This window comes from Pseudomonas floridensis, assembly GCF_002087235.1.
Taxonomy (GTDB): Bacteria; Pseudomonadota; Gammaproteobacteria; order Pseudomonadales; family Pseudomonadaceae; genus Aquipseudomonas; species Aquipseudomonas floridensis.
In genome coordinates, this window is the sequence record NZ_MUIO01000058.1 from 1 (window position 1) to 57,671 (window position 57,671).

At 60.3% G+C, this 57,671-nt stretch carries 48 protein-coding genes (1 of these 48 running past the window's edge); 19 read left to right on the forward strand and 29 right to left on the reverse strand.

The window, feature by feature from the left end; all coding sequences use genetic code 11:
* From BZK31_RS15005 to gloB, 4 genes are all read right to left on the reverse strand, one after another.
* Positions 1-1,465: extracellular solute-binding protein (locus BZK31_RS15005; protein ID WP_083183741.1), on the reverse strand; the 1,465-nt coding region annotated here is incomplete at its 3' end.
* Positions 1,462-3,291 carry an extracellular solute-binding protein gene (locus BZK31_RS15010; RefSeq protein WP_083183742.1) on the reverse strand — a complete coding sequence of 610 codons (1,830 nt, stop codon included), beginning with the start codon at positions 3,289-3,291 and terminating at the stop codon, positions 1,462-1,464. The genes BZK31_RS15010 and BZK31_RS15005, both read right to left, overlap by 4 nt.
* A 184-nt stretch (positions 3,292-3,475) precedes the next feature.
* Positions 3,476-5,068 (reverse strand): lytic transglycosylase, encoded by a 1,593-nt coding sequence (locus BZK31_RS15015; protein ID WP_083183743.1) that lies wholly within the window; start codon positions 5,066-5,068, stop codon positions 3,476-3,478.
* Between the two features lie 99 nt (positions 5,069-5,167).
* Complete coding sequence (gene gloB, locus BZK31_RS15020) at positions 5,168-5,947, reverse strand: hydroxyacylglutathione hydrolase (RefSeq protein WP_083183744.1); 780 nt, start codon at positions 5,945-5,947, stop codon at positions 5,168-5,170.
* Between the two features lie 81 nt (positions 5,948-6,028).
* Between gloB and BZK31_RS15025 the strand changes: the two genes are divergently transcribed.
* The 4 genes from BZK31_RS15025 to BZK31_RS15040 all read left to right on the forward strand — a co-directional run bounded on the left by BZK31_RS15025 (position 6,029) and on the right by BZK31_RS15040 (position 8,740).
* Entirely contained in the window at positions 6,029-6,787 is a 759-nt protein-coding gene (locus BZK31_RS15025) for a methyltransferase domain-containing protein (RefSeq protein WP_083183745.1), read from the forward strand.
* A gap of 47 nt (positions 6,788-6,834) precedes the next feature.
* Positions 6,835-7,287, forward strand: coding sequence for a ribonuclease HI (rnhA, locus tag BZK31_RS15030; RefSeq protein ID WP_083183746.1), 453 nt, complete (start codon positions 6,835-6,837; stop codon positions 7,285-7,287).
* A 93-nt stretch (positions 7,288-7,380) separates the two neighbouring features.
* Positions 7,381-8,160 (forward strand): DNA polymerase III subunit epsilon, encoded by a 780-nt coding sequence (gene dnaQ / locus BZK31_RS15035; protein WP_083183747.1) that lies wholly within the window; start codon positions 7,381-7,383, stop codon positions 8,158-8,160.
* Positions 8,161-8,182: 22 nt separating this feature from the next.
* The gene (locus BZK31_RS15040; RefSeq protein WP_083183748.1) at positions 8,183-8,740 is read left to right on the forward strand and encodes a GNAT family N-acetyltransferase; all 558 of its coding nucleotides are present in this window, start codon (positions 8,183-8,185) and stop codon (positions 8,738-8,740) included.
* Positions 8,741-8,773: 33 nt separating this feature from the next.
* Here BZK31_RS15040 and BZK31_RS15045 read toward each other — a convergent pair whose 3' ends face one another.
* Positions 8,774-8,989, reverse strand: a complete 216-nt coding sequence (locus BZK31_RS15045; protein ID WP_083183749.1) for a hypothetical protein — start codon at positions 8,987-8,989, stop codon at positions 8,774-8,776.
* 211 nt (positions 8,990-9,200) lie between these two features.
* On the opposite strand from BZK31_RS15045, the gene BZK31_RS15050 reads away from it, so the two are divergent.
* Both BZK31_RS15050 and BZK31_RS15055 read left to right on the forward strand, forming a co-directional pair.
* Entirely contained in the window at positions 9,201-9,770 is a 570-nt protein-coding gene (locus BZK31_RS15050; protein WP_087881668.1) for an NADPH-dependent FMN reductase, read from the forward strand.
* Positions 9,771-9,930: 160 nt separating this feature from the next.
* A complete protein-coding gene (locus BZK31_RS15055) occupies positions 9,931-15,156 on the forward strand; it encodes a dermonecrotic toxin domain-containing protein (RefSeq protein WP_083183751.1) in 5,226 nt (1,741 codons plus the stop codon).
* Positions 15,157-15,252: 96 nt separating this feature from the next.
* On the opposite strand, the gene BZK31_RS15060 is transcribed toward BZK31_RS15055, so the two are convergent.
* On the reverse strand, positions 15,253-16,404 hold the full coding sequence (locus tag BZK31_RS15060) for an acyl-CoA dehydrogenase family protein (protein WP_083183752.1): 1,152 nt from the start codon (positions 16,402-16,404) through the stop codon (positions 15,253-15,255).
* A gap of 3 nt (positions 16,405-16,407) precedes the next feature.
* Positions 16,408-17,505 carry an enoyl-CoA hydratase/isomerase family protein gene (locus BZK31_RS15065; RefSeq protein WP_083183753.1) on the reverse strand — a complete coding sequence of 366 codons (1,098 nt, stop codon included), beginning with the start codon at positions 17,503-17,505 and terminating at the stop codon, positions 16,408-16,410.
* A 286-nt stretch (positions 17,506-17,791) separates the two neighbouring features.
* Between BZK31_RS15065 and BZK31_RS15070 the strand changes: the two genes are divergently transcribed.
* Together BZK31_RS15070 and BZK31_RS15075 are read left to right on the forward strand one after the other, a co-directional pair.
* Positions 17,792-19,471, forward strand: a complete 1,680-nt coding sequence (locus tag BZK31_RS15070) for an MFS transporter (protein WP_167377972.1) — start codon at positions 17,792-17,794, stop codon at positions 19,469-19,471.
* Positions 19,468-20,643 (forward strand): HlyD family secretion protein, encoded by a 1,176-nt coding sequence (locus BZK31_RS15075; RefSeq protein WP_083183755.1) that lies wholly within the window; start codon positions 19,468-19,470, stop codon positions 20,641-20,643. Before BZK31_RS15070 ends, BZK31_RS15075 begins: the two co-directional genes overlap by 4 nt.
* Before the next feature lie 62 nt (positions 20,644-20,705).
* On the opposite strand, the gene BZK31_RS15080 is transcribed toward BZK31_RS15075, so the two are convergent.
* The 6 genes from BZK31_RS15080 to BZK31_RS15105 form a co-directional block, all read right to left on the reverse strand.
* Positions 20,706-22,322: an inorganic phosphate transporter gene (locus BZK31_RS15080; RefSeq protein ID WP_083183756.1), complete on the reverse strand. Its 1,617-nt coding sequence runs from the start codon at positions 22,320-22,322 to the stop codon at positions 20,706-20,708.
* 139 nt (positions 22,323-22,461) lie between these two features.
* Positions 22,462-23,481, reverse strand: a complete 1,020-nt coding sequence (locus BZK31_RS15085; RefSeq protein ID WP_083183757.1) for a transporter — start codon at positions 23,479-23,481, stop codon at positions 22,462-22,464.
* A gap of 97 nt (positions 23,482-23,578) precedes the next feature.
* On the reverse strand, positions 23,579-24,400 hold the full coding sequence (locus BZK31_RS15090; RefSeq protein ID WP_083183758.1) for an aldo/keto reductase: 822 nt from the start codon (positions 24,398-24,400) through the stop codon (positions 23,579-23,581).
* Positions 24,401-24,482: 82 nt separating this feature from the next.
* Positions 24,483-26,114 (reverse strand): methyl-accepting chemotaxis protein, encoded by a 1,632-nt coding sequence (locus BZK31_RS15095; RefSeq protein WP_083183759.1) that lies wholly within the window; start codon positions 26,112-26,114, stop codon positions 24,483-24,485.
* An 813-nt stretch (positions 26,115-26,927) separates the two neighbouring features.
* Complete coding sequence (locus BZK31_RS15100) at positions 26,928-27,536, reverse strand: TetR/AcrR family transcriptional regulator (protein ID WP_083183760.1); 609 nt, start codon at positions 27,534-27,536, stop codon at positions 26,928-26,930.
* A gap of 420 nt (positions 27,537-27,956) precedes the next feature.
* Complete coding sequence (locus BZK31_RS15105; protein ID WP_083183761.1) at positions 27,957-28,877, reverse strand: LysR family transcriptional regulator; 921 nt, start codon at positions 28,875-28,877, stop codon at positions 27,957-27,959.
* Between the two features lie 173 nt (positions 28,878-29,050).
* On the opposite strand from BZK31_RS15105, the gene BZK31_RS15110 reads away from it, so the two are divergent.
* The 6 genes from BZK31_RS15110 to BZK31_RS15135 all read left to right on the forward strand — a co-directional run bounded on the left by BZK31_RS15110 (position 29,051) and on the right by BZK31_RS15135 (position 33,167).
* Positions 29,051-29,623: a flavodoxin family protein gene (locus BZK31_RS15110; protein ID WP_208617206.1), complete on the forward strand. Its 573-nt coding sequence runs from the start codon at positions 29,051-29,053 to the stop codon at positions 29,621-29,623.
* A gap of 29 nt (positions 29,624-29,652) precedes the next feature.
* Positions 29,653-29,952 (forward strand): superoxide dismutase, encoded by a 300-nt coding sequence (locus BZK31_RS15115; protein ID WP_083183763.1) that lies wholly within the window; start codon positions 29,653-29,655, stop codon positions 29,950-29,952.
* A gap of 71 nt (positions 29,953-30,023) precedes the next feature.
* A complete protein-coding gene (locus BZK31_RS15120; protein WP_083183764.1) occupies positions 30,024-30,707 on the forward strand; it encodes a type 1 glutamine amidotransferase domain-containing protein in 684 nt (227 codons plus the stop codon).
* Between the two features lie 35 nt (positions 30,708-30,742).
* Entirely contained in the window at positions 30,743-31,774 is a 1,032-nt protein-coding gene (locus BZK31_RS15125; protein ID WP_083183765.1) for an amidohydrolase family protein, read from the forward strand.
* Between the two features lie 113 nt (positions 31,775-31,887).
* Complete coding sequence (locus tag BZK31_RS15130; RefSeq protein WP_167377974.1) at positions 31,888-32,379, forward strand: (R)-mandelonitrile lyase; 492 nt, start codon at positions 31,888-31,890, stop codon at positions 32,377-32,379.
* Positions 32,376-33,167, forward strand: coding sequence for a carboxymuconolactone decarboxylase family protein (locus BZK31_RS15135; protein WP_083183766.1), 792 nt, complete (start codon positions 32,376-32,378; stop codon positions 33,165-33,167). The genes BZK31_RS15130 and BZK31_RS15135 overlap by 4 nt, the downstream gene beginning before the upstream one ends.
* 8 nt (positions 33,168-33,175) lie before the next feature.
* Here the strand turns inward: BZK31_RS15135 and BZK31_RS15140 are convergent, their stop codons facing one another.
* The 5 genes from BZK31_RS15140 to BZK31_RS15160 form a co-directional block, all read right to left on the reverse strand.
* Complete coding sequence (locus BZK31_RS15140) at positions 33,176-34,090, reverse strand: LysR family transcriptional regulator (RefSeq protein ID WP_083183767.1); 915 nt, start codon at positions 34,088-34,090, stop codon at positions 33,176-33,178.
* A 28-nt stretch (positions 34,091-34,118) separates the two neighbouring features.
* Complete coding sequence (gene paoC / locus BZK31_RS15145) at positions 34,119-36,329, reverse strand: aldehyde oxidoreductase molybdenum-binding subunit PaoC (protein WP_083183768.1); 2,211 nt, start codon at positions 36,327-36,329, stop codon at positions 34,119-34,121.
* A 63-nt stretch (positions 36,330-36,392) separates the two neighbouring features.
* Complete coding sequence (locus BZK31_RS15150; protein ID WP_083183769.1) at positions 36,393-37,343, reverse strand: FAD binding domain-containing protein; 951 nt, start codon at positions 37,341-37,343, stop codon at positions 36,393-36,395.
* A complete protein-coding gene (gene paoA / locus BZK31_RS15155; RefSeq protein ID WP_083183770.1) occupies positions 37,340-38,005 on the reverse strand; it encodes an aldehyde dehydrogenase iron-sulfur subunit PaoA in 666 nt (221 codons plus the stop codon). Before paoA ends, BZK31_RS15150 begins: the two co-directional genes overlap by 4 nt.
* 149 nt (positions 38,006-38,154) lie before the next feature.
* A complete protein-coding gene (locus BZK31_RS15160) occupies positions 38,155-38,745 on the reverse strand; it encodes a TetR/AcrR family transcriptional regulator (protein ID WP_167377976.1) in 591 nt (196 codons plus the stop codon).
* Between the two features lie 96 nt (positions 38,746-38,841).
* Here BZK31_RS15160 and BZK31_RS15165 point away from each other — a divergent pair, with 96 nt between their 5' ends.
* Positions 38,842-39,594 (forward strand): SDR family oxidoreductase, encoded by a 753-nt coding sequence (locus BZK31_RS15165; protein ID WP_083183771.1) that lies wholly within the window; start codon positions 38,842-38,844, stop codon positions 39,592-39,594.
* A 95-nt stretch (positions 39,595-39,689) separates the two neighbouring features.
* Here BZK31_RS15165 and BZK31_RS15170 read toward each other — a convergent pair whose 3' ends face one another.
* Both BZK31_RS15170 and BZK31_RS15175 read right to left on the reverse strand, forming a co-directional pair.
* Positions 39,690-40,982, reverse strand: coding sequence for a PQQ-dependent sugar dehydrogenase (locus tag BZK31_RS15170; protein ID WP_083183772.1), 1,293 nt, complete (start codon positions 40,980-40,982; stop codon positions 39,690-39,692).
* On the reverse strand, positions 40,979-41,407 hold the full coding sequence (locus BZK31_RS15175; RefSeq protein WP_083183773.1) for a DUF2231 domain-containing protein: 429 nt from the start codon (positions 41,405-41,407) through the stop codon (positions 40,979-40,981). The genes BZK31_RS15170 and BZK31_RS15175 overlap by 4 nt, the downstream gene beginning before the upstream one ends.
* Positions 41,408-41,696: 289 nt before the next feature.
* Here BZK31_RS15175 and BZK31_RS15180 point away from each other — a divergent pair, with 289 nt between their 5' ends.
* Complete coding sequence (locus BZK31_RS15180; RefSeq protein ID WP_083183774.1) at positions 41,697-42,275, forward strand: CGNR zinc finger domain-containing protein; 579 nt, start codon at positions 41,697-41,699, stop codon at positions 42,273-42,275.
* Between the two features lie 22 nt (positions 42,276-42,297).
* On the opposite strand, the gene BZK31_RS15185 is transcribed toward BZK31_RS15180, so the two are convergent.
* The 6 genes from BZK31_RS15185 to BZK31_RS15210 form a co-directional block, all read right to left on the reverse strand.
* Entirely contained in the window at positions 42,298-42,669 is a 372-nt protein-coding gene (locus BZK31_RS15185; RefSeq protein ID WP_083183775.1) for a hypothetical protein, read from the reverse strand.
* 81 nt (positions 42,670-42,750) lie between these two features.
* Positions 42,751-43,812 (reverse strand): SDR family oxidoreductase, encoded by a 1,062-nt coding sequence (locus BZK31_RS15190; protein WP_083183776.1) that lies wholly within the window; start codon positions 43,810-43,812, stop codon positions 42,751-42,753.
* A 78-nt stretch (positions 43,813-43,890) separates the two neighbouring features.
* Positions 43,891-44,040, reverse strand: a complete 150-nt coding sequence (locus BZK31_RS15195) for a DUF2256 domain-containing protein (RefSeq protein ID WP_083183777.1) — start codon at positions 44,038-44,040, stop codon at positions 43,891-43,893.
* Positions 44,037-45,575, reverse strand: a complete 1,539-nt coding sequence (locus tag BZK31_RS15200; protein WP_083183778.1) for a cryptochrome/photolyase family protein — start codon at positions 45,573-45,575, stop codon at positions 44,037-44,039. Before BZK31_RS15200 ends, BZK31_RS15195 begins: the two co-directional genes overlap by 4 nt.
* Before the next feature lie 47 nt (positions 45,576-45,622).
* Positions 45,623-46,336 (reverse strand): NUDIX hydrolase, encoded by a 714-nt coding sequence (locus BZK31_RS15205; protein ID WP_083183779.1) that lies wholly within the window; start codon positions 46,334-46,336, stop codon positions 45,623-45,625.
* Position 46,337: 1 nt separating this feature from the next.
* Positions 46,338-46,883: an adenylyltransferase/cytidyltransferase family protein gene (locus tag BZK31_RS15210; RefSeq protein ID WP_083183780.1), complete on the reverse strand. Its 546-nt coding sequence runs from the start codon at positions 46,881-46,883 to the stop codon at positions 46,338-46,340.
* Between the two features lie 220 nt (positions 46,884-47,103).
* Between BZK31_RS15210 and BZK31_RS15215 the strand changes: the two genes are divergently transcribed.
* From BZK31_RS15215 to nadE, 3 genes are read left to right on the forward strand one after another with little or no spacing between them, the layout of a single operon-like run.
* The gene (locus tag BZK31_RS15215) at positions 47,104-47,745 is read left to right on the forward strand and encodes a nicotinamidase (protein WP_083183781.1); all 642 of its coding nucleotides are present in this window, start codon (positions 47,104-47,106) and stop codon (positions 47,743-47,745) included.
* A 17-nt stretch (positions 47,746-47,762) separates the two neighbouring features.
* A complete protein-coding gene (gene pncB, locus BZK31_RS15220; RefSeq protein WP_083183782.1) occupies positions 47,763-48,968 on the forward strand; it encodes a nicotinate phosphoribosyltransferase in 1,206 nt (401 codons plus the stop codon).
* A gap of 10 nt (positions 48,969-48,978) precedes the next feature.
* Positions 48,979-49,815, forward strand: coding sequence for an ammonia-dependent NAD(+) synthetase (gene nadE, locus BZK31_RS15225; protein ID WP_083183783.1), 837 nt, complete (start codon positions 48,979-48,981; stop codon positions 49,813-49,815).
* Between the two features lie 275 nt (positions 49,816-50,090).
* On the opposite strand, the gene BZK31_RS15230 is transcribed toward nadE, so the two are convergent.
* The 3 genes from BZK31_RS15230 to eprS form a co-directional block, all read right to left on the reverse strand.
* A complete protein-coding gene (locus BZK31_RS15230; protein WP_083183784.1) occupies positions 50,091-52,280 on the reverse strand; it encodes a TonB-dependent siderophore receptor in 2,190 nt (729 codons plus the stop codon).
* A 316-nt stretch (positions 52,281-52,596) separates the two neighbouring features.
* Complete coding sequence (locus BZK31_RS15235; RefSeq protein ID WP_083183785.1) at positions 52,597-55,710, reverse strand: autotransporter domain-containing protein; 3,114 nt, start codon at positions 55,708-55,710, stop codon at positions 52,597-52,599.
* A gap of 92 nt (positions 55,711-55,802) precedes the next feature.
* On the reverse strand, positions 55,803-57,671 hold the 3' portion of the coding sequence (gene eprS / locus BZK31_RS15240; RefSeq protein ID WP_083183786.1) for an autotransporter serine peptidase EprS. 1,134 nt of this gene lie beyond the right edge of the window; only the last 1,869 of its 3,003 coding nucleotides appear in the window; the start codon falls outside the window, past its right edge — the gene reads right to left on this strand; it ends in the stop codon at positions 55,803-55,805.

Below are 57,671 nucleotides of genomic sequence, written 5' to 3' on the forward strand. Positions count from 1 at the left end.
TGACGATCATGTCGTAGTCACGCGAGCGCAGGCGATTGATGTACTGCGAGACGTCGGCGCGGCGAATCACCAGTTCGATTCCCAGATCGCTCAGGTTGCGTTTGTAAGGCAACAGGATGCGTTCGAACTCGGTCTGGGCAATCAGAAATTCCAGTTTGACCGGGTTGCCTTGGGCGTCGACCATTTTGTCGTCGACGATTTTCCAGCCGGCTTCCTGCAACAGCTGGAACGCGCGACGCTGTTGCGGGCGGATCATGCCGCTGCCGTCGGTGACCGGCAGCGTAAAGGCTTCGGTAAAGACCCGGTCCGGAATCTTGCCGCGCAACGGCTCCAGAATTTTCAGTTCGTCTGGCGATGGCAGGCCACTTGAGGCCATTTCCGAGTTGTCGAAGTAACTCTTCGTACGGCTATAGGAACCGTTGAACAGCTGCTTGTTCGTCCATTCGAAATCCAGCAACAGGCTTAGCGCCTCACGCACCCGAACGTCCTGGAACACCGGCTTGCGCAGGTTGAAGACGAAGCCCTGCATGCCGGTCGGGTTGCCGTTGGGCAGCTCTTCCTTGATCAGTCGTCCGTCCTTGACTGCAGGGGTGTTGTACGCCGTAGCCCAGTTCTTGGCGCTGGTTTCTATCCAGTAATCGAACTGCCCGGCCTTGCCCGCTTCCAGCGCAACGGTGTTGTCGCGGTAATAATCGGTGGTCAGAACATCGAAGTTGTAGAAACCCTTGTTGATCGGCAGGTCCTTGGCCCAGTAATCCTTGACCCGCTCGTAGCGCACCGAGCGTCCGGCCTTTACGTCGACGACCTTGTACGGCCCGCTGCCCAGTGGAAAGTCCAGATTGCCTTTGCTGAAGTCGCGGTCGGCCCAGAAATGCTTGGGCAGCACCGGCAGTTGGCCAAGAATCAGTGGCATCTCGCGGCTGCCGCTGTGCTTGAACTTGAACAGCACGCGCAACGGATCTTCGACGATCACCTGGTCGACATCGGCGTAGTAGCCTTTGTACATGGGAGAACCATGCTCCATCAGCGTCTTGAAGCTGAACTCCACGTCGTCGGCGCGGATGGGATGACCATCGTGGAAGCGCGCCTCGGGTCGCAGGTAGAAGCGCACCCAACTGTTGTCCGGGGCCTTTTCGATTTTGCCTGCGACCAGTCCGTATTCGCTGAACGGCTCGTCCAGGCTGGCGCGGGCGAGGGTGTCGTAGATCAGGCCGATGTCATCCGCCGGCACGCCCTTGTTAATGAATGGATTGAGGCTGTCAAAGCCGCCGAAACCGGCCTGCCGCAGCGTGCCACCCTTGGGGGCATCCGCATTCACGTAGTCGAAATGTTTGAAGTCGGCCGGGTATTTGGGCGCTTCGTCATAGAGTGTCACGGCGTGCTGAGGCGCAGCCTGGACGGTGCAGGCCAGGCCGGCCAGCAGCACGGCGGCTATCGGCAGACGCAGGGAGTGCAAACGGGTCATCGGGGCTTCTCCAGAGACTTGAGCCACCACGCACGCAGCCCCAGGGTGTAGGGCGGGGTGGTGACCATGGCGAATCGATTGCGATACGCAAGGCGATGATTGTTCAGGTACCAGTTGGGAATGCTGTAGTGCTGGGAGAGCAGGACGCGGTCCAGCGCGCGGGCGGTAGCGACCTGTTCGTCGCGGGTCTGCGCCGCCAGCAGCTTGTTGAGCAGGGCGTCGACGACCGGGTTGGCCACACCGGCGTAGTTCTTGCTGCCGTTGATCGTGGCCTGGCTGGAATGAAAGTACTGCCATTGCTCCAGACCCGGGCTGAGGGTCTGTGGCAGGGTCATCAGAATCATGTCGAAGTCGAAACGATCCAGGCGCTGTTTGTACTGTGCGCGATCCACGGTGCGCAGCCCGGCGTTGATGCCCAGGCGTCGCAGGTCTTCGATATAGGGCAGCAGAATGCGTTCCAGGCTGGGGTTGACCAGCAGAATCTCGAAGCGCAGCGGCTGATTGGCGGCGTTGAGCAAACCTCTGTCGGTCAGCTTCCAGCCTGCGCTGCCCAGCAGGCCCAGCGCCTTGCGCAGAGTTTCACGGGGAATGCCGCCACCGTCGGTCTTCGACGGCATGTAGGGCTGGGTGAGCAGGCTGGGCGGCAGTTGATCCCGGTAGGGCGCCAGCGCAAGCCATTCGCCACCGGTCGGCAGTCCGCTCGCGGAAAATTCACTGTTCGGGTAATAGCTGGTCGAGCGCGCATAGGCGTCGCTGAACAGCGTGCGGTTGGTCCATTCAAAATTGAACAGCAGGCCCAGCGCTTCCCGCACCCTGACGTCGGAGAAGGCGGTGCGTCGGGTGTTCATGAACAGCCCTTGGGTCTGGGTCGGAATCTTGTGCGGTATCTGGGCTTTGATCACATCGCCGTTGGCGACGGCCGGGAAGCTGTAACCGTTGGCCCAGTTCTTGGCCTGGTGTTCGATATAGATGTCGAATTCGCCCGCTTTGAACGCCTCGAAGGCCACGTCGCTGTCGCGGTAGAACTCGACTTCCACCCGGTCGAAATTGTATTTGCCGCGGTTGACCGGCAGGTCCTTGCCCCAGTAATCCTTGACCCGCTCGAACACCAGATGACGTCCGGGCTGCACGCGGGTAATGCGATACGGGCCACTGCCCAGCGGCGGCTCGAAGGTCGTGGCCTTGAAGTCTCGGTCTTTCCAGTAATGCTGCGGCAGCACGGGCAGTTCGCCCAGACGCAGGATCAGCAGCGGATTGCCTGCGCGTTTGAACACAAAGCGAATGCGATGGCGGTTGAGGATGTCGACGCGCTGCACTTCCTGCAAAGCGGTGCGGTACTGAGGATGGCCGTCCTTGAGCAGCGTGCGGTAAGAAAATGCCACGTCATAGGCGGTGATCGGTTTGCCGTCGTGGAAGCGCGCTTGCGGGCGGATATCGAACACCACCCAGCTGCGGTCTTCGCTGTACTCCACTGACTGGGCAATCAGCCCGTAACTGGAGGTGGGTTCATCGCCTGAGGGGTCGTACTGCCCCGTGCCCACCATCAACGTCTCGTTCAGTTCGTTGACACCGTACTGCAGAAAATTGCCGGTCGACACCGGGCTGGTGCCCTTGAAGGTGTAGGGGTTGAGCGTGTCGAACGTGCCGAAAGCCATCATTCTCAGGGTGCCACCCTTCGGCGCCTCGGGATTGACCCAGTCGAAATGAGTGAAACTGGCCGGGTACTTGAGGACGCCAAACTGCGCATAGCCATGACTTTCGGTAATGGCTGCGTGGGCGCAGAAGCTCAAGGCCAGACTGACGATTAGCAGGAAGGGACGTATCACGATCCAGGCGACTTGGGCTTTCGGGTCGCTAACAGTAACAGCTTGTCCCGACAGGAAAAAGACTGGAGAGGAAGGGCGGGACAGAGACGCGCCTATGGCTGGCGTGCAGGTGTGTTTCCGAAGGTGACGCAGAACGTCAGGAGGGGCGTGCCAATGCGGGGCATTGGCACGCTGTTGGCGGCTATCAGTGCGGCAGATAGACCGTCAGGGTCTGGCCAGGCTTGAGTGCCTGGCCGGTACGCGGATTCCAGCGTTTGAGGTGCTGCATCTCGACGTTGAAGCGCTTGGCGACCAGGTACATCGAGTCACCTTTCTGGATCTTGTACTGCATGGATTTCTTTTCGCCATCCTTGCTGCCAGCGCTCGCGACGGTTTTGCTGCCTGCCTTGCCGCTGTCCTGCATGACCAGGGTCTGACCGATCTTGAGTTTCTTGCCGGACAGCTTGTTCCAGCGCTGAAGGTCTTCCACATCGACCTTGTTGGCCTGGGCGATGGTGGTCAGGTTGTCGCCGTTCTTCACTTTGTAGGTGCGGCTGCGGGCAGGCTTGTCATTGCTCGCCAGTGCTTCGAACACCGGCTGCGACGTGTTGAGCCCCGGCTTGACCGGAATGCTCAGCGACTGGCCTGCTTTCAGACGGTTGCCTGCCAGCTTGTTGTTGCTCTTGATTGAGCTGACGGTCACCTGATAACGACTGGCCAGGCTTTCCAGCGTGTCACCACGACGAACGCGGTAAGGCTGCCAGGCAACCAGCTCTTCCTGCTTCATGGTCGACAGGCTGGCGGTCAACAGCTGCGCCTTGGACGTAGGCACCAGCAAATGCTGAGGACCATCGATGGTGAGGCGCTTCTTGAATGCCGGGTTGAGCTGGATGAGTTCGTCTTCGTCGATGTCGGCCGCGCTGGCGACCTTGGACAGGTCCACCCGCTTGTTGAGCTCGACGACTTCGAAATAGGGTTCGTTGGCGATCGGATTCAGGTTCACACCGTAAGCTTCAGGCGACAGCACCACCTGGGAGAGCGCCAGCAGCTTGGGTACGTAATCCCGGGTTTCCTGCGGCAGCGGCAGGTTCCAGTAGTCAGTGGGCAGATTGAGCTTGTCGTTGCGCTCGATGGCACGGCTGACGGTGCCTTCGCCCGCGTTGTAGGCGGCCAGCGCCAGCAGCCAGTCGCCGTTGAACATGTCATGCAGGCGCGTGAGGTAGTCCAGCGCGGCGACGGTCGAGGCCTGGATGTCGCGGCGTCCGTCGTAGAAGTTGGTCTGACGCAGATTGAAATAGCGTCCCGTCGACGGAATGAATTGCCAGAGGCCAACGGCCTGACTGCGAGATACTGCCATCGGGTTGTAAGCGCTTTCGATCACCGGGAGCAGGGCCAGCTCCAGCGGCATGTTGCGTTCTTCGAGGCGCTCGACGATGTAATGCATGTACAGGCTGCCACGCTCGCCGGCGCTTTCCAGAAAGGACGGGTTATTGGCGAACCACAGGCGCTGCTGATCGATGCGAGGGTTCTGGTCATTGCCCTGCTGCAACTGAAATCCCTGGCGCATCCGTTCCCAGACATCCTGGGGAGGGGCCAATGGCGTTGCTGTCTTGTGGGTCAGAAAAATGGGTTTTTGCTTGATACCGGTGGCCAGATTGGGCGCGCGATAAGAGCTGGAAGGTTCGACGTGGGCTGTGCTCTGACAGCCTGCCAGAAGCGCACTCGCTGCTACAGCCACGGCCTGGGCCAACCGAGTCAATGCGTCCGAATTTACAGGCTTGCTTATAGATGACGACATTGTTCGGGGGGTACATCCAGACGAAAATGTCGGGCGATTCTAGAAAGCACGCTGCCGCTGGTCAACCTTTCAGAATTTTATTGCCGTTTGATGGTCGCTTCAGAACTTATCTTTCCAGGCCCTCAAGCTGGCAAAAACCGCACTCTGCGAGGTGTTTTGCGTGCCGGCCCGTTCGTCCGCTTTTTCTTTAACGGATGTTTCGTGGGTACGAAGAAAGGGGTTTGTGCGCTTTTCCAGAGCTAGATTGGAAGGCAGGGTGATGCGATTTTGATCACGCAACCGAACGACTTCGGCAAGTCGCTCGGCAATATCCTGGTTATCCGGCTCCACCGCCTGCGCGAACCGCAGGTTGCTCAGGGTGTACTCGTGGGCGCAATAGATCAGTGTGCTGTCCGGCAAAGCGGCCAGTCGGCTGAGCGATTCATGCATTTGTTGTGGAGTGCCTTCGAACAACCTGCCACAGCCCGCGGCGAACAGGGTGTCGCCGCTGAACAGCAATGGTGTCGTCGCGTCGTCATGGTAGAAAGCTATGTGGCCGAGGGTATGACCGGGCACGGCGTGAACCGAGAATTCGAGGCCCAGCACGGTGATGCGGTCATGATCGTTCAGCGCGACGTCACGTGCAGGGATGTTTTCTGCCTGCGGACCGTGGACCGTTGCGCCGCAGACCTGTTTGAGCTCGGCGACACCGCCCACATGGTCGTTGTGATGATGCGTGATCAGAATGTCGGTGAGCCTGTGGTCGGAATGTTCCTCGAGCCAGGCCAGCACCGGCGTCGCATCTCCCGGATCGACTACGGCACAGCGTTTGGTCGAAAGGTCTTGTAACAACCAGATGTAGTTGTCATTGAAAGCGGGAAGGGCATGGATCTGTATCATGGCGCAGTTCGCATCGCGGAGAACAATGGTGCATCTTAGAGTCTGTTGCTGTTGTATGCGAGCACCTCTGGAGGAGAACTCATGACCGATGAAGCGTTCGCTCAGGCCGATCCTGAATGGCTTGCGTTGATCCGCGCCGCTCGCCAATGGCTGTCCGGCCCGCTTGGCCAGCTTCTGCTCGAAGAGGAACGCCGCGTTCTGGAAGATGAACTCGGCCGATACTTTGGCGGCTATCTGGTGCATTACGGACCGTCTGCGCAAACACCGCCCGTTGCACAACAGGTGCAGCGCAACGTTCGACTCGGTGCTCCGCTACCGGGCGTCGAGATTGTCTGCGAAGAGCAGGCCTGGCCCTTGAGCGAGCATGCAGCCGATGTGGTGGTGCTGCAACACGGGCTGGATTTTTGCCTTTCGCCCCACGGTCTGCTGCGTGAAGCCGCCAGCAGCGTGCGTCCGGGTGGCCATTTGCTGATCATCGGCATCAACCCCTGGAGCGCTTGGGGCGTACGCCATGTGTTCGCCCGCGATGCACTGCGCAAGGCTCGCTGCATTTCGCCATCGCGGGTCGCCGACTGGCTTAACCTGCTGGGCTTCGCGCTGGAGAAACGCCGCTTCGGGTGCTATCGTCCGCCCCTTGCTTCGGCGGCATGGCAGTCACGTCTTCTAGGGCTGGAAAACCTCGGCGAAGGGCGACAAAGCCCTGGTGGCGGCTTCTATCTTCTGGTGGCACGCAAACTGGTGGTGGGCTTGAGGCCATTGCGGCAGGTTCGCCGCGAGCCGATGGGCAAGCTGATTCCGCTGCCCATGGCCAAGGTCAGCCGGACGACTCAGGAACCGTGAACCCGGCCCATGCCCGCGACGAAGCCCATCATTCTGGAAAGGTTGTAATGAGCGATAGCGTTGAACTCTTCACTGACGGTGCCTGCAAGGGCAATCCCGGCCCCGGCGGCTGGGGAGCCCTGCTGGTCTGCAAGGGCGTCGAAAAGGAGTTATGGGGCGGCGAAGCCAACACCACCAATAACCGCATGGAATTGACCGGGGCCATTCGCGGCCTTGAAGAACTCAAGCGGCCTTGCGAAGTGACCCTGGTCACCGACTCGCAGTACGTGATGAAAGGCATCACCGAGTGGATGGTCAACTGGAAGAAGCGTGGCTGGAAGACAGCAGCCAAGGAACCGGTCAAGAACGCCGACCTTTGGCAGCTGCTGGATGAGCAGGTCAACCGGCATACTGTGAAATGGCAATGGGTGCGCGGCCATATCGGCCATCCCGGCAACGAGCGCGCCGACCAGCTGGCCAATCGTGGCGTCGATGAGGTTCGCGGCATCAAGCACGGCTAGACGACGCGCTGCCGGTCGATGGCCGGGCAGGGCGGTCGGCTGCCAGCGACTGCGGCATGTTAAGATCGCGGTCTGTAAACGAGGCTACAGTTCATGGCAATGCAAAACACAGACAACAGGTCGATCGTACTCGATACCGAAACCACCGGTATGCCAGTCACCGATGGCCACCGCATCATCGAGATCGGTTGCGTCGAGTTGATCGGGCGTCGCCTGACCGGGCGGCATTTTCACGTTTATCTGCAACCTGACCGCGAGAGTGATGAAGGCGCGATCGGTGTACACGGCATCACCAACGAGTTTCTGGTTGGCAAACCACGTTTCAATGAAGTCGCCGATGAGTTCTTCGAGTTCATCAAGGGTGCGCAGCTGATCATTCATAACGCGGCGTTCGACGTTGGCTTCATCAACAACGAATTCGCGTTGATGGGCGCACACGACAGGGCCGATATCAGCCAGCACTGTTCTGTGCTCGATACGCTGATGATGGCCCGTGAACGCCATCCGGGACAGCGCAACAGTCTCGACGCCTTGTGCAAGCGCTATGGTGTCGACAACTCGGGTCGTGAGTTGCACGGCGCCTTGCTCGACTCGGAGATTCTGGCTGACGTCTATCTGGCCATGACCGGCGGGCAGACCAGTCTGTCGCTGGCGGGCAATGCGTCCGATGGCAACGGTTCTGATGGCGGGACGAGCAATCGGGGCAGCGAAATTCGCCGCCTGCCTGCTGATCGCAAGCCGTGTCGCATCATTCATGCAAGCGAAAGTGAACTGGCCGAGCATGAAGTGCGTATGTCTACCATCGCCAAGGCTTCCGGCGCGCCCGCGCTGTGGGTACAGCTGCTGGAGGCTCAGGCGCAGGCTTCATCCTGACAGCAACCTGCAAAGTGGTGACATGACTGTGGCAAATCCAGCGTTGAGTATCCGGGTCGCGGACGAGTGCTTCGAGGATTACATCCTCAACAGCGAATTCACGTTCACTGTCTCGGGCTACGCAACGCCAAAGGTCGGCGAGCGCGTCGAATCCTGGGAGGTGGAGCCGGTTGAACCCTACCGCAAGAACTACGGCATCGATTCTCAGGAGTTCTGCGATTATCGCGGCGCATCGGACAGTTCGGTGCTGGTGGCATGGCTGGACGACCGGGCTGTCGGGCACATGGTGCTCAGCAAGCACTGGAGTGGGTTCGCCTATGTCGACGAGTTGGCGGTGGACGAGTCGGCGCGTCGGCATGGTGTGGCACGCTCGCTGCTGGATGTGGCGCAGTTCTGGAGTCGCAAGCGCAACCTGCCTGGCATTACGCTGGAGACTCAGAACAACAATCTGGCGGCCTGCCGTCTGTACGAGCAATGTGGCTACGTGGTGGGCGGTGTCGATCATATGCGCTATCGCGGCATTGATCCGCAAACCCGGGAAGCAGCGATCTTCTGGTACCTGATCTTTCCCCAGCCCTGATCCGCGCCTGGTCAGGGTCTGGATGTACAGCCTTTACTTGGGAATGCGGGTCATCTTCACGCCCGATTGCACCAGTTCGAAATCGTCTCCGCCCAGATGCTTGACGCGATCACCGATAGCCAGTCGATAGGTAATGACGGGCTGATCGCTCTGAGCCTCATCCGGCTGTGATTCCTGGAACTCATGCACCGGGTAGATGCGGCCTTCCGCATCTCTGGCATGAAATTGACCGACGAGAACTGAAGCCATTTGCTTTGAAACCTCTGAAACTGAAGATAACCGCTGGTTTACGAATCCATCGGCTTGTGTAGACCACTGATTTATAGGGGAGTTTGCCGCAGGCAAAAAAATAGTCGGCGCAGGTGTGCACCTGATTTGAATGAAACGGTTCGCCCTGCATCTAAAATCCCGGATGTGATCCATACCTAACCCTCCCACGAATCAGATGACGGATATATTCATGAGCCAGGTTCATTCCATCGCCGTGTTGGTCGGCAGTTTGCGCAAAGCCTCCATCAATCGAAAAATCGCACTTGCGCTGGCAGAGCTGGCCCCGGACACGCTGAAGCTGAACATCCTCGAAATCGGCGACCTTGCGCTGTACAACGAAGACATCGACGCCGAGTCGCCGCCACCGGCCTACAGCAGATTTCGCGAGCAACTGGCCGCTGCGGACGGCGTACTTTTCGTCACGCCCGAATACAACCGTTCGGTGCCGGGCGCATTGAAAAACGCCATCGATGTCGGCTCGCGGCCGTATGGCAAAAGTGCTTTCAGCGGCAAACCGGGTGCCGTCATCAGTGCCTCGCCCGGCGCCGTGGGCGGATTTGGCGCCAACCATCATCTGCGTCAGTCGCTGGTCTTTCTGGACGTGCTCTGCCTGCAGCAACCCGAGGCGTATCTCGGCAACGCCGGAACGTTCTTTGATGAGGCAGGCAAACTGTCCGACAAGACTCGTCCGTTTCTGCAAGCCTTCATCGATGCCTTTGCCGCCTGGGTCGACAAAAACGCCAAGGCTCCGGGCAACTGACCCGGTAATCCGTGCCACTGCCGATTGGCAGGATTCGTCCATCGATTGCTTTATGTAACGCAGATAAAAATCCTGCCATCCATAAGCTGCTTCCTTTTTCCTCTCCCCATGTCCGGCCTGCCGGTGTGGGTGAGGAGCCGATTGAAAGGAAGTAGCAAGAATGTCTTCATCTCCACCGTATTTTTTCAGCACGTCACTCAAGACGCGATTCGCTCAGGATATTCAGACCGCGCTTGAAAAGGCCGTACTCAGTACCCGTGAAGGTGCCTGGCTGAAGCGCCTGGTCGATAACATCGAACAACCGCCAGACGCCGGGCCGCTGCCAAGGGTCGACAGACTGTTCATGGACGACGGTTCATGCGCATGCGCCGAGCTGGCGGGCGCCTTGATGATCAGCGATCCAGAGCAGGCGGATTCACCACTGTTTCTGAGTACGTTGATGTTCGGCATTGAACGGTTCGAACAGCGAACTGCGCTACTGGCTGCGTTGCAACAGCGATTCGACGAGATTCGTGACGCCTCGTCGGTGCTCAGCGCCGAACACGTCGAGGGTTCGCTGTTCGACAAGCGCTCCGCCTGGATCATGCGCCAGCAGGCCGAGCATCTTGAGCAGCTTGCGCTGCAACTGCATGAATTGCCGGACCTGCGCAAGGCGGTCGGGCAGGCTGTTCAGGGGAGCCTGCGCGATCTGAATACACAGGCCGGGGTCGATGTGTTCAGTCACCCGGTCCAGATCGTCGAGCCACCTTCATCGGCCGGACAGACGATCCTCCATGTGGCAGGCACTCAGCCGCTGGTTGACGTGGCGCTCAATCACTACGTGGTCGAGGCGATTCCCGCAGGTTTGCAAAGACAATTCATGGATGCCCGCGGGCGCGTGCTCTCCGAAGCCGAGTCGGCGCAGATCACCCAGGCTCTGGTCAGCGCAACACCTTTGGTAGGCGACGCCTTCGAGCAATTGCTGTCGTCCTACTGGACCAGGATCCGCACGGATGGCAGAACCATGCGCGACTACATGACTCACGCGCTGGCCGAGACGTTTCGTCAGCATTTGCTCATCGGTCGCGAGCGCGGCGTGCTGAACCAACAGCAATGGCGTGGTCTGAGCCGCGTATTGCCTTCCCATGCCGCACTGGCTGGCGATGCGGCACCGAGGGTGCGCAAGCTGTCGGTAGCGGTGGCCGGGCAGGAGCCTGTCAAAGTCGTTGGTCAATGGCTGATCGATTTTCCTCAGGGCGATCCTGCGGGTCTTTATCTGTACTGCCCGTCGCAAGGTGTACGTCGGTTTGACGATCTGGCGCGGCTGACTGCACATTTCTCCGGTTCTCACGGCCGAGCTGAGCTGCTGCGATCCTGTTCCTTGAACGACCATCCACTGATCAGGGAGCAGGGCGATATCGAGTTGCGCCTGGAGATTCTAGCCAGGGACTATTTTGCGGAGTGCGTGGACTCGGTCATTGCCCTGCAGAAGCGCAACCTGCGTTATGTGCTGGAGCTGCCGGCGCTGGGGTTCGAGAATACACCGGTACGGATCGATGATGCGCTGGATATCCGGGCGTTGATCGATGGGCGTCTGACGGCCCTGCATGACTCGTGGCGCTGGCGCTCCGGTTCGACGGATTTCGGCCTGTTCTGGAGCGCTGCCGCGCCAGCAAGGCTGCCGCACCTCTCGGGCGTCACGGCTCCTGTTCGAACCTGGTCTGGCAAGCTGGACAAGATCAGTCGGCTGATCGAGCGCATGGAGCCGCTGCATTCCGGCGTGGATGGCTGCATGCGCAACGCACTGAATTTTTATCTGGCGCTTGTTGGCGGCCCGCATCTGGATGCCCGTGCGCTCTGGGTCTTGCCGGGTGATGACGACCAGCCACCGGTCGCGCTGCTTTCGCTGGCGCTCGAACGCGTCTGCGGGCAGCGGCACGCTGCGCTGTCTGGCAGCGCCATCTTGCAAGGGCTGCGGGTCACGCTATCCACGCCGTCGGTAGATTATCTTCCGATATCGCTGCTGGAGCAGATGCTGGGCAATGTTCTGGATGGTTTTGCCGCACGCTATGCGCGGCAGATCACGGATTTCTACGAGCGTCCGTTACGCCATATCAATACGCGGGTGCGCCCCGGTGCATTGTCATGCCTTGTTCGTGAATATGCCCTGCGTCTGGAAGTATTCATCGAGCGACGCGTGGCCAAGCTGCCTGCCGAGCTACTGGATGGTCTTCAGCAATTGCTGGACAGGCCTACGCCTGCCGTGCGCAGGGTTCTGAATGACCAGCAGTTCAAGGCATTCACCTTGTCTATCCGGTTCGGCACGCAGCGCTCGGGTATGGTGATTCCCGATGCATTCTTCGCCCGTCGTGCGCAGGGCGGCGGCAAGGCCATCATGTGGATGCTGGCTGAGGGTTTCCGCGTCTTTGACTCGACGCAGGCGCTGACCGATCACCTCGTGTCGCAATTGAATGGTGCCGGGGGAGATACCTCCTCGATATTGCAGTTGTTCGCCGAGCCGGACGCCCTGTTGATCCGTCGGCATCTGGATAACAACGTGGCGCCGGACATCAGGGTTGAGGCGGAGGAAATTGACGGACACTTCATTCAGGCGCTTCAGAAGCATGCCATTGATCGACAGTGCCGCGCGGTGAGCAGCTTGTTTTTGCAAGCCTGCACCTGGGGATTGAGGCCGGTTTCATTTACTCATCTGCTCAATCGCGTCGAACGCGACGACCGCAGCCGTCGAATGGCGAGCAGTCTGGGGGTAGCGATTCAGTTGGTCATTTACCAGACCATCGTGCCGGTCTGGATCAGCGAAGCGCCACTTGAGGATCAGTTCGCGCTTGCAGATGCCTTGCGACGGTTTTTCGTGACCTGTGTCGCTCAGGAGGACTTTCTGTTCGACATTCCCGGCCTGCATGGTTATGCCCGGGAATTGCTCAGTGTCAGGTTAAAAACCGATTTTCCGGAGAAGGAACTCGACCCTGACAACATCATCGTCACGTTGACCCACTATGTGCCCATTCCCGGGGCTGTTGGGCAGGTGCCTCAATCGATCCCCGCCGCTTCTACCTACGTGAGTGAGCCGCTCAGCGCATTCGCCGTCAATCGTCTGATGTCCCGACAGGACGGCGCCCTGTCGCTGACCTCGCAGGACGGCAAGCCGCTCGACGCGGGCCTGACACCCGCTTATGTAAGGGGGGTGGTTGACTCACTGGATGTGGCTGCGGGCTATCGGAGGATGCTGGAGAAAGTGCTGGTCAAGACGGATCCGGCGTATGCCAGGCGACAAAAGCTGTTTGCCGAGCAGATACCTGCCGTAGAGTTGCTGAGGGCGCTGGCATTCAAATTGAAAGGTGAGTTGTCTGCTAAAGCCTACCGGTTTATCGACGCCGTACTGAACATGCCGGACGGGATAGCCCGTTTGTCAGTGGACGGATGCCGGATCGGGATCAGCCCTCTGTTGTTGCTACCCGCAGCGGAGGGTTGGGAAGCCACGACAGTGCTCAATACTTATCTGATTGCGCCCATGGAAAAACAGCCGGGACCTTGGATTCTCTACGTTCTGATGCACGACGAGTTCGTGTTCAAGGAGTACGCGGATCAGGCTGCTCTGCTGGCGGACATACGAACGTCCAGCAGTCTTCAGACGCTGATGTTGCAGCGCATCGAGCCTGGCATGCGGCATATCTATGACAAGGGCGGTTTCATGGAGCCTCATCTGCCGTTCAGTGTGGAGTCGTCCTGGGATCTTCCTCTGGAACGCCCGCAACCTGTGACGCTGGAATTTCGTCCGTTCGAAGGCAACGCGCTTGAATACTTGTTTCGGGGCGCTCTGCAATTTCTGAAGCTTCAGATAAAGGAGCAAAGCGTCTCCAATGCCGAACATAGTCGCAACAAGGCTCAGTACCTGTTTACCCTGGGCACCGAGCAGGTCATGGCCTTGCTGCCGGGGCGTCTGGGCGCGCTCGTGGGGGTATGGCAGAGCCAGGCGCTGTTCAATTCTTCATTGACCTCGGCCAGTGAAAAGAGTTGGGGCAAGGCGGTGTCCGAATTCCTGGCGGCGCTGGGTGTGCTGATTTCTTCGAAACAGGATCCGCAGTCAGGGCTCGGGGAAGGGGAGGATATCTATCTTGAGCCGCAGGAAGGTGTGGAGGAGGAGAGCGGCGAAACCGAAGATGTCCCTTCCTTTCCGGATTTTTCCTGGAGCAATGGTTCGCTGACAGACCAGGTGCGCGTCCGGCTGCGCGCGTTCGAGGTCACTGACGTTGCGTTGAACACGCTGACCAAGGATGAAATGTTCAATACCTATGATGATCTTGCGACGGGCAAAAGATACGCCTCCATCGATGGCAAGGCCTATCAGGTACGTTCTGGGCCGGAAGGATGGTCCATCGTTGCAGGCGACCTGATGGGGCCTCCGATCCGGTTGAATCGAGACCAGCGCTGGATGCTCGATTTGCCCGGAGGCCTCAAGGGCGGCGGCGGCATAGTTTCGCGGGCAAAAACCAGAATGGTCGATGGCGATGTCGACGATGTAATGGTCGTCACTGCCCGCGGAATGGAGCAGATTCGCAGTTCTTTTCAGGAAATGGCATGTGCCATCGAGGAAGGGCACGCTCAGGCACGGTTGTATCTGGAAAACTGTATGAACAACCTGGCCCGCCACGCGGCCAATGGTGAAATGGATGGGCGGGTGAAGAAAATCCTTGGCGATTTTTTCGACCATAGAAGTCCTGATCCCAGGCTGCACGATGCCGTCAAGCACGTCGTCACTACGCTATACGAGGGCTTGATGGACCCGTCTCTTTCGCCTGTCGACTCGACACGCTATGTGGTCGGCATCAATCGGTACGGTGAGGAGATGGTGAGTGCCTTCGTACTTCCAAAGGATCCTTTGAAGCGTCTGTATCTGACCGAACACTTTTTCCGGGTGCCCAGTTATCGTCTGAAACTGGGAGTGTTGCGAGCAGGGCAGTTCAAATTCGGTGATCACTACCGCAGCGCGATTCTGCTCCACGAACTCTCGCACCTGGTACTCGATACCGAAGACATTGCGTACGTCGACGGCCATGCGCCTTTTATCGACATGCTGGAAGACGCGCCGCGTTATCGGCTAAGGGTCAAGAACGAACAGATCCTCAAGCAACAGAAGGCATTGTCCTATCAGACCGACCGCTCCCAGTTGTTCAAGAACCTGGACGAAGGGGCCTGGCGTGATCTGAGCCGTACGGACGGCGCCGCCAAAGGCACCATTTTGCGTCTCACTGGCAAAAAAAGTCTGGAGCAAGCGCGCGATGTGTTCTATTCCGACGTACAAAAGCGCACTGACATCATGCTCGCCAATGCCGATTCGGTAGCATTACTGGTTACGTTGCTTGGACGTGAACGGTTCACCGATTGACCAATGGCCCGCGGCATTCATTGATGGCCGGAATGAAACAGCTCGCGAAAGCGGCATAGGCCCGATACGTTAAGCCTATGCCGTGCGCCGGGTGATTCAAACCAGATAGTGGCGAAGCTCGCGGGCGATCAGCAAGCGCTGGATTTCACTGGAGCCTTCATAGATCTGGGTGATGCGGGCGTCCCGATAATAGCGTTCGACCGGGTAATCCTCGAGATACCCGTAGCCACCGTGAATCTGAATGGCTTTTGAGCACACCCGCTCGGCCATTTCCGAGGCGAACAGTTTGGCCTGGGATGCTTCCGAAAGACATGGCTGACCGGCGCTGCGCAGGCGGGCGGCGTGCAGGATCAGCAGTCTGGCGGCGTTGATGCGGGTGTGCATATCGGCCAGCAGATTGGCGATGCTTTGATGCTCGATGATCGGCTTGTCGAACTGCACGCGCTCCCGGGCATAGGCCAGCGCCGCTTCGAAGGCGGCGCGGGCGATCCCCAAGGCCTGAGCGGCAATGCCGATGCGTCCGCCTTCAAGGTTGGACAAGGCGATGGCCAGCCCCTTGCCGCGTTCACCCAGTAGATTGGCCGCCGGGATACGACAGTTGTTGAGCGTGACCGCGCAGGTGTCCGATGCGCGGATGCCCATCTTGTGTTCGCTACGATCCACGACAAAACCGGGGTTTTCAGTCGGTACCAGAAAGGCCGAGAGGCCTTTCTTGCCCAGCTCGGGATCGGTCACGGCAAACACGATTGCCAGCTGCGCCCGCTTGCCGTTGCTGACGAACTGCTTGGCACCGTTGATGACCCACTCATCACCCTGCAACTCGGCGCGGGTGCGCAGGTTGTGGGCTTCGGAGCCTGCGTGGGGTTCGGTCAGGCAGAAGCAGCCGATGGCCTTGCCGGTGGCGAGCTTTTCCAGCCAGGCGTGTTTCTGTTCGTCGGTGCCGTAGTTGAGGATCGGACCGCAGCCGACCGAGCTGTGGACGCTCATCAGCGTGCCGGTGGCGGCATCGGCAGCGGAAATTTCCTCGACTGCCAGCGCGTAGGCCACGTAATCGATGTAGGTGCCGCCCCACTGTTCGGGCACCACCATGCCCAGCAGGCCCAATTCACCGAGCTTGCCGACCAGCGCGTCGTCGATCCAGCCAGCCTTTTCCCAGGCCTGGGCGTGCGGGGCGATTTCATTGCGGGCGAAGTCACGCGCCATGTCGCGAATCATCACCTGCTCTTCGGTCAGTTCCAGATCGTGCATGAATCAGGTCTCCTGGCCGCTGAAAAAACTGTCGACATGCGCAGCGCTGACATCCTGTGCACTGTCGTGTTTCCAACGCGGCTTCTTGTCTTTATCGATGATGAGGGCGCGAATGCCTTCGATCAGATCTCCACGCTCGAACCATTGGCGATCCAGGTGCAGTTCCATCGCGAAGCACCCGTGCAGTGAAAGGTGTTGTCCCCGGCGCAGCATTTCCAGGGTCACAGCCATCGCTAGTGGCGAGTGGCCTTGCATTTTCTTGACGGTATCCAGCGCCCATTGGCGCGTGTCGCCGATGGTCACCTCTTGCAGTTGTTCAAGAATGCTCGGGATATCGGGCAGGCCAAAAAAATGGTCGATCGCAGGACGAAGCAGTTCAAGAGGCGGGTGTGGCAGACGCTGGGTGCCGAGTTTGGCCATCGCGCCTTGCAGGTCCTTGAGCGGGGTCGATTTCCACTTCAGGTGATCGAGCATGTGATCGAGACGCGGCAGCATTTCGCTGCTCATTGACCAGTCAGCCAGCCCGCAATACAGCGCGTCGGCAGCGTTGATCTGGCTGCCGGTCACGCCGAGCCAGGTGCCGAGCTCGCCCGGTAAGCGGGAGAGGAAATAGCTGCCACCGACATCCGGAAAATAGCCGATCGCAACTTCCGGCATCGCCAGACGGCTGCGCTCGGTGACCACGCGCAGGTCTGCTCCCTGCACCAGACCCATCCCGCCGCCCAGCACCAGGCCGTCCATCAACGCCATTACGGGCTTGCGGTAACTGTGAACAGTGAGGTCCAGTGCGTACTCTTCGGCGAAGAATGCCTGATGCAGATCGAGGCCGTTACGGTGGCTATCGTACAACGAGCGGATATCGCCACCGGCGCAGAATGCCTTGCCACCAGCGCCTCGCAGCACGACGGCATGGATACCGTCATCTTCGGCCCAGGTATCGAGCTGGTGCTTGAGCGTGCGCACCATCTCAAGATCCAGGGCATTGAGGTCAGCGGGACGATTGAGGGTCAGGTGACCGATATGATTACGTACCTCCACCACAACCGCGCCCCGGTGGGCAGGGCGTCGGACCGTCAGGGCGGATGAAGCCTGTGAACTCATTCTGAACTCCTTGTTCGTTTACGCTTTCTTCTTGTCTGTTCCCGGCGTCGCAGCAGATCCTAGCAGTGCAAATGTGCAAAGCAAAACTGCGTTTAAGCATAGCTTCAAGTTTCAAATGGCCACTATTTATGCCTGATCACGCCGCGATGAGCCTCGAGCCGTAGGGCGGGTCGCAGGAATCCTCAGGACTTGATGAGTATTCTGTCCGCTGTGACTGTCACACAATGAATTCCTCGATCCCTTCAAAGAATGATCTCCATGAACCACCTGCCATGAGCGAGCTTTGGTGAGCGATAAGTACGCCCCACGCGAATGGGCGCCCCATGAACGTCCGACCATGCCGGGTTCGCCTTCGACGCCCTTGCACTCCACTGCGCGGCGCTGGGCCTTTGCGCTGGTCGGCGTGATCGTCGCCCTCACGGGCGGGCTGGGCAACGCGCTGGTGATTGCCAACCTGCCCTATTTGCAGGGCGCGCTGGGTGCCACCTCGCAGGATATTGCCTGGCTGCCGGCCGCCTACATAATGACCAACGTTTCGATGAACCTGCTGTTGGTGAAATTTCGCCAGCAGTTTGGCTTGCGCGCGTTTACCGAGCTGTTTCTGGTGCTGTATGCGCTGGTCACGCTGGCGCACCTGTTCGTCAATGACATCGATTCGGCCATCGCGGTGCGTGCCGCCCATGGCATGGTTGGCGCGGCGCTCAGTACGCTGGGTCTGTATTACATGATTCAGGCCTTCCCGCAGAAGTGGCGACTCAAGGCGCTGGTGCTGGGATTGGGTACCGCGCAACTGGCCACGCCGCTGGCGCGACTGGTGTCCGAAGACCTGTTGCAGATTGCCCAGTGGCGCGGCCTGTACCTGTTCGAGCTGGGTATGGCAATGCTGTCGCTGGGCTGTGTCCTGCTGCTCAAGCTGCCACCGGGCGATCGCTTCAAGGCTTTCGAGAAACTCGACTTCCTGACGTTTGGCCTGCTGGCGCCGGGTTTTGCACTGTTGTGCGCGGTACTGTCGCTGGGGCGTATCGAATGGTGGCTGGAGGCGCCGTGGATCGGCATCGCTTCGGCAGCGTCCATCGCGTTGATCTGCGCAGGACTTGCCATCGAGCACAACCGCGGCAATCCGCTGTTGATCACGCGCTGGCTGGGCAGCGGCGCGATTCTGCGGCTGGGGCTGGCGGTGATTCTGTTCCGCATCGTGTTGTCCGAGCAATCCGTTGGGGCGGTCGGTTTTTTGCAGGCCCTGAACATGGGCAGCCAGCAACTGCACACGCTTTATCTGGTGATGTTGCTGGGCAGTGTCGCCGGGCTGGCAGTCAGTGCGCTGACGATCAACCCTGCGCACCTGATCAAGCCTTTGCTGATCTCATTGGCAATGATGGCGGCAGGCGCCTGGATGGACAGCCACTCCACCAACCTGACCCGGCAATCGAACATGTACCTCAGCCAGTTTCTGCTGGCCTTCGGCGGCACTTTTTTTCTCGGGCCGACGCTGGTGCTGGGCATCAGTGGCGTGCTTGCCAACCCGCGCAATATGGTGAGCTTCTCGGTACTGTTCGGGATCACCCAGAACATCGGCGGCCTGATCGGATCGGCCGCGCTTGGCACGTTCCAGATCGTGCGCGAGAAGTTTCACTCCAGTCATATCGTCGAACACCTGACCCTGATCAATCCACTGGTGCAGTCGCGCTTGCAGAGTTACAGCGCCAGTTACGGCTCAGTGATCGCCGATCCCGCGCAACGTAACACCCAAGGCATCCGCGCCATGGCCACTGCGGCGACCCGCGAGGCCAATGTACTGGCCTATAACGACGTCTTCATGCTGATCGCGTTGATTGCCGTGCTGACCATGGTCTGGATTTCCTTCCGGGTCATCTGGCTGAAAATGACCACTCAACCTCAAGCGCTGGCCCCTGTTGCACCAGCCGCTTCGCCTTCCGTATCACCGACCGGCGCACACCCTTCATGACCGAACCGAGCACTTCGAACCCGACCCCCAATCCTGACACGGCCCGCCGCACCGACGGGCCTGCGCCGGCGCCGCTGAAATCGCCAGCCACCAGTCGACCCAGCTCACGCCGCAAGCGCATGATCTCCTCGGTGATCTTCGGCGTCGTAGCGCTGGCCGGTGTGCTGGTGGTGCTTTATGCCTGGCAGTTTCCGCCGTTCACCAGCCCGATCCAGAGCACCGAGAACGCCCAGGTGCGCGGTCAGACCACGCTGATCAGCCCGCAACTGAGCGGCTATGTGTACGAAGTGCCTGTGCAGGACTTTCAGTTCGTCAAGGCGGGTGACCTGTTGGTGCGGCTGGATGATCGTATCTACCGGCAACATCTGGACCAGGCGCTGGCGCAACTGGACGTGCAGAAAGCCTCGCTGGCCAACAACCTGCAACAGCGCCGCAGTGCCGAGGCGACCATCGGTCAGCGTCAGGCACAACTGCAGAACACCATCGCGCAAAGCCGCAAGAGCACCGCCGACCTGAAACGCAATCAGGCGCTGGTGACCGACGGATCGGTGTCTAAAAGCGAGCTGGACGTGGCCCGTGCGGCCGATGCGCAGGCGAGCGCTGCGGTAGCCGAAGCCAAGGCGACGCTGCAGATCGCTCGTGAAGACTTGCAGACGGTGATCGTCAATCGGGGTTCGCTGGAGGCGTCGGTCGCTAATGCTGAAGCGGCGATTCAACTGGCGCGCATCGATCTGGACAACACCCGCATCGTTGCGCCTCGTGACGGGCAACTGGGGCAGATCGGGGTGCGGCTGGGTGCCTACGTCAATTCCGGTGCGCAGTTGATGGCTTTGGTGCCTGAGCGGCGCTGGATCATCGCCAACATGAAAGAGACGCAGATGGCGAACGTACGTCTCGGCCAGGCGGTGAGCTTTACGGTGGATGCGCTGGATAACCTGACGCTGCAGGGCCGCGTGCAGCGCATTTCGCCTGCCACCGGGTCGGAATTCAGTCTGTTGCCCGCCGATAACGCCACGGGCAACTTCGTGAAGATCTCTCAACGCATACCGGTGCGTATCGTGGTGGATGCCGATCAACCCATGCTCGAGCGCCTGCGGCCAGGGATGTCAGTGGTCGTAAGCATCGACACCGGCACGGACGGCGACGTCCCGCCCGATCCAACGCTGCCTTAGACAGGCATGGTCGATGGCGCAGGACGTCGAGCCACGGACAGGATCAGCGCTTCACCTGTCACTCAAAATATATGGCTGAACACCCAGTACAGTGAGCCCGACAGCAGGATCGCCGCAGGGAGGGTCAGCACCCAGGCGGTGGCCAGATTGCGCAGTGTGCGCATTTGCAGGCCCGAGCCGTTGGCGACCATTGAGCCTGCGACGCCCGAAGACAACACATGCGTGGTCGACACCGGCAGGCCGTACATGTCGGCCGCGCCGATGGTGAACATCGCCACCACCTCCGCCGAAGCACCTTGAGCGTAGGTCATGTGGGTCTTGCCGATGCGCTCGCCGACTGTCACCACAATCCGTTTCCAGCCGACCATGGTGCCCAGCCCGAGGGCAATCGCCACCACGATCTTGACCCAGGTCGGAATGAAGCGCGTGGCATCATCGATCTGTTTCTTAAAGGCATCGAGTTTGGTCTGCGTATCGGCGTCGAAATTACCGACCTTGTTCTTGTCCATTACACGGATGGTTTCGGAGGTCAGGTACATGTCGTTGCGCACGTTGGTGACCGCTTCGGCCGGTACTTTCGACAGCGAGCCATAGCTCTGCACCTGATCGCCGATCTTGCCGGCCATCACCGCCAGCGCCGGAATCAACTCCGGCGTTGCCTGTTTGCTGACCAGGTAATCGGACAGCGTCTGGCGCGAGTCTGCCGGGGCGGGCTGCGGCACACTGCGCATCAAGGCTTGCTGGGTGACTTGCGCCACCGCCGCGAACTGCGTCGCCTGATCGGCCGGCATGGTGCGGTTGAGCGCGTAGGCCATCGGCAGTGTGCCGACCAGAATAAGCATGATCAGGCCCATGCCCTTCTGCCCGTCGTTGGAGCCATGGGCAAAGGAAACACCGGTGCAGGTTACGATCAGCATGCTGCGAATCCACCACGGTGGCGGCGCGTTGCCCTCGGGTGCCTTATACAGGGCGCGGTTCTTGATGAACATGCGCATGGCCAGCAACAGCAATGCGGCACAGCCGAAGCCCACCAGCGGCGAAAGCAGCAGCGAATAGCCGATTTTGGTCGCTTGCGACCAGTCCACACCGCTGGTGCCGTCGCGTCCATGCATCAGCGCGTTGGCGATGCCCACGCCAATGATCGAGCCGATCAGCGTGTGTGAAGACGAGGCGGGCAAGCCCAGCCACCAGGTGCCCAGGTTCCAGATGATCGCCGCGATCAACAGCGCGAAGATCATGGCAAAGCCGGCCGAGGAACCGGTTTGCAGGATTAGCTCGACGGGCAGCAGAGCGATGATGCCGAACGCCACCGCACCGCTGGAAAGCATCACACCGAGGAAGTTGAAGAATCCCGACCAGACCACTGCAAAGCCAGGCGGCAGCGAGTGGGTATAGATCACGGTGGCAACCGCATTGGCGGTGTCATGGAAGCCGTTGACGAACTCGAATCCCAGTGCGATCAACAGCGCCACGCCCAGCAGGATGAATGGCGTCCAGGTGGTGACCACCGTGCCCATGTCATCCACATCCTGCTTGAGGCTGTAGCCGGTGAACGCCAGGCCCGCGATGAGCACGGCGAAGAAGATCGTCATGGTCAGGCGGCCGGGTTTACGCCCGAACTGGGTTGCCGACAGGCTCGCCCCACGAGTCGCGTCGGGTGAAAGTGCGTTGATCGCCATGTGTGCAATACCTGGATTGAAAGATAACTGCCATGGTCATTGCAAAATGTGACAGAGATGCGACACAGGTCAATTCATCGGGTATTCAGGCCGGATTCCTGATAACCGGCAGCCTCAATGGCGAGCAGAGCGTGCTGAATCAGTAATCGCCGCGTTTGCGAAAGGCCCAGCGGCCAGCCACCAGCGTGAAGGTTGCCACCAGCGCCACCAGGATCCAGAAGCCTTCAGGGTCGGAGGCCAGGGGCACGCCACCTACGTTCATGCCGAAGAAGCCGGCGACAATGTTGATCGGCAACGCGAGCACAGTGACGACAGTAAGAGTGAAGAGGGTGCGGCTGCTCTGCTCGTTGAGGTTGGCGGCGATCTCTTCCTGCAGCAGCTTGATGCGTTCGCCCAACGCCGTGAGGTCGTTGATGACCAGCGACGATTCCTCGATGGACTGACGCAATGCCTGCACATCCTGTTCGCGCAGCCACACCGGCGGGCGATGCAGCAGGCGCATCAGCGAGCCAGGCTCCAGGGCCAGCAGGCGCTGCAGGCGAACCAGCACGCGGCGCATGGCACCTAGCTCGGAGCGATTGTTGCTCAGGCGCTGGGACAGCAATTGGTCTTCGATGCGATCGACATTGACGCTCGTCTTGCGCAGAAACTGGGTCAGCACTTCGCCCTGATCGCTGAGCAGATGGGCCAGCAGTTCCAGCGGCGAGTCGAATTGCTCGCCACGCTTGACCGCCGAGCGCAGCTTGTCCACCGAACGCAAGGGTTGCAGCCGGGCAGTGATCAACAGGCGTTGGCGGGCGCAGACCCAGAGTGTGGAGATATCGGTCGAGAGTCGGTTGAAGTCGAACACCACGTCGTTGACCACCGCCAGCAGTGTTACATCGACATGCTCGATCCGCGTCGAGCGCGAACCTTCATGCAATGCCTCGAAAAATTCTTCAGGCAGATCCAGTTGGGCTTTCATCCAGCGCTCGCATGCGGCGTGCGACAGGTTCAGGTGCAGCCAGATGAAGTCGTTACCCTGCGACGGGTTTTGCAGGTAGTCGAGCGCTGCGGCCGAGCCGATCTCATGACCGCTCTCGCCGGGGCGAAAGCGGAAGCCGTAGAGCAGGCCAAAGAGATCCGAATCCTGATGATGGTGCGCAATGCTGTGGTTCATGGCAGTCCACGTGCGGCCTGGCCCGGTGGGGGAGGCGAAGGCCGCATGATGACAAGCCGTTATTTCAGATTTGTGACGGTCTGTTTCAACGTGTGTCTCAAACCATCGCCAAGGGCACCTTGCGGGTTGGCATCGGCCAGGCCCGGTCGATGTCGGCCAGATCCTGCTCGGTCAGCCTGATCTGCTCCGCCGCGACATTCAGGCGAATGTGCTCGGGATCGGTCGCTTTGGGGATTGCGATCATGTTGTCCTGACGCAGCACCCAGGCCAGCGAAATCTGCGCGGGTGTCGCGCTGTGCCGGTTGCCAATTTCCTGCAGGGCAGGGTGGTAGAGCAGATCACCCGCCTGACCGATCGGGCAGTAAGCCATCAACGGCAGATGACGGTTGGCGCTCCACAGCATCAGGTCGAATTCGATGCCACGCTGTTCCGGGTTGTACAACACCTGATTGGTGGCACAGCGCGGATTGTCCAGTTCGATCATGTCAGGCACGTCAAAGTTGGACACGCCCCAGGCACCGATCTTGCCGTCTTCGCGCAAACGTTCGAAGGCTTCGACGGTTTCAGTCAGCGGATACTGGCCTGGCCAGTGCAGCAGGTACAGATCGATGTAATCGGTGTTCATACGCCGCAGGCTGGCCTCGCAGGCCTTGGGAATTCCCGTGCGGCTGGCGTTGTGCGGATAGACCTTGCTGACGATGAAGACTTTGTCACGTTGCCCGGCAATCGCTTGCCCGACGATTTCTTCGGCAGCGCCGTCGGCATACATTTCTGCAGTGTCGATCAGAGTCAGGCCCTGTTCGATGCCGCGGCACAGGCCGGCGATTTCCGCCGAGCGCAGATGCCCTTTCTCACCCATGTGCCAGGTGCCTTGACCCAGCACTGGTACGGTGTTGCCTGCCAATTCCAGTGTGCGCATGTGACCCCCTGCGATTAAGTGAACAGGTCTCAGGCAACAAGGCCTGCACGAGGTTCCCCGGGCAGGCCGTTGAAGCGATGAATCAGACGCGGAATTGCTTCAGCAACTCATTCAATTGCTCGCTCAGCCTTCTCAGGTGCTGGCTGGCGGTGGTGGACTGCTCGGCTGCCAGTGCGGTGCTCTGCGACAGCTGCGCGGCCTGCGTCACGTTCTGGTTGATGTCATCGACCACGTGCGACTGTTGCAGGGTGGCGCTGGCGATGGAGGCGTTAAGGCCATTGAGGTTGCGCAAGGCCTGGCTGATCGAGGTCAGGCTCTGACCTGCCTGATTGGCCTGTTCGATGGTCAGTTGTGACGAACGACTGCTGTCGCCGATGACCTTCACCGCCGCATCCGAATGACGCTGCAGACGCTCGATCATGGCCTGGATCTCAGCGGTGGACTTCTGGGTCCGCTGCGCCAGCAGACGCACTTCGTCGGCCACCACGGCAAAGCCGCGCCCCTGTTCACCGGCGCGCGCCGCCTCAATGGCCGCATTAAGCGCCAGCAGGTTGGTCTGTTCGGCGATCGAACTGATCACTTCCAGTACGCCGCCGATCTGGGTGCTTTCGCTGGACAGGGTCTGCATCACTTCCACGGCCTGACCGATAGTGCCCGAGAGGTGTTCGATCTGGCGCAGGCTGTTGTCGATGTTGACCTGACCCTGTTGCGCCTGTGACTCGGCGTTGCGCATCTCGCTGGCTGCGTGCTCGGCATTCTTGGCCACATCCTGTACGCCGTAGGTCACTTCATTGACCGCCGTGGCGACCAGATCCATCTGTTGCGACTGTTGTTGGCTGCGGTTCTGGGCCTGCTCGGCATTGCTGCCCAGATCAGTGGAGGCCTGACCCAGTGCCACGGCCGAGTTCTGCAACTGGCCGACCACGTTGCGCAGCTTGGCAATGAAGGCGTTGAAATGAGAGCCCAGTTCGGTGATTTCGTCGCGGCCATGGGTTTCCAGCGTACGGGTCAGATCGCTCTCGCCGCTGGCAATGTTGCCCATGGCGCTGACGGCTGCCCGCAGCGGACGCACAATGCTGCGCACGATCAGGGTCAGCATCAGAATCATGACCAGCACGATACCGCCGATGAAGATCCCGGCGTTCAACAGCTGAGTTTTGAATTCCGCGGCGACATCGTCCACGTACACGCCCGATCCAATAATCCAGCCCCATGGCTGAAACAGCTGGACATAGGAGGTCTTTCTGACAGGCTCAGTGGCGCCGGGCTTGGGCCAGCGATAGTTGACCAGACCCGCACCCTTGGCTTTGACGACCGCAACCATCTCGTTGAACACCGCAAAGCCGTCCGGGTCCTTGATGTTTGACAGGTTCTGGCCTTCCAGCTTGGGATTGGTCGGGTGCATGATCATCACGGGCTGCATGTCGTTGATCCAGAAATAATCATTCTGGCTGTAGCGCAGTCCCTTGATCTCTTTCAACGCCTGCTGCTGAGCGGCCTCGCGAGGCATACTGCCTGCCGCTTCCAGGCCTTGGTAGAAGGTGAGGATGCCGCTGGCGGTCTGGACCACATGCATGGTCTTTTCGGCCTTGGCCTGATACAGATCGTCATGAATCTGCTTGAGCAACGTGGCTGCCAGGACAAAGAGCATCAGCACAGAGACGATAAGAATCAGCCATAACCGGCGACTGATGGACAAACTGCGCATATTCATGATCTCGACCCCATACGTTATTTTTCTTTTTCTTCTTGAAGCTGCGGCTCTGGACGGTACTTATCCCGAAAAATCAGGGTCCCGAATGTCAGGGCCTCTTCAGCTTCTCGGCGCATCATGACCAAACATGAGATCACAGTCACATTTATTTAAGGTTGTACGGAACTATTTCGAAATCATAGCGAAAGGCTTACACCGTAAGGCGTCATTGGCTCTTTTCGCTGCCCCTGTGTCAATGTAGGATCCAATTCAACAGCTGCAGCGAAGGAACGGTGCAGCGATCAGGGATGATCGACCATTGCCAGGAGGCTACTGACAGGATGTCGGGATGGTCATGTTTGCAGGAACGACCCGCTTCGGCGGGTTTTTTGCTTTCTGCGGTGCGGTTTTTGACAACCTGCTGTCTGACATGCCGCTTCATGCAGTCTGAATTGAGCCTGTTCGGTCTGGAGGACGGAGCACACCAAGGCCGGTCTAGTATGTGAGGTGTTCAGGGATTGGCTTCGGGCGCATTTCGCAGCAAGTCAACGTGTGATCCCGCACCGGTTCTGCACACTGACAGCGCTGTAGCAAAAGGCTTACGCTCAAGGACGTCATTGGCTCTTTTCGGGCGTCCATGAGTGAATGTAGGATCCAATTCAACAACTGCAGCGAAGGAACGCTGCAGCGATCAGGGATGATCGACCATTGCCAGGAGGCTACTGACAGGATGTCGGGATGGTGATGTTCGCAGGAACGACCCGCTTCGGCGGGTTTTTGCGTTTCTCAAGCCGCTGTTTCAGCGCTGGGTGCAAGGCCCGGTCAGGGGTTCGGTCATTTGTCCGGCTCGCAGCCTTTGAGCACTAGCCGCAGGATGGTCCGCGTCGCTGCTTCGTAATCGCTGTCTTCCAGGCTGGCCTTGCCGGTCACCGTCGCAATCTGCCAGTCGAAATCCGCATAGGTCTGGGTCGCGGCCCAGATCGTGAACATCAGATGATGCGGGTCGAGCGGGGCGATCTGGCCGCTGGCGATCCAGGCCTGAATGCATTCGATGTTGTGCCGCGCCTGGCCGTTGAGCTGGGCAATCTGCTCCGGCGTCAGGTGCGGCGCGCCGTGCATGATCTCGCTGGCGAACACTTTCGACGCGAACGGCAGGTCTCGGGAAATCTGGATCTTGGCGCGAATGTAGCGGCTGAGTACTTCGGCGGGCACACCGTCAGGATTGAAGGGCGTGGAAGCGCGCAAAATCGGCTCGATAATGCTTTCCAGCACCTCGCGGTACAGATTTTCCTTGGATTTGAAGTAGTAATAAACGTTGGGCTTGGGGACTCCGGCCTTGGCGGCGATGTCGCTGGTCTTGCTGGCAGCGAAGCCCTTGTCGGCAAATTCCTCGCTGGCGGCGCGCAGGATGAGTTCTTTATTGCGCTCGCGAATGCTGCTCATGACCCGGATATTCCCTTGCCTGCATGGCGGTCGCGCATGGTATCACCGGGCTTGCGGGCGGCTCAATCTCGGGTGATTTTATGAGCTCGCGGTTTCCGGAGAGCGGCTCGCAGTCATTCGGCGCTGCCTGTGAGGGTGACGTTAAATACAGTGATCGACTGCTCTTTACGGCCGCTTACATCGATATGGCAAAAGGCTTACATCGGCAGGCGTCATTGGCGCTTTCTCCATCTTCCTGACAGGGGTAGGATCCAATTCAACAGCTGCAGCGAAGGAACGGTGCAGCGATCAGGGAAGATCGACCATTGCCAGGAGGCTACTGACAGGATGTCGGGATGGTCATGTACGCAAAACGACCCGCTTCGGCGGGTTTTTTGCGTTTCGGTGCAGGCTTTTTACGCGGCTTGCATGAGGCTACTTTCAGCGTGAAAGACCTTCTAGTTTCAGCGTCTCCGGCAACCGTTGAACGAGTGCTTCAAGAATATACGTCAACCGTTTGGGCAGCAGCCGTGTGTCGGGCCACACTATGTGGCATTCCATTTGCGCCGGCGCACAGTCGCTCAGGACTCGCACGATATGGCCGGACTGGAGGCGTTCGCGTACCAGCCAAGACGGCAGCCAGCCGATCCCCATTCCGGCCTCGACCGCATCAGCGATGGTTGCCAGGTCGTTGAGCCTGATACGTGACTCTGGCGTAAGGCTGTGCAATTGACCCTGCTTATCCGGAATCACCCACGGCTGAACGTAGTCGCGTCGGTAGTAAAGCAGTGCGTCATGGCTGGACAGGTCGGCGATGCTCTGGGGCTCGCCGCTCGTTGCCAGGTACTTCGGCGACGCACACAGCAGCTTGTGCTGGACGCCGACGCGCCTGGCCTGCAGGCCTTGCAGCGGGCCCAACGGTCCGAACCGCACGGCCAGGTCGAACCCTTCGGCGATGAGGTCGGTGGGCTGATCGCTGAAGTGCAGGTCCAGCTCCAGTCCAGCGTGCTGTCTGGCGATATCCAGCAAAATCGGCGCTGCGCAATGGCGACCGAACAGGACCGGCATCGTCACTTTCATTCGGCCGACAATTTCGTGCAGTCCTGAATCGAGCAACGAGTGTGCAGTGCGAATCTCTTCCATGGCTCGCATGCAATGCTCGTAATACACCTGACCGTCCTCGGTGAGGCTCTGGGTGCGAGTGGTTCGATGAAAGAGGCGTACGCCAAGCCGCTCTTCGACTCTGGCGATGCCTTTGCCGACTGCCGAACGCGTCAGCGAGAGCTGCTCGGCGGCCCGAGAGAAGCCGCCTGCGTTGACGACCTCAATGAATAACGCAACGCCATCAAGGGGATCTCGCATGCGACGGGCTCCTATTGTCTCTTAAAGTTCTACATAGAGAGGAAAACATATCCTCAATGTCGACTTAAATTCTACTATAAAGTCTGCATATCCGGGTAATGGTTCCCGGCTGGAGACAGTCCGGCACTCGTGCGATGCAGGCGTCTTCCTTCTATGACGTGTCAGAAGGAAAAATCATGCTGGTTTCCATCGTCTATGACAGCGGCTGGGGCCATACCGCCAGGCAGGCCGCGAGCGTTGCCGAAGGCGTTCGCCGTGTTGCGGGTGTCGAGGTACGCCTGATCGCCGTTGCAGAGCAACCGATACCCTGGGAAGTGCTCGAAGCGAGCGACGCCATCATCTTCGGTTCGCCCACCTATAACGGCGCACCCAGCGCTCGCTTCAAGCAGTTCTGTGAGGACTCGACCCAGCGCGTCTGGAACGATTTCAAATGGCGCGACAAACTTGCCGCAGGCTTCACCAATTCCGGCGCGCAGAGCGGCGACAAGCTGCATTCACTGATCTCAATGGCGCTGTTTGCCGCACAGCACGGCATGTTATGGATCGGTCTAGACCTGAAACCGGGCAATGACAGCAGTCAGGGCAGCGAGCAGGACCTCAACCGTCTCGGTAGTTGGTTGGGCGCAATGGCGCAGTCCAATGGTGACCAGGGGCCGGATGAAACCCCCGTCGAGAGTGATCTGCTGACTGCCGCCTGGCTGGGGCAACGCGTGGCCGAAACCCTGGGTCGCTTCAAAGCCGCCTGAATCCGTTTTCTGAACAGTGAGTCTGCGACATGAAACTGCTTTGCCTCGATATTCCGCAACCTGGCGCGACCTTTGAACACTACCAGCCGTACATGCTTGAAGAAGCTCGTCATGCCTGGCAGCTCTACAAAAATGGGATCGTGCGCGATTTTTATTTCCGACAGGATCGCCCTGGCGTCGCACTGATTGCCGAGTGCGAATCGATTGAGGCCGCTCGACAGGCGCTGCGTGAGTTCCCGTTGGCTCAGGCGGGGCTCATCGATTGGGAGATCATCCCGCTCGGACCATTCATGAGCTGGGAAATGCTGTTTGCCCCCGGCAACGCTTGAAAGGCTCGTTCCTTGGGCGGCTTTACTTCAAGGCGTCACCTGTCCTTTTCACGACCCAGGATTTACAGATCATGACCGGACTGAAGCCCGTGCTTTTCGTCGTTACCAGTAACGCAGTCAAAGGCGAGACTGGTCTGCCTACAGGATTCAATCTTGCGGAGGTCACTCATCCGCTGGAAAAGCTGCAGGCCGCAGGCATACGTGTGGAGTTGGCCTCGATCAAGGGCGGTGCCGCACCGCTGGACGGTCTGGAAGACATGAGCGACCCGGTGATTGCCCGTTATTGGGCCGACACCGAATTTCGTCACGCGCTGGCGAACACCCTACTCATCGATGAGGTGGACCCGACGCGGTATTCGGCGATTTTCTTCGCTGGCGGCCATGGCACGATGTGGGATTTTCCTGACAATGCCGCTGTGCAAAAAGCCATCCGCGAGATTGATGCGGCAGGAGGCATCGTTTCAGCGGTGTGTCACGGTCCGGCTGCGCTGATCAATGCACGCGGGGCCGATGGCAGGCTGTTGATTGCTGGCAGGCGTGTCGCAGCGTTTACCGACGATGAAGAAGAGGCCGTGCAGTCGACCGATGTCATGCCATTTTTGTTGGCCACAAAGCTCAGTGCCCTGGGCGCGCTTCATCAGCCTGCCGCCAACTGGGCTGACAACGTGGTGGTGGATGGGCGTCTGATCACTGGTCAGAACCCTCAATCGGCTTCGAGCCTGGGCGAAGCGTTACGAGATGCGCTGCTGGCATGACGCACGGGCTTCCCACAGACGAAAGGAGAGATCGCATGAAACTGATTTGTGTCGAGGAACATGTGCTGGACCCGGACATCGGCCAGGCTACACAAGCGCTGGCGCTGGGCAGCGCGCCTTATCTGGCTGACTGGGGAAGCCGATTCGTCGATGGCAGCCACATCGTCGACCCGGTCCGACCGCACGTGATTGCGCCCGGCGAGTCCGCGCGCAAGGCATTGGACATGGGTAGCGCGCGGCTGGCTGATATGGATGGCGCGGGTATCGACATGCAAGTGCTGTCCTATGGCGGCTTTCCTCAAATGCTGCGCGCAGCCGAGGCGATCGAGCTGTGCCGTGCTGCCAATGACAGGCTTGCAGAGGCGGCGAAGGCGCATTCCGGACGTTTTTCCGGATTTGCCACGCTGCCCTGGCAAGCGCCAGAGGCTGCGGCGCGTGAGCTGGAAAGGGCGGTCAGGGAACTGGGCTTCAAGGGTGCGTTGATCAATGGGCGTCCTGGCGATAACTTTCTGGACAACCTTTGCTACGCCCCGATTCTGGCCGCATTGAATGAGTTGGAGGTGCCGCTTTACGTACATCCCGGTCTGCCGTTATCTGCCGTGCAGCAACCCTATTACGGCGGATTCGAGCGGGAACTGGGTGCGCGTCTCTCGATGTTCGCCTGGGGCTGGCACAACGAGGCAGGCATCCAGGTCGTGCGTATGCTGCTTGCGGGGGTGTTCGATCGCTATCCGCGTCTACAAGTCATCAGTGGACACTGGGGCGAGATGGTGCCGTTCTTCCTGCAGCGCCTGGAGGACTCGATCCCGCAGGAGGTTTCGGGGCTTCAGCGCTCCGTCGTCCAGACGTACCGTGAGCATGTCTACGTCTCGCCGAGCGGCATGCTGACGCTTCCGCATTTTCAGTTCATCCATTCACTGATGGGCACGGAACGCATTCTGTATTCCATCGATTACCCCTACCAAAGTCTGCACGGTGCACGAGCCTTTATCGACGGGCTGCCGATCAGCGACGCAGACAAGGCGTTGATTGCCCACGGCAATGCCGAGAGGCTGCTGCGGCTTTGAGTCGACATCATTAATGAGCGCTGCTCATCGGTTCATGAGACCGCAGGCCGGTAGTCGATCGCCAGATCGTCCACTAACGTGGGTATCGATTCCCCGTTAGCAGGAGCTTACCGATGAGAACACTCGCAGCGTTGTCCACCCTGGCCTCGATCCTGATGTCACCGTTGAGCACACATGCCGCCGATGCATCAAGCGGGGCGGACATGAGTATTGTCCGCAATGGCGAGCAACCGTCGATTACCGGCGCGGCAGCGACATTTGTCGGTGCGGCGCGCATCGACCCGCTGTTTCCGGCTAACGCGCCTTCACGTGTATCCGCCGCCTACGTGACCTTTCAGCCCGGCGCACGATCCATGTGGCACACCCACCCACTGGGGCAGAATCTGGTCGTGACAGCCGGCGCGGGCTGGATACAGCAGGAAGGTGGCGAGAAGCAGGTGATCAAACCGGGCGATGTGATCTGGACCCCACCGGGCGTCAAGCACTGGCACGGCGCTACGTCCACTACCGGCATGACGCACATGGCCATTCAGGAAGCGCAGGACGGCAAGAACGTCGAGTGGCTGGAAGCCGTCACGGACGCGCAATACGAGGCTGCCCGATGAGGGCCGGCAAGCTGGCGCTGTCGACCTTGGCAGCGCTGTTGACGGCATGTGCCATCACAGAAAAAGGACCCACGACCATGAAGTTACCTCCCGTTCCCACGCCCGACGACGCGCGCGCCGTTTCGCCGGCCTTGGCGCACAACACTGATTCACTGCTGCTGGGCGAAGTGTGGAAGCGTCCCGGCCTGTCGCCACGCGACAGAAGTCTGGTCACGCTGGCAGTGTTGATCGCTCGCGGTCAGACGGTAGAGATGGCATACCACTTCAATCGGGCGCTGGACAATGGCGTTACCCCGCTCGAACTGTCCGAGACGATCAATCATCTGGCCTATTACGCAGGCTGGGGGAACGCTACGGCGACGCTTCTGATCGCCCGTGATGTGTTCGCCGCACGCGGCATCTCCGCCGAGCAACTCGCGCCGGTGTCCATGGTTCCATTGCCGCTTGACGAGGCCGCCGAGCAGGCACGTGTCGCTAATGTCGACAAGAACGTAGGTCCCGTGGCACCCGGTCTGGTGGAATACACCACCAGGGCGCTGTTCCGCGATCTGTGGCTGCGACCGGGTCTGGCACCGCGTGATCGCAGCCTGATCACGGTCAGTTCACTGGTGGCCAGCGGACAGGTTGCGCAGGTCACCTATCACCTCAATCGCGCCATGGACAACGGCTTGACGCAGAGTGAAGCGTCCGAAATGCTCACGCAGTTGGCGTTCTACGCGGGCTGGCCCAATGCATTTTCGGCGGTGCCGGTGTTCAAGGAGGTGTTCGAAAAACGCCAGGCCGGTTGAGCGCAGCGTCAGGGCAGGGCGCCCATGGGTTCGAGTTCGCGAATCAGGTCGATGAGCAAACGCAGCCCGACGGGCACCTGCCTGAAGCTTGAGTAATAGGCATGAAACCCCGGATCGGTGTGCGTCCAGTCCTCCAGCACGCGGTGCAATGTCCCGGCTGCGAGATAGGGCGCGACGATGGCGGCCGGTACGTACATTAACCCCGCGCCCCGAGTCACCAGCGCCACACCGATGCGTGTTTCATCAATCGTGACGGTGCCGGGCACTTCGATTTCCAGTGCCTGACCCTCCTTCATGAATTGCCAGTCATAGAGACGCGCATTGCCCAGGCGAATGCGCAGGCAGCGGTGCTGTTTCAGGTCGGCGGGATGGGTCGGCGTGCCGAAGCGTTTCAGGTATTCGGCTGTGCCAACCACTGCCCAAGCGATGTCCGGCGACAGGCGCTGAGCGATCATGTCCTCGGGAACGGTTCCGCCGAACCGGATGCCTGCGTCATGACCATCGCCGATCACGTCGACCATTTTGTTGGTCACGGTCAGGTCCACTTCAATGTCTGGGTAGCGCTCGATGAAAACCGGCAGGACAGGCCCCAGCAGCAATTCCGCGCCGTCGCTCAAGACGTTCAGGCGAATGCGCCCGGCCGGCTCGTCACGCAGACGATTCAATGCCTCCAGTGCCTGGCCGATGTCGTGGACCGGTGCGCTGATCAGGGCTTGCAACTCTTCTCCGGCCACGGTCAGGGTCACGCTGCGCGTTGTCCGGTTCAGCAACCGCACCCCGAGGCGCGCCTCCAGCCCTTTCATGGCGTGGCTGAGGGCCGACGCGCTGATCCCGACGTCCAGGCCTGCACGGCTGAAACTCTGGTGGCGCGCAATGGCGAGAAAATAAATGATGTCTGCCAGATTCGCGCGGCTGAGGTGCATCAATGATTCCTTGAATAGCGGCCGGGCATCAGACCGGATCCGGCAAGTGATCGATGAGTTTGTCCAGCGTGATCGGATAATCCCGGACCCTGATGCCCGTCGCGTTGTAAATGGCGTTGGCAATCGCCGCCGCTGCACCGGAAATGCCCAGTTCGCCAACGCCCTTGGCTTTCAATGGCGTTGCGTAGGCGTCCACTTCATCGAGAAAGATCACGTCCTGATGCGGGATGTCGGCATGCACCGGCACTTCATAGCCTGCCAGGTCGTGATTGACGAAGAATCCCAGACGATGGTCCACGACCATTTCCTCCATCAGCGCGGCACCGGCGCCCATGGTCATTCCGCCGATGATCTGGCTGCGGGCAGTCTTGGGGTTCAGAATTCTGCCTGCTGCGCACACGGCCAACTGACGGCGAATCCGTATTTCACCGGTCGCCGCGTTGACACCGACCTCGACGAAGTGAGCCCCGAAGGTCTGCTGGGCATAGTCCTTGGCCAGACTGCCGTACTCCATGAAGTCCTCGGCCTGAAGCTCGCCATTCGCAGCCGCTTGAGCCAGTGGCAGGCGTTTGCCACTGTCCACGACCTGGCCATCGACGAAGTCGGCTTTCTGCGGATCGAACCCGAGTGTGCGGGCTACGATTTCGCGAAGCTTCACGCAGGCGGCATACACCCCGGCGGTTGAAGACGCTGCGCCCCACTGACCGCCCGAGCCCGAGGACTCAGGGAATCTGGAGTCGCCCAAGTGCACGACGACGCGTTCCAGGTTTACGCCCATCATTTCAGCCGCCGTCTGCGCAATGATGGTGTAGGTGCCGGTTCCGATGTCGGTCATATCGGTCTCGACTGTGACGATACCGTGCCGATCAAGGCGAACGCGGGCGGCGGATTTTGTCGTCGGCGCGCCCCGAATGGCAGCCGCTACGCCAATACCGATCAGCCAGCCATCCTGCAATGCCTTGCCCGGAACGGGGTTGCGTTTGCTCCAGCCGAAGCGCTCGGCGCCGGTGTTCAGGCATTCCACGAGTTGCCGTTTTGAAAACGGCCGCGTGGGTTGCTCCGGATCGACCTGAGTGTCATTCATGACACGCAATTTCACCGGGTCGATGCCAATTTTCTCGGCCAGTTCGTCCATGGCAATTTCCAGCGCCATCATGCCGGGTGCTTCGCCCGGTGCACGCATGGCGCTGCCTTCGGCCAGGTCCAGAACGGACAGGTTCAGACGGGTCATCCGGTTGGCTCCGGCGTACAGCCCGCGGGTCGAGGCGGTTGCCGCTTCCGGCCTGCCGCCTGGCAGGTTGCCGGACCAGCTTTCGTGGCCTATCGCCGTGATGGTGCCGTTTTTATCCGCGCCGATGCGGATCCGCTGGAGGGTCGCCGGTCGGTGGGTCAGGTTGTTGAACATCAACGGGCGGGGCAGAGCGATCTTGACCGGACGTCCGGCCTCGCGTGCGGCCAGCGACGCCAGCACGGCGTCACACAGAATGGTGCCTTTGCCGCCAACCCCACCGCCGATGTACGGCGATATCAGATGAATGTCCTGCTTGCGAATGTCCAGGGTTTTCGCCAGGTCGCGCACGCCCCAGTTGATCTGCTGGATGGAGGTCCAGAGCGTCAGCTTATTGCCGTTCCACTGGGCGATGGTCGCGTGGGGCTCCATCATCGCGTGGGCGTGATCGGGCGTGGTGTAGCGTTCATCGAGCCGGACCGCGGCGGCCTTGAATGCACCGTCGAAATCTCCGACGCTGGTCTGCGGCGGCGGTCCGAAACCGGCTGGCGGCGGTGGTTTGGCCGATTCAAGAGTGGCCGCCAGTTCGAACGAGCCAGGCTCACGAACGTAATACACCCGAAGCAATGCGGAGGCTGCGCGGGCCTGTTCAAAGGTTTGCGCGACGACGACTGCGACCGCCTGATGGTAATGATCCACCTGAGGTCCGGCCAGGGCGCGGTCCACGTAAAACTCGCCGCGGTCGAGCTTGCCAGCGTTTTCGTGGGTGACGATGGCGATCACGCCCGAGGCCTTTCTCGCCTCGCTGGCATCGATCGACGAAATCCGCCCTTTGCCAATCGCAGCGCCGAGCACATAACCGTACGCAGGGTTGGTGACGGCGGCGTTCTGTTCGTAGGCGTAAGTCGCCGTGCCGGTGGTTTTCAGCTTGCCGTCGATGCGATCTGCGGGCTGACCGATCACCTTGAGCTGATCAATGGGGTTGGTGCTGGCAGGCGTGTCGAATTTCATGCTGTGGTTTCCTGATCGAACGGACTGACGTCGGCAGCGCCTGACAGGCGGCTGCGCGAGGGATCACGCAGAGGCTTGAGCCAGTGCCAGTTTGAGGGTGCGTTCCGCCAGTTTTACCTTGAAGGCGTTATGCGGCGTCGGCTGCGCATTGGCCAGCAGGCGGGCGGCGACGGCGTTCGCGCCCTGAGGCATCAGTGCGTCGGCTTCCGGGCTGCGCCACGGCGTGTAGGCCACACCGCCCAAGGCGATTTGTCCGGTCTTGTCCGGCTGTACGATTGCCGCGACCGAGATCAGGGCAAATGCGTAGGACGCGCGGTCGCGAACCTTGTAGTAAAGCTGTTTGCCGCCGACGGGAGGAGGCAGGGTCACGGCAGTGATCAGCTCCCCCGGCATCAGGGTGTTTTCCAGATGCGGCGTGTCGCCCGGTGCCTTGTAGAGTGCTTCGACAGGAAAGCTGCGAACCCGGCCATCTGCCCCCAGGGTTTCCACCGCCGCGCCCAGCACGCGCATGCCGACCGCCATGTCGCTCGGGTGGCTGGCGATACAGGACGCGCTGACGCCAATGATCGCCTGCTGGCGACTGGCGCCACCCAGCGCCGCACAGCCGGCACCGGGACGACGTTTGTTGCATGGCTGGTTGGTGTCGTAGAAGTAGGCGCAGCGCGTGCGTTGCAGCAGGTTGCCCGCCGTCGTTGCCTTGTTGCGCAACTGGCCTGAAGCGCCAGCGAGCAAGGCGCGGGACAGCACGCCATAGTCACGGCGCACCTCAGGTGCGGCGGCCAGGTCGGTGTTGCGCACCAGTGCGCCAATCCTCAGGCCACCGTCGTCGGTTCTACTGATCTTGTCGAAGGCCAGGCCATTCACGTCGATCAGGTGCTGCGGCGTCTCGATTTCCAGTTTCATCAGGTCGAGCAGGTTGGTCCCGCCTGCAATGAACCTCGCGCCGGGATGGTTCGCCGCTGCTGCAACAGCCTGTTCGGGTGAACTCACGCGTTCATAGGTGAATGACTTCATACCGACTCTCCGGCGACGTCCTGAATCGCCTCGATGATGTTGGAGTAGGCCCCGCAGCGGCAGATGTTGCCGCTCATGCGCTCGCGCAGCTCTTCGGCGGAGGCGCTTGACGCAGTGCTCAGGTCCTCGGTGACATGGCTGGGGATGCCTGCCTTTATTTCATCGAGCATGGCCACCGCCGAACAGATCTGGCCGGGTGTGCAGTAGCCGCATTGATAGCCGTCATGCTTGACGAAGGCCGCTTGCATCGGATGAAGGCGGTCGGGCGTGCCCAGGCCTTCGATGGTGGTGAGGGTATCGCCTTCATGCATGACGGCCAGTGTCAGGCAGGCATTGATCCGTCGTCCTTCGACAATGACCGTGCACGCTCCGCATTGCCCATGGTCGCAGCCTTTCTTGGTGCCGGTCAGGTGCAGGCGTTCGCGCAGAACATCCAGAAGCGTGGTGCGATTGTCGACGTCCAGGCTGTAACGTCGGCCATTGAGCGTGAACGAAACATGGCTGCTGGCAGGCGCTTCAGCAGCGCCTGTCGTTGCGTCGCCGGATGCCTGCGCAAACTCGGTGGAGGCCAGAGCCGCAGTGACGGCCGATCCTGCCGTGCCAATCAGAACTTGTCGCCGAGACAGCCTGAGCCCGTCTGCGGCTGGGGTTCGAGGGTTCATCAACATCTCCTTATCACGCATCTTCGGGTGCAGCCACCTTCTTGGCAGGGTTGAAACGCTGCCCATGCAGAGACATGAGGCTATGTGATTGAACGGCGGTTGATAATGCGGTTATTCAGGATGTACTTGTGAGCTGCGCTCATGAGTGCTCATTCTTCGTGGTTATCAAGACTACGAGGACTGCCCGCGCACAGGCCGCTCATGACCAGGTCCATCAATCGAGCCAGGCGCGAGCGCCATTCGGATTGCGAGTCGATCTGCCAGATTCCGGCAATCGCCAGGAAGAAATCATCGATGGTGACACCCGCGCGAATCGTGCCGGCGTTTTCGTTGGCCCTCAGGAGAAGCTCCGCTGCATCGCGGACCGGCGCATAGCCCGACTTTCCCGGAAATTCCCGGGTGGCAGCCGCCTGGCGTATGGCGGCAGCAAGCCCCGCCTTGGCCATCGCGTACTCGGCCAGGCTGTTCATCCAGTCGCGCAGCGCCCGCTCGGGGGGGCGGTCAGCGAGATACTGTTCCGCCAGCGACGCCACCTGCTGCATTTCGAACTGATAGACCTCAAACACCAAGTCTTCCCGGTTCGCGAAATGCCGATAGAAGGTGCCTTGTCCCACGGCGGCTTTCTTCGCGATCACGCTCAGGGCGACTGCAGGGTCGCGGGTCAGCTCGGCCACGGCGACTTTGAGGATCCGTTCCCGGTTTTTTTTCGCGTCGGCGCGCATCGCTCCATCGTCACTCATGAACAGGAATCTTCCTTTTGCGTTGCAAAGCGGACAACTGTCCGGTAGTTTGCTGAAGCGGACATGTGTCCGCTTCAAGGTCTATCGGAGTTTACTATGAACGGCTCTGGCAACACGATTCTGGTCACCGGCAGTACGTCCGGTATTGGCCTTGGGCTGGCGCTTCGGCTCCACGCGGCGGGCAACAAGGTGATTGTCGCCGGGCGACGCAAAGCGCTGCTCGACAGCATCACATCGGAGCATCCCGGCATCGATTCGGTGCTGCTCGACGTGAGCGATCCTCAGTCCATTCAGCAGGCCAGCGATGCGCTGGCGAGCAGTCACCCGGACCTCAACGTGCTGATCAACAGCGCAGGCATCATGCAGTGGGAGGACCTCACCGACCCTGCCGGTCTGGATACTGCCGAAGACATCGTGACTACCAACCTGCTCGGTACAATCCGCATGGTGTATGCGTTGACGCCCCGGTTACTTAAACAACCCCAGGCGACCATCATCAACGTCAGCTCGGCGCTGGCCTTCGTGCCACTGCCAGCAACGCCGACCTACAGCGCCACAAAGGCAGCCGTCCATTCGTTCACGCAAAGCCTGCGCGTGCAACTGGCCGATTCGTCGGTAGAAGTCATCGAACTGGCGCCGCCAGGCGTTCGTACCTCGTTGCTCGGTCAGGAAAATGACGAGCGCGCGATGCCGCTGGAGGCGTTTCTGGACGAAATATTCGGTCTGCTGGAGATCAAGCCGACGCCTTCCGAGCTTGTCGTCGAGCGCGCCAAGGGGCTGCGGTTTGCCGAAGCGAATGGCACTCACGAGGATGTGCTGAATATGCTCGCGGGCATCAAGCCACATTGATCTGAATGAAGGGCGGCGGGACGGGGCGATGAGCGAAGCGTTGCTTCGGGCCGCCTGGATTCAGGCGGCCCGAAGACTTGCCGAAGATTTGAAGGTTACTGGTTACGCGTCACTCGCCAGACGGTGTTGGCCAGGTCGTCCGCAATGATCAGCGCGCCTTTCGGGTCTACCGTCACGCCGACCGGGCGGCCACGGGTCTTGCCGTCGTCGCCACGGAAGCCCGTTGCGAAGTCCAGCGGTTCGCCTGAAGGCTTGCCGTTGCTGAACGGCACGAAGATCACCTTGTAGCCGACCGGATTGTCGCGGTTCCAGCTGCCGTGCTCACCGACGAACACACCCTCTGCGAACTTCTCGCCCATTTCCGGAATGGAGAAGTCCACGCCCAGTGCTGCAACGTGCGAGCCGAGGCTGTAATCCGGCTTGATCGCGGCAGCGACTTTTTCCGGCTTCTGCGGTTGCGCGCGGGTATCGACGTTCTGACCCCAGTAGCTGTAAGGCCAGCCGTAGAATCCGCCTTCTTTCACCGAACTCAGATAATCGGGAACCAGATCCGGCCCCAGTTCGTCGCGTTCGTTGACCACCGCCCACAATTGCCCGGAATCGGGCTGAATAGTGAGCGCTGTCGGGTTGCGTATGCCGGTGGCGTAAGGCTTGTGAGCCCCGGTCGCAGCGTCGATCTGCCACACTTCGGCGCGATTGATCTCGACTTCCATGCCACGTTCGCCCACGTTGCTGTTCGAACCGATCCCCACGTACAGGTAACGACCGTCAGGACTGACCGTCAACGCCTTGGTCCAGTGGTGGTTAATGGCAGCGGGCAGATCGGCAACCTTGGTCGGCGCGCCACTGGCCTGAGTCTGGCCGTCCTGATAATCGAAGCGCACCAGCGCGTCCTGGTTGGCCACGTACAGTTTGCCGTCGGCGAACGCCAGGCCGTAAGGCGCATTGAGGTTTTCCGCGAAGACGGTCTTGGTTTCGTACGTGCCATCACCGTCAGCGTCGCGCAGCAGCGTCAGACGGTTGCCGCCTTTGACCTTGGTGTTGCCCTCGGCCTTGATCACGCTGGCGATCACATCCTTGGGTTTGAGCTTGGCAGCGCTGCCGCCACGGCCTTCGGCCACGATGATGTCACCGTTGGGGAGCACCAGCGTCTGGCGTGGGATGCGCAGTTCAGTCGCGATGGCGGTGATCTTGAATCCTTCAGGCACTGTGGGTTTCTGATCGCCCCAGGCGACCGGCTCGGCGATTTTCATGCTCGGCAGCAGACCGCGTTGCGGTTCTGGCAGTTTCGGGTCCGGACCGCGTGACTGGGTGCTGTCCGGTTCCCCGCCGCATGCACTCAGCAGCAGCGCCATGCTCAAGGCTGTCAATGCGATTTGAGGTCTCATTGCTCGTCTCCCGAACGCAGGTTGGTCAGTCCGAGCCATGCGGCAACGATTGCCAGCAGGGTCACGATGACTGAAAGCACCAGGCCCGAAGGCATGACGGCCCAGGCATCCTTGGCGTGTTCGAACGCGTTGACCAGACCCAGCACCCAAGTGATCAACAAGAGCAAGAAATACGCGACCGGGCGTCCAGCCTTGTGGTCGGCGCGAACCAGATTGACCAGTGCGAACAGCAGCGCAAAACCGCAGAACACCAGCGCCCCGGCGATCAGCCAGGCGGCGAAGTTAGCCCACTGGATCTGAAAGGTCTGGTAGTAGGCGATGTCACTGAGCAATGCGCCGAGAAACAGCGGCACGGTCCCGGCCAGCAGGATCGCGTGAAGCGGGCCTGGTGTCCTTCGGTAAGCGGGATGGGCGGTAACGGTCATAGCGGCTCCTTATCGTTCGGCGATTCCCGGTCAGCGCACGGCACGAATTTACCGGCCGCCGGGGTCGCGTTGACTGCGCATAGGAAAGGATCGTGCCGCCAAAGCGTAAGTTCAGTGAGTTTTCATGTCGAAATGTGTGGAAGGATTACAGCTGCCTGCACCAGCGTCAGCCGCGTCCCAGAGCGGTTCGTTGCAAGTCGGGGCGCTCATGCTCTGATACGATTGGTTTTGTAACTGATAAGGGTGTTTTTATCGGTTACTATGGGCGCCAGGATTTCTGGAGTACCTCATGACAGCCCACGATGTGAATCTCTCTCTCCCGGCACCGATGCTGCTGGCCGACCACCCGGCACTCGACCTGCTCAATACGCAGATGATGATCGATGGCCAGCGGCGTGATTTACTCACCAGCCCTGAGGCGGCAACCCGCTGGCTGGAGCAGGTCGGTCTGGGAGAAGGTGCAAGCGGCGCCCGGCTGCTCGACGAGTTGCGCGATCTGCGTGGCTGCATCGAACAACTGATTCAGGCGCGTCTGGAAAATCGGGTCGCCGACCCCGGCAAGCTGAATGGCTTTCTGCGGCGGGCGGTTGCGCAGCTGGTTTGGGAGCCGTCCAAGGCACCGGTTCTGGATCGCTTCTGTCAGCCGGACGCGACGGATCGATTGCTGGGCGAAATCGCCTTTGCCGCCGCGCAATTGCTGGCCGAAGGCGATTTGAGTCTGGTGCGTAAATGCGAGAGCCATGAGTGTTCGCTCATGTTTTACGACCGAACCAAGTCGCACAAACGGCGCTGGTGCAGCATGGCGCTGTGCGGCAATCGTCACAAGGTGGCTGAGTTTCGCAAGCGCAAACAGCAAGCAGGTCACTGAATCGGAGCGGTGGAGGGCATGTTCAGCGCGCGCAGATCGAGCCTGCGATGGCATCCAGCTCGCGATCATAACTGGCACGTTCTCCCGCACTGAGAAAACCCTGCGCTTTCACGAAGCCCGCACTGTCGGAGCGGATTTTTTCGATGCGCTCGTACATCTGGTCAGCCTGCTTCTGCGGCAGATGGCCGGCTCGATACAAGCTTCCGATCTCCGCCTGCAGAATGCTGGCTCGCGTGGAGATGTGCGCCTCGTTCCTGTCGGTGAGAGTGCCACCGGGCCGGCCTTCCAGCGCACGCTGCTCGACCAGGTTGCAACTGGACAAATTTTGTTGAGTATCAGCCGCGACAGCACCGAGGCTTAGCGTGGCGAAGGCAGCGGTGATGAGAAATTTCATGCGGTTTCCTTTTGTGGATGGGCATCCTGTTGAGGGGCACCGGCCAGACACTCCCGGCCGATGCTGATCAAGGGCGATGGGTTAAGGAATCAGACGCTCACGACGCAGTTTTTCGAATACCTCAAAGAACGCATCATCACTGGCCTTGAACGCAGTGAAGCCCAGTTTGCGGCTTTTCGACATGTCCGTGACGACCTCGATAGGGCGACCCAGATCGGCATCGGTGTGCCACGGCGAGATCAGACGATTGATGTCGCTTTCCTTGAGCTGATGCTTGCCGACGATGTCGGTCCAGGCTTTCTGGTCGTTGGCCATCTGCTCTTCCAGCGGAGCGGGCTGCTCGGGGAAGTCGGCTGCCTGCAGGCCGAAGTAGTCGGCGATCTGGCCCCACATCCAGCTCCAGCGGAACACGTCGCCGTTGGTGATATTGAACGCCTGATTGGCCGCTGCGGGCGTAGTCGCGGCCCACAACTGTTGTTGGGCGAGCTGCCGGGCATCGGTCATGTCGGTCAGGCTGTCCCACTGCACACGTGAGCGGGGGAACACGAACGGACGGCCAGTGGCCTTGCAGATCGGGGCGTACACCGCCAGCGTGGTGGCCATGTTCATTGCATTGCCGACCGCCACACCCGTTACGGTGTGCGGACGGTGCACGCTCCAGGTGAAGCCGTCCTTGTCAGATGCGGCGAACACTTCATCTTCCTGCGCGTAATAGAAGTTCTCGATGTCCAGGCGCGGTTGGGATTCCCGGAATGGCGTCTGCGGCAGCGTGCCTTTGCCATAGGCTTCGAACGGGCCGAGGTAATGTTTAAGGCCGGTCACCAGCGCCACATGCTGCACGCTCTTGGCGGGGCGAACCGCGTCGAGCACGTTGCGCACCATGGCGGCATTGACACGGATGTTTTCTGCTTCATTGGCCTGGCGCGACCAGGTGGTGATGAACACGTGCGTCGGCTTCAGATCGGCCAGCGCCGCGTTGAGTGACGCTGGATCCTGAAGATCGGCAGCGACAGGGATCACGCCGGGCACGGAGGACGGGCTACGGGAGAGGGCGGCTACCTGCCAGTTATTTTCCAGCAATAACCGGGTGATTGCGCTGCCAACAATGCCACTTGCGCCAACAACCAGGGCGGTCTGGGTCATGGGTTTCTCCTGTGAGTGAGTGAACAGTCATGCAGGTTCAGAACCCACTTTGTACCAGGCGGTTCAATCTGATCGGCATCAGTTTGTCGATGAGGAGCCGGCTTTATGTCGCCGGCAGCGCTCCGAGCAATAACGAACCTCGTCCCAGCAGCGCGCCCACTTTTTGCGCCAGGTGAACGGCAGGCCGCAGACCGCGCAGGTCTTGACGGGAAGCTCGCTCTTTTTCAAATTGACTCTCCGGCATCCAGTCTGGCGAGCAAGGTCTGGCCTCGATCCCACAGCGCATCGAGTTTGGCATCGCTCATACGGTCGAGGTTTTTGTAGACCATGCCCAAGCGCTGATTGCCGCGCAGCAGGTCGCCATGGCGCATCAGGAAATGCCAGTACAGTGCGTTGAACGGGCAGGCGTCTTGCGTGGTGCTTTCACTGACTTTATAGGCACAGTCGCGGCAATAATCCGACATGCGCTTGATGTACTGGCCGCTGGCGCAGTACGGTTTTGAGCCCAGATAACCGCCATCGGCGTGCATGACCATGCCCAGGGTGTTGGGCAATTCGACCCAGTCGAAGGCGTCCATGTAGATCGCCAGATACCACTCGCAGATTTCGGTCGGCGCGATGCCTGCGAGCAGGGCGAAGTTGCCAGTCACCATCAGCCGCTGAATATGGTGCGCGTACGCGTATTCCAGACTCTGGCCGATGGCCTGACGCATGCAGTTCATCTTTGTGTCACCGGTCCAGTAGAACTCGGGAAGCGCGCGAGTGTTGCCGAACAGGTTGCCGCTGGCGTACTCGGGCATTCTTAACCAGTACACGCCGTGTACGTATTCGCGCCAGCCGATCAACTGGCGAATGAAGCCTTCGGCGGCGTTGAGGGCAATGCGACCTGACCAGTAGGCGGCCTCGACGTCGCTGCACAGCTGACGCACATCCAGCAGACCGATATTCAGCGCAGCGCTGATGCGGGCGTGGAACAGGAACGGCTCATTGCTGGCCATCGCGTCCTGATAATCGCCAAAGCCGGCCAGGCCAAAATCCAGAAAATATGCCCAGAGCGCCTGCGCATCGGCGTGGGTCACCGGGTAGTCGAAGGTGTCCAGCGTGCCGTAGTGATGGGAAAAACGCGCCTTTACCAACGTGATCACTGCTTGAGTGATCACGTCGCTGGGGAAGCGAATGGGGTAAGGCGCGTTGACGCCCTTGGGCAGCGCCTTGCGGTTTTCGGCATCGAAATTCCAAGCGCCTCCCACCGGCGTGCCATCGCCGTTGAGCAACAACCCGCTTTTGCGACGCATCTCCCGGTAAAAGAACTCCATGCGCAACTGCTTCTTGCCTTGTGCCCAGGACGAGAACTCATTGCGAGCGCACAGAAACCGGCTATCGGCATGCCACCGGATTGGCAGTCCACTGTCCCTGAGCGACTGTTCCAGTCGCCAGTCGCCGCACTCAGTCAGGTGCAACTCATCAGGCTGCAATCTGGATTGCCAGCGTTGCAGTTCGCCCGGTACCGATCCGCTGTTTTCAGGATCGTCCAGCGTGACGTACTGCACCCGGAATCCGCGCTGGCGCAATGCTTCGGCGAAATGGCGCATCGCGCTGAAGATCAACGTGATCTTTTGTGGATGATGCCGCACATGGCTGGCTTCTTCCATTACCTCGGCCAGCAGCACCGTGTCGCGCTCGGCATCCAGATCGTGCAGCGAAGCCAGCTCGAAAGACAGCTGGTCGCCGAGGACCAGGCATAAGCGACGGTGTGCGTTCATTCAGGCAAAATCCAGGGCAGGGAAAGGGTGGCGAAGCAGGGCAGCTGTCAGGCAAAGGACCGATCGAAGTAGAAGATCCGGCCCGGCCGAAGGTTTTCCACCGTGGCCTGCGCCTTGATGCCTTCGCCTGACTTCTTGCGCCCGGTTTCCTTTATGAAGCCTTCTTCCGTCAGCTTGATCAGGCGTTGGCGCATGCTCGACTTGAGCACCGGTCGGCCCAGTGCCACAGAATAGATCGTCGTGGCTTCCGGCGCGCTGAACTCGTTGCCGAGAAACAGCAAAGGCAGGCTGGAGTAGAGCGATTTGGAATACAGGCGTTCAGCAGCCTGTTCCACCAGCTCGTTGTGGTCGAACGGCAGCAGGTTGTCACGGCTCAGCAGAGCCTGAAGCGGCACGAATTTCTGTCGCTCGTTCAGGTGTGCTTCGCGGTCCACGATGGCGATGTAAAAGGTCGAGGATGACCAACACCTGGGGTCACGAAATGCGTTGCCCACGGTCCCGACCTGCTCGATATAGCCGGGCTCGATGCCGATCTTCTCGGACGCGATCAGGCGCTTCATGCCGTCGTCCATCGACACATCACGCACGTCACCGTTGAGCACCAGGCCTGGAAGCGCCCAGCTCTCTGCATAAGGCTCGCCCGGGCGTTTGTGCAGCAAAACCTGAAGCGCTTGAGTCTTGCGGCAGTAGCGCAGAACCACCAGGTCGATGGTGTGCAGATAATCCATTTTCGACGGGGTTCCGTGTTCTGTCTGGCTCATGTCAAGCAACACCTGCTGCGTAAATTCGGTAGTTTAACGGATCCATGCCCGGCGCAATCCAGTGCGGCGGCAGCGCTGCACCCTGGAGGATCTGCTCGCGCATCGCAGTGCTTCGCACGCCGGCTTGCTCGGGAACGGTGATAACCGAGAACGTTTCAAGCAGTTCCGGGCCAAGGTAAAAGCCGGGGAGGGCGTCCGCGACGTCCTGGCCCACCACGAGGGCGATCTGGTTCGGTGCGTGGCCTGTGCTTGCGCAGATGTGCGTCAGCAGGTTGAAACTGAAAACCGGGCCAAGGTCGTTGGCGCAGAGCTCGCGCTCGATATCACTGACGATCAAAGCGCCGCTGCACTGTTGACGAACGTTGTCGGTGACCTGCCGCAGCCACTCAAGGCGAAGTTCGAAATCCACCATCACCTTGCCGTAGGGGTGCTGGAACGAAGGCACCACCAGCGTGAACCTTGCCTGTCTGGAGGCCTGAATCATGACATTGGCATGGCCAGCGTGGGGTGGATTGAATGCCCCACCGTAAACCGCGATCTCGTACATGGTCTCTCTCTCCTTTGGCTAAAAAGTATATTAGATGTACTTATTGATCAATCGCTTTCTCTCTTCGAGAGCAATGTGTCGTTCGTGATCACTTTTATTCAACGTCCTTAATGCAGGCATTGGGTTCAAAATTCAGACTCAAAAAAATAAATCAAAATCAGCGTTGACCTAAAAAGTACATCATGTGTACTATTAATTCAATGCAGGGGAGGAACCGATCATGAGCGCCACAAAGATCAAGACCGCTTCATTCGATGTCGATGCACAAAAGAGCTTCACGCCGCTGTGCCCTGATGAGTTGCCGGTCAGCGGCGGTCATGAGATCGGCCAGGCGCTCAATGTCATGGCGACGTTTGCCAGCAAGCGCCTGGGCAGCAAGGACGCACACGCCGTGAATGCGGCCTGGGTCGTCGACGCGCATGACAAGATGCTCCAGCCAACCGGGCTCAGGCACGCCGACCTGACCTGGGTCAGCCACTGCGTACCGGGTACCGAAGGTTTCAGGCTGCTGGACGAGTTGCCACAACCGCTCGACTACGACTACTTCGTGTGGAAAGGCGTTGAGCCCGACCTGCATCCCTACGGTGCGGTCTGGCACGATCTGGACGAAAAGCTTTCCACCGGCGTGATCGAATACCTGCGGGCCAATGCTATCGAGCGGGTCATCGTCGGCGGCCTGGCGCTGGACTTCTGCGTCAAGACCACCGCTCTGCAGTTGGTCAGGGCCGGTTTCACCGTAGTGCTGTATTTGCCAGCCTGCCGGGGCATCAGCGAAGAGGGCTGCACTGCGGCGCTGGTCGAGATGACGCAGGCCGGTATTCTCATCGCACACAATCAGCAGGAATTGACCGCATTGGCCTGAGGCCTGGGGAGAGAGTCATGGAAAGTGTCTACGATTTCAGCAAGCCGATCATTCGTTCACCCACCGACGACGATATGTACAAGCTGTCGATGGGCCAGGCCATCTACCACGCCTACCCGAGCGCCGATACCGAGTGGGCCCTGCGGGTGCGCTCCCAGGATGACCTGACGCCCTACATCAACGAGATCCGCGAAGCCGTCGATCAGCTTCAGGAGCTGGAAAGCAGCCAGGACATGCTTCGGCATTTGCGTGGCATTCCCTACATCAGCACCGACTACATCGACTACCTGGAAGACTTCCGCCTCAAGCCGCGCTTCGTCAGGATTGGCGAGAAAGACGGGCAGCTTGAAATCCGCGCTCGTGGGCCGTGGGTTGGCGTATCGCCTTTTGAAGTCAAGATTCTGGCCATCGTCAGCGAGATCCGTAACCGCCATGTTTACCCCGATCTGTCGCTGGAACAGGTGCGTGAGAGTCTCTACAGGAAGTTCGACTGGCTGAAAGCCAACGCCACGACTGAAGAGCTGGCGGCGTTCAAGGTCGCCGATTTCGGTACGCGCCGTCGAATTTCCTACTTGGCTCAGGAAGAAGTCGTACGCACCATGATGCGGGATTTCCCCGGTGAGTTCGTCGGCACCAGCAACATCCAGTTGGCCCGTGAATTCGACATCCGTGCCGTGGGCACCCAGGCTCACGAGTGGTTCCAGGCGCACCAGCAATTGGGACCTCGTCTGGTCGACAGTCAGAAAGCGGCGCTGGATGGCTGGATCAAGGAGTACCGCGGCGACCCGGGACTGACGCTGGCGGACTGCATCAATCAGGACGCTTTCCTGCGCGATTTCGACTCGTATTACGCCAAGCTGTTCGACGGCTGCCGCCACGATTCGGGTGACCCGCTGGTATGGGGCGACCGCATGATTGCGCATTATGAATCGCTGCGCATCGACCCGCAGACCAAGACGCTGATCTTCAGCGATGGCTTGAATCTGGGCGACAAGGCCCTGCGGATCCTGCGTCACTTCCGTGGCCGCATCAACGTTTCGTTCGGCATCGGCACCGACCTCACCAACGGCGTCGAGGGCGTCAAACCCCTGAGCATCGTGATGAAAATGGTCAATTGCCAGGGCCAGCCGGTTGCCAAGATCTCCGATGCGCCCGGCAAGAGCCAGTGTGAATCGCCAGAGTTTCTGGCGTACCTGAAGCAGGTTTTCCAGGTAAAGGAATGAGGACAACACCATGAATACGCAAGCGAACCTGCAAGCCGAGATCCAGTCCGCGCTGTGCATCGACCGTAGCATCACCGATCTGAACGGTGCGAACGCCGAAATTGCACGACGGGTCCGGTTCATCAAAGATGTGCTGCTCAAGTCCGGGATGAAAGCGCTGGTGCTGGGCATCAGCGGCGGGGTCGATTCTTCGACCACCGGGCGGCTGTGCCAACTGGCGGTCAACGAGTTGCGAGCGCAGGGCCACGCCGTGAAGTTCGTTGCGGTGCGCCTGCCCTATAAAACTCAAGCGGACGAGCAAGACGCTCAGGCAGCGCTGGGCTTCATCCAGCCCGACGTGACGACCACGGTAAATATTGCCCGCGCTGTAGACAGCGTAATGGGCGAAATCTCCATCGAAGGCCTGGAGCCGAGCCCGGAACTCACCGACTTCGCCAAGGGCAACGTCAAGGCCCGCACCCGGATGCTGGCGCAATACGCGATCGCCAATTTCGTCGCGGGGCTGGTGGTCGGCACGGACCACGCGGCCGAGGCGGTGATGGGCTTCTTCACCAAATTCGGCGACGGCGCCTGCGACCTGGCTCCGTTGAGCGGCTTGACCAAAGGGCAGGTTCGCTTGCTGGCCAGTGCGCTTGGCGCTCCGGCGCACCTGGTGAGCAAGGCACCGACGGCCGATCTTGAGGACCTGGATCCAGGCAAACCGGACGAGGTGGCCTATGGCTGCACCTACAACGACATCGACAACTACCTGCTGGGCAAAGACGTCCCAGCCTCGGCCGCAGCGATCATCGAAGCGGCATACCTCAAGACCGCCCACAAACGTGAATTGCCGATTGTGCCTGTTTGAAGTGCAGCACAGGCCGTGAGCATTCCCGCCACACGTTCGACGTTGCGCTGTCGTGCAGCAAGCACCGGTTTGCCTGGAGCGAGTTTGCTCTGGACGGCAATCCAGCGACAGCGCTGGTTTATCCGCTGAAAATCCAGCGTCTATAACACCGCCTTCTTAAGCACGCGGAGCGCCGCCCGGCTCACTTCAACGAAAGGCTTCGGCGTTCAGGGCTGGTGCTTGTGGCGACCCCTGCTTGAGCTTGCTTGCGAAGACCACATCTCAACCGCTGACGGTCAGAACGTGTACCGGGCCGTCAGCGTGTAGTTGCGCGGGTCGCCGTAGGTGTCGGTAGAACCCCAGACCGAACTGGTGCCGATTGCCGCGTAATAAACACGGTCGAAAATGTTATTGGCGTTCAGTTGCAGGTCCAGGTGCTTGTTGACCTGATACCCGGCCATCAGGTCGGCGACCGCGTAGCTGCCTTGTTCGAGGCGATAGCTGCCGTCGGTGAGGGCGATGTCGTTGTACATGCGGCTCTGCCAGTAGACGTTGCCGCCGACGCGCAGTTTTTCCAGCGGGCCCTGAAACCGGTATACGGTCGAGACCTTGAACAGGTGCTCAGGCGTGTCAGTGTCGAAGCGCTGGTTCTCGTTTGCCGGGTCGGCATCCTTCACGTAATGGGCGCGGGTGAAGGTGTAACCGGCGCCGATTTGCCAGTTTTCGGTCAGCGCACCTTGCAGTTCCAGGTCGATGCCCTGACTGCGCACCAGACCGGACGCGTCGTAGCAGGTCAGCACCGGGCAGCCTGCCTGAGTGGAGGTCTGGGTGCCCAGGTTGGTCTGGTCGGTGCGGAACACTGCCAGGCTGGCATTGAGGGCTCCGTTGAAGTACTCGCCCTTGATGCCGACTTCGTAGTTTTCACCGACGACGGGCTTGAGTTGTGCGCCGGAAAGATCCTGATAGCTCTGCGGCTGGAAGATGTCGGTGTAACTGGCATATACGGAATAGGTGTCGTCCAGCTTGTAGATAAGGCCGCCATAGCGCGTTACGTTTTTGGTGACCTTGTAGTCGCCATCGCCAGTGCGGTCATCGTAGTCGTACCAGTCCAGACGACCACCCAGAATCATCGTCAGAGGGTCGGCCAGGCTCAGGCGGGTCGTCAGGTAGATGCCTTCCTGAGTGGTGATGCTGTGGAGGTTGCCGTCGTGCACGAAGTTCGGTTTTGGCGCGGCAATCGGCAGGCCGGTGTCGTAGGGGCTGTATTCTTTGCTGTCTTTGTCATAGACGCGGCGGCTGGCGCCGACCACCAGTTCATGGGTACGGCCCAGCGCCTGGAACGGGCCGCTGGCGAACGCATCGAAGGCAGTCTGTTTTTCCTCGGGTCGCGACTGGTACGCGGTGGTTTCCAGCGGGCCGTTGTAGCGAGACAGATAAGTCCCGGAGAACAGGCCGTCCAGCGAAGACGCCGTGCCGGCGAGGTGCAGTTTCCAGTCGTTGTCGAACCGGTGTTCCAGTTCGCCGAACACGGTGTCGATCTGCAGCTTCTTCTTTTCCCAGTCGGAGCCGGGGTAGGTGGAGCGCGGCAGGTTCAAATGGTGTCCATCGGTGCCCAGCGGCAAGCCGCCCCAGAAAAAGTTGGTTTCATCTTCCTGGCGGGAATAGCCCAGCGTTGCGGTAGTGGCTTCGCTCAGGTCGGCTTCGACCACGCCGTAGAACACGCCGTGATCGCTCTTTTCCTTGTCGCGGAAACTGTCCGCGTCCTGATAGGAACCCACTACACGACCGCGCAGGGTGCCGCTCTCGTTCAAACGGCTGGAGGCATCAAATTCGCCACGGTAGTTGTCCCAACTGCCTGCACTGCCGGTCAGGGAAACCTGCGGGTCGAAGGTCGGGCGCTTGCGTACCATGTTGATCGCCGCCGAGGGATTGCCGGCGCCTGTGATCAGGCCGGTCGCGCCGCGAATGACTTCCACACGGTCGAACATCGCCAGGTTGGGCTGCACGCCCATGGTCCAGCCTGAGTAGGAGGCGGGAATGCCGTCGTACATGATGTTGTCGATGTCGAAGCCGCGCGAGGTGTAAGTCTGCCGACCGGGGCCGCTGGACTGACTGAGGAACAGACCGGGTGTGTTCCTGACCACGTCGTTGACGCTGGTCATGGCTTGATCGTCCATGCGCTGGCGGGTGATGACGGTGACGGCTTGCGGGGTTTCGCGCATGGTCAGCGGCAGTTTGGTAGCGGTCTGCATGACGCCGGTGGTGTAGGAGCCCGAGCCTTCGGTGGTCATACCCAAACGAGCGTCGCTGATTTCGGTAGCGCCCAGTTCCAGCGTGCCGCTGGTCTGTGCCGATTGAGCTGATTCGGACGAGGCCTGAAGTGGCGCGTCGGCGGCAAAGGTCGTTGGCGCGGTGGCTGCCCAGATTCCCATGGCCAACAGGCATGGCGTAAAGCGAAATCGGCGTTGCAGATGTTGGCCGGGCATGAAGCTGGAACTCCCTGAAGACCATCCGTGGCCTGGTGATAATAGTGTTGAGAACGATTCGCGTTAGTGTGACAGATTGTTTCTGCCAGAAAAAGCCCGCACAGACAGATACTTAACAAATTTTTCACATTTTTCAGCGGCCGCCGTCTGCATGTCTGAACAGGCGACCTGGTGGCGGAGCCATGCGAATAGGGGCGGGATGAGTCGCACGTCGGGTGTTCCCGACCCGGGCCACGGGTCGGGAACACCGATCAAAACGCAGGCCATGTTCAGCCTGAGGTAAGGAGGGAAGACGGCCATTCAAGCCGTCGAGGGATCAGAATTGCCAGTCCAGCGACAGGCCGACCCCGTGGGTCTTGTCACGCGCACCCAGCAGACCGTTGTAGTCCAGATTGATCCGCGCATCCCTGCCCAGCGCAAGGCTTGCGCGGGCACCGACCAGCGCCGCATCACGGTCCATCGAAACGCTTTGCACCGCAAACGTGTTCACCCCGCTGGCGAACGCCAGGTGTTGCTCGGACGAGGTGTCGCTGAGGGTGTGCTGCCAGCCCAGGGTCGCCGAGACATCCAGCTTTTGCGTATCGTTGAGGTTGAAACGCTTGCCGGCCCGTGCACCGAGTGTCGACAGCACGGTGTCGCGGGTATCGTCGCCGCCTTTGAGCGCAGTGGCACCGCCTTTCTCGGTGAAGCTGTCGCTGTCCAGATGCACATACGCCAGGTTGGCGAACGGCTCCAGCGTCAGCGGTTGCAGGTTCAGGCGGTACGCGGCTTCGGTGAAAACTTGGGTGGACTGCGCATCACGCTTGACCTTTTGACGGTCCGAAAACGCGCCGAACTGCAGGTCACGCTTCACGTCGATGCGATGCCAGCTGTGGGACGCGCCCGCCGTCAAGCGCATCGCACCTTGCTCGTGTCCGATGTACGCACCCAAGTGGTAGCTGTCTGCCGAGGCTCGCGAATGGGTGTCATCACCCAGGCTTAGCGAAGTGTCGCTGTAACCGGCCATTGCGCCCAGACGCGTGTGGTCACTGATCAGACCGTCAACCCCCGCGAGCAGGCCGCCCAGCGATGACGTCGAACTGGCGCCGTCGCTGCTGCCGGCGTTCTTGCCCCACGCACCCAGTGCCTTGACCCAGACGTTGTTCTCTTCGCTGCCTGGCGCAGTCTGGTCGTACAGACCTTCGACCCGCAGACGATCACCCACGGCATCGCGCACTTGACGACTGTCGTTGATCAGTTGCGTGGCGATGGCCGGGTGCACTTCCCCCGACAGTTGCGTGAAGGCGCGACGAGCGGTGGTGGTGTCCGGGCTCAACAGCACGCTTTCGTACGCCGCATTGCCTGCGCCCAGTTGCTCGACGGCCGAGGCCACGCTGCGCTGATTGAAAGTCTGCCCGGCGCTGGCGAAGCTGTCGCCGTTGCGTTCGACCGCCAGGGTAATGCCAGCGTTGGTGTAGGTCAGGTTGCCGTCCAGAAAAGTGGAGCCGGTCAATACCGAACCAAACTGACCTTGAACGCCGCCTGCCGCTTGCAGCACGTCGAACGATCGGTTGAGTACGCTGGCGGTCTGCGCGCCGGTCAGCAGCGATGGATTGTTTTCCAGCGACAAGGCCATGTTTGCTCCGGTCACGGTCGCCTGGCCACCGACGATCAGCCGGTCATTGTCGGTGGGCGACAATTCCACCGCGTAGGTAGAACCCGGTGCCAGCAGCAGATCGCCCGCCACGCGCAGGGTACCGATCGAGTTGCCCGGCGCGACTGTACCGCCGCGGTTGGCGGACAGCGCGCCAACGCTGCCGTTGCCACCCAGTACGCCGTTTTCATTGATCGTCACTGCCGAGGCGAGCGAGCCGTTGATGGCCAGACGGCCCTGATTGACCAGTGTCGGTCCGCTGTAGGTATTGACCCCGGTCAGGACCAGCGTGCCGATCCCTTGCTTGGTCAAACCGCCGTGCCCGGAAATGTCATTGCTCCACACATCCAGTCCGCATTGCGGTCCGCTGCAGGTGCGCTGCGTCGGCTTGCCCGCGTCGACAACGGCTCCGACTCCGGGAAGGTCGACGACGAACTGGCTGTCACCATAGGCTCCGTCGATACGGAATTCAGCCGGGATGTCCGCCTCGGTCACCAGCATGCCCGGGCCATTGACGGCCTTGCCCAGGTTGATCATGCCCCAGCCATACAGGGCATCGATGCCTGGCGCGCCGAGGTCGGTGGCAGTGGTTTTCAACACATCGGCGACCTGTGCGCCAGTCATGTAGGGATAGCGTTCCATCAGCACGGCCAGACTGCCGGCAACGTGCGGCGCCGCCATCGATGTGCCGTTTTTGTTCGCCCAGTCGCTGGTCAGGTTATCCAGGCTGTTGCCGTTGATGACCGAACTGTAGATACGCGTGCCGGGTGCCGACACGCAAAAACTGGCGGTGTAGCCGCAGCGTGACGAGAAAGTGCTCAGCGTGTAGGGCGTGGTCGCGGCTGCGGCGGCGTTCGGGTTCACCTGCAGGGCGGCGACGGTCAGCCAGTTCGGCGCGATTTCCGGAACGAAGTAACCCAGCCCGGCCATCGCGTCGGGGTTGTTGAGGTTGTAATCGTTGCCGGCGGCGAAGATGGTCACCACGCCGCTGCGTGCTGCGTCGATGGCACCTTGATAGGCACCGCCGGGACGCGTGCCGAGGATCTGGCGTATCTGGTCGAACTGCACTTGTGCGTCCTGCACGGTGAAATGCGGAAACGCCGGGTCCTTGCCACCCTGATCGAAACGGTCGGTAATGCCAATGCCCCAGCTGTTGTTGATGAGGCGCGCGCCGCTGTTGACCAACGCATTCCAGCCGGCCTGATACACCGCGCCGTCGTTGCCGAGCACGATACCGTCTTCAGGGCCTGGGTCACCGTTGTCGGCACTGATGATCTGCGCATTGAACGCCACGCCATGCATGGGCCCGCCATCCCGACTGCCGCCTGCGATTCCGCCCACATGGGTACCGTGGTTGCCAAGCTTTCCACCCGAATCCAGGGTTGGCTTGCCGTCGTAACGAAACGCATCGCCGGCTTTCACCGGGATATAGGGATCGGTGTATTCACGGATGCCGCTGGTGACCAGATTGACCACTTTGTTCGTGCCGGAGAATTCCGGATGCGGTGCGTACACTGGTTGGTCGAAGATGCCCAGTTTTATGTCCTTGCCGGTGTAGCCCGCCGCATACGCCTGGTCGGCCTTGATCGCGCCCAGCCCCCAGTCGGCATTGAATTCGGCACTGCGCCAACTGGCGGTATCACCGGATTGTCCTGCTTCGACATAGGGAGCGGCTTGTGCAACGCTCATTGTCGCGAGATACACGGCCAGTGCTCCGCAAGAGGCGCGGTTGATCGTCCTGATGGACTGGCGAAGGGAAGTGACAGAAGGCTGCCGGGGGGTAAAAACGTCTTTCATGAAAACTACCGTCCTTAGTTAACGCACACAAAACTCCGCGCGCATGCGTCTGCATGCGCGTTGTTCTTTTTGAATCGAAAGGGGTTACGGGGTCAGAACTGCCAGTTCAGGCTCAGTCCGACGCCGTGGCTTTTTTCGCGGCTGGCCAGTTGGCCGCTGTAGTCGAGACTGATCCTGGCGTCTTTGCTCAAGGCCAGGCTGGCATGGGCTGCGACCAATGCGGTATCGCGCACCAGCGGCGAGCTTTCGATACCCACGCGTGTGCCGCTCGAGGCGAAGGCCAGGTGTTGTTGCGAGTCGGTGTCGCTTAGATTGTGCTGCCAGCCGAGGCTGCCCGACAGATCGAGTTTCTGTTGATCGGTCAGTGCAATCGTTTTCAGCGCCCGTACACCGAGTGTGCTGAGCACCGCATCGCGCTTGTCACGACTGGCGGACAGGGCCGCTGCATCGCCTTTTTCGGTAAAGCCGTCGGTTGCCAGATGCACGTAAGCGAGGTTGGCGAAAGGCTCCAGCGTCGCCGGTTGCAAGCGGATGCGGTACGCCGCCTCGGTGAACACCTGCGCTGTCTGTGCGTCATGGGTGGTTTTTTCCCGGCCACTCGCATTGCCGACCTGAACATCGCGCTTGGCGTCGATACGGTGCCAGCTGTAGGCACTGCCGACGGTCAGACGCAGCGCGCCGATTTCGTGACCGACATAGGCGCCCACATGGTAGCTGTCCACCGACGCGCGCGAATGAGTACCCGAGCCCATGTTCAACGAGCTGTCGCTGTAACCTGCGACCAGACCCAGGCGCGTATCGTCGGCGACGTTGCCATCGACCCCTGCCAGCAGACCGCCAATCGACGTGGTGTAGCCGGCCGTGTCCTGGCGTGAGTCAGTCTTGCCCCATGCGCCCAATGCTTTGAGCCAGACAGTGTCCTGCGTTGCGGTATTGCCATCGTTACCGAATGCGCTTGCGCCCAGACGTTCGCCGACCGCGTCACGCACGTGGCGGCCGTCGTTGATCAGCACCGTGCCGATCGCAGGATAGATTTCGCCGGAGAGCTGCTGAAAGCTGTCGCGGGCCGATGCCGCGGTCGGGGCCAGCAACAGGTTTTCATACACGGCGTTGCCCGCGCCCAGTTGCTCGGCGGCACTTGCGACGGCGGCCTGGTTCGGCGTTTGCGCAACACTGTCGAAAGCTGCGGTGCGCTCGATGTTCAGCGCGATTCCGGTGGCGGCGTAATCCAGTCGGCCGCCGAGAAAGACATAGTTGGACGACACGTTGGCAAACTGGCCATTGATTCCATTGCCCGCTTGCAACACGTCGTATTGGCGACCCACCAGGCTCTGACCTGGCGTAGCGTTCAGGGTTACCGCTGGCTCTTCCAGTGTCAGCGCCATGTTGGCACCCGCCACCGTGGCACCGCCGGTCGCGACGATCCGGTCGCTGGCGGTGGGTGACAGTTCGACGGCATAGGTCGAGCCTGGCTCGAAAACAACGTCGCCGTCGACCCGCAAGGGGCCAATGGAGTTGCCCGGCGCGACGCTCCCCCCGTTGCGAGCCGTCAGCCCGCCGATCTGGCCATTGCCGCCCAGCGTGCCGCCCGCATTGACCTGCACGGCCGAGGTCAGCGAACCGTTGACCGACAGCAGACCGCCATTGACCACGGTATCGCCACGGTAGGTGTTGGCGCCTTCCAGAATCAGCCGACCGTTACCGGACTTGATCAGGCTGCCCTGATACTGGCGCTGCGCAGCCGCTGCGGCGCGAGCCGTGCCGACGGCATAGTCGCTGCGGTCCTGCTGGCTGGCGGTGCTGGCGACGCCGTTTTGCCAGCCCTTGCTGACCAGGGTCTGTTGCCAGATGGTCTGTTCGGCACGGTCTTCGGCCTGACGCTGGATCAGTGCCTGATCGGAAATGTCGTTGCTCCAGACGTCGGTCTGGCCCGCCCCCAACGTAGCATCGAAGGTGCCGAG

Coding starts and splice junctions, on each gene's coding strand:
- BZK31_RS15015 (WP_083183743.1), bottom strand. CDS start 5,068: ATGTCGTCATCTATAAGCAAGCCTGTAAATTCGGACGCATTGACTCGG.
- gloB (WP_083183744.1), bottom strand. CDS start 5,947: ATGATACAGATCCATGCCCTTCCCGCTTTCAATGACAACTACATCTGG.
- BZK31_RS15025 (WP_083183745.1), top strand. CDS start 6,029: ATGACCGATGAAGCGTTCGCTCAGGCCGATCCTGAATGGCTTGCGTTG.
- rnhA (WP_083183746.1), top strand. CDS start 6,835: ATGAGCGATAGCGTTGAACTCTTCACTGACGGTGCCTGCAAGGGCAAT.
- dnaQ (WP_083183747.1), top strand. CDS start 7,381: ATGGCAATGCAAAACACAGACAACAGGTCGATCGTACTCGATACCGAA.
- BZK31_RS15040 (WP_083183748.1), top strand. CDS start 8,183: ATGACTGTGGCAAATCCAGCGTTGAGTATCCGGGTCGCGGACGAGTGC.
- BZK31_RS15045 (WP_083183749.1), bottom strand. CDS start 8,989: ATGGCTTCAGTTCTCGTCGGTCAATTTCATGCCAGAGATGCGGAAGGC.
- BZK31_RS15050 (WP_087881668.1), top strand. CDS start 9,201: ATGAGCCAGGTTCATTCCATCGCCGTGTTGGTCGGCAGTTTGCGCAAA.
- BZK31_RS15055 (WP_083183751.1), top strand. CDS start 9,931: ATGTCTTCATCTCCACCGTATTTTTTCAGCACGTCACTCAAGACGCGA.
- BZK31_RS15060 (WP_083183752.1), bottom strand. CDS start 16,404: ATGCACGATCTGGAACTGACCGAAGAGCAGGTGATGATTCGCGACATG.
- BZK31_RS15065 (WP_083183753.1), bottom strand. CDS start 17,505: ATGAGTTCACAGGCTTCATCCGCCCTGACGGTCCGACGCCCTGCCCAC.
- BZK31_RS15075 (WP_083183755.1), top strand. CDS start 19,468: ATGACCGAACCGAGCACTTCGAACCCGACCCCCAATCCTGACACGGCC.
- BZK31_RS15080 (WP_083183756.1), bottom strand. CDS start 22,322: ATGGCGATCAACGCACTTTCACCCGACGCGACTCGTGGGGCGAGCCTG.
- BZK31_RS15085 (WP_083183757.1), bottom strand. CDS start 23,481: ATGAACCACAGCATTGCGCACCATCATCAGGATTCGGATCTCTTTGGC.
- BZK31_RS15090 (WP_083183758.1), bottom strand. CDS start 24,400: ATGCGCACACTGGAATTGGCAGGCAACACCGTACCAGTGCTGGGTCAA.
- BZK31_RS15095 (WP_083183759.1), bottom strand. CDS start 26,114: ATGAATATGCGCAGTTTGTCCATCAGTCGCCGGTTATGGCTGATTCTT.
- BZK31_RS15100 (WP_083183760.1), bottom strand. CDS start 27,536: ATGAGCAGCATTCGCGAGCGCAATAAAGAACTCATCCTGCGCGCCGCC.
- BZK31_RS15105 (WP_083183761.1), bottom strand. CDS start 28,877: ATGCGAGATCCCCTTGATGGCGTTGCGTTATTCATTGAGGTCGTCAAC.
- BZK31_RS15115 (WP_083183763.1), top strand. CDS start 29,653: ATGAAACTGCTTTGCCTCGATATTCCGCAACCTGGCGCGACCTTTGAA.
- BZK31_RS15120 (WP_083183764.1), top strand. CDS start 30,024: ATGACCGGACTGAAGCCCGTGCTTTTCGTCGTTACCAGTAACGCAGTC.
- BZK31_RS15125 (WP_083183765.1), top strand. CDS start 30,743: ATGAAACTGATTTGTGTCGAGGAACATGTGCTGGACCCGGACATCGGC.
- BZK31_RS15130 (WP_167377974.1), top strand. CDS start 31,888: ATGAGAACACTCGCAGCGTTGTCCACCCTGGCCTCGATCCTGATGTCA.
- BZK31_RS15135 (WP_083183766.1), top strand. CDS start 32,376: ATGAGGGCCGGCAAGCTGGCGCTGTCGACCTTGGCAGCGCTGTTGACG.
- BZK31_RS15140 (WP_083183767.1), bottom strand. CDS start 34,090: ATGCACCTCAGCCGCGCGAATCTGGCAGACATCATTTATTTTCTCGCC.
- paoC (WP_083183768.1), bottom strand. CDS start 36,329: ATGAAATTCGACACGCCTGCCAGCACCAACCCCATTGATCAGCTCAAG.
- BZK31_RS15150 (WP_083183769.1), bottom strand. CDS start 37,343: ATGAAGTCATTCACCTATGAACGCGTGAGTTCACCCGAACAGGCTGTT.
- paoA (WP_083183770.1), bottom strand. CDS start 38,005: ATGAACCCTCGAACCCCAGCCGCAGACGGGCTCAGGCTGTCTCGGCGA.
- BZK31_RS15160 (WP_167377976.1), bottom strand. CDS start 38,745: ATGAGTGACGATGGAGCGATGCGCGCCGACGCGAAAAAAAACCGGGAA.
- BZK31_RS15165 (WP_083183771.1), top strand. CDS start 38,842: ATGAACGGCTCTGGCAACACGATTCTGGTCACCGGCAGTACGTCCGGT.
- BZK31_RS15170 (WP_083183772.1), bottom strand. CDS start 40,982: ATGAGACCTCAAATCGCATTGACAGCCTTGAGCATGGCGCTGCTGCTG.
- BZK31_RS15175 (WP_083183773.1), bottom strand. CDS start 41,407: ATGACCGTTACCGCCCATCCCGCTTACCGAAGGACACCAGGCCCGCTT.
- BZK31_RS15180 (WP_083183774.1), top strand. CDS start 41,697: ATGACAGCCCACGATGTGAATCTCTCTCTCCCGGCACCGATGCTGCTG.
- BZK31_RS15185 (WP_083183775.1), bottom strand. CDS start 42,669: ATGAAATTTCTCATCACCGCTGCCTTCGCCACGCTAAGCCTCGGTGCT.
- BZK31_RS15190 (WP_083183776.1), bottom strand. CDS start 43,812: ATGACCCAGACCGCCCTGGTTGTTGGCGCAAGTGGCATTGTTGGCAGC.
- BZK31_RS15200 (WP_083183778.1), bottom strand. CDS start 45,575: ATGAACGCACACCGTCGCTTATGCCTGGTCCTCGGCGACCAGCTGTCT.
- BZK31_RS15205 (WP_083183779.1), bottom strand. CDS start 46,336: ATGAGCCAGACAGAACACGGAACCCCGTCGAAAATGGATTATCTGCAC.
- BZK31_RS15210 (WP_083183780.1), bottom strand. CDS start 46,883: ATGTACGAGATCGCGGTTTACGGTGGGGCATTCAATCCACCCCACGCT.
- BZK31_RS15215 (WP_083183781.1), top strand. CDS start 47,104: ATGAGCGCCACAAAGATCAAGACCGCTTCATTCGATGTCGATGCACAA.
- pncB (WP_083183782.1), top strand. CDS start 47,763: ATGGAAAGTGTCTACGATTTCAGCAAGCCGATCATTCGTTCACCCACC.
- nadE (WP_083183783.1), top strand. CDS start 48,979: ATGAATACGCAAGCGAACCTGCAAGCCGAGATCCAGTCCGCGCTGTGC.
- BZK31_RS15230 (WP_083183784.1), bottom strand. CDS start 52,280: ATGCCCGGCCAACATCTGCAACGCCGATTTCGCTTTACGCCATGCCTG.
- BZK31_RS15235 (WP_083183785.1), bottom strand. CDS start 55,710: ATGAAAGACGTTTTTACCCCCCGGCAGCCTTCTGTCACTTCCCTTCGC.